This is a genomic window from Streptomyces sp. NPDC086989, from assembly GCF_044745505.1.
Taxonomy (GTDB): domain Bacteria; phylum Actinomycetota; class Actinomycetes; order Streptomycetales; family Streptomycetaceae; genus Streptomyces.
The window spans coordinates 337,334-395,004 of sequence record NZ_JBIVAL010000002.1 but is presented as its reverse complement, the minus strand read 5'-3'; the positions used below and the strand labels follow the sequence as shown (position 1 = coordinate 395,004).

Annotated in this window: 44 protein-coding genes (1 of these 44 cut by a window edge); 20 read left to right on the top strand and 24 right to left on the bottom strand. The window is 71.9% G+C overall.

Annotated elements, in window-relative coordinates:
* A protein-coding gene (locus tag ACIPK4_RS05525; protein WP_402309454.1) for a PadR family transcriptional regulator crosses the window boundary here: on the top strand, positions 1–115 show its final stretch. Its footprint begins 458 nt before the window's first position; only the last 115 of its 573 coding nucleotides appear in the window; its start codon lies off the left edge, out of view; it ends in the stop codon at positions 113–115.
* 122 nt (positions 116–237) lie between these two features.
* On the opposite strand, the gene ACIPK4_RS05520 is transcribed toward ACIPK4_RS05525, so the two are convergent.
* The 7 genes from ACIPK4_RS05520 to ACIPK4_RS05490 form a co-directional block, all read right to left on the bottom strand.
* Positions 238–450, bottom strand: a complete 213-nt coding sequence (locus ACIPK4_RS05520) for an EF-hand domain-containing protein (protein ID WP_054224580.1) — start codon at positions 448–450, stop codon at positions 238–240.
* An 88-nt stretch (positions 451–538) separates the two neighbouring features.
* Complete coding sequence (locus ACIPK4_RS05515; protein ID WP_402309452.1) at positions 539–1,732, bottom strand: YncE family protein; 1,194 nt, start codon at positions 1,730–1,732, stop codon at positions 539–541.
* On the bottom strand, positions 1,729–2,556 hold the full coding sequence (locus tag ACIPK4_RS05510; RefSeq protein ID WP_402309451.1) for a polysaccharide deacetylase family protein: 828 nt from the start codon (positions 2,554–2,556) through the stop codon (positions 1,729–1,731). The genes ACIPK4_RS05515 and ACIPK4_RS05510 overlap by 4 nt, the downstream gene beginning before the upstream one ends.
* A 351-nt stretch (positions 2,557–2,907) precedes the next feature.
* Positions 2,908–3,516 (bottom strand): ATP-binding protein, encoded by a 609-nt coding sequence (locus tag ACIPK4_RS05505; protein ID WP_082410701.1) that lies wholly within the window; start codon positions 3,514–3,516, stop codon positions 2,908–2,910.
* 138 nt (positions 3,517–3,654) lie between these two features.
* Positions 3,655–4,422 carry an enoyl-CoA hydratase/isomerase family protein gene (locus ACIPK4_RS05500; RefSeq protein ID WP_030857311.1) on the bottom strand — a complete coding sequence of 256 codons (768 nt, stop codon included), beginning with the start codon at positions 4,420–4,422 and terminating at the stop codon, positions 3,655–3,657.
* An 86-nt stretch (positions 4,423–4,508) separates the two neighbouring features.
* Positions 4,509–5,753 carry an Ig-like domain-containing protein gene (locus ACIPK4_RS05495; RefSeq protein ID WP_402309449.1) on the bottom strand — a complete coding sequence of 415 codons (1,245 nt, stop codon included), beginning with the start codon at positions 5,751–5,753 and terminating at the stop codon, positions 4,509–4,511.
* Positions 5,754–6,037: 284 nt separating this feature from the next.
* A complete protein-coding gene (locus ACIPK4_RS05490; protein ID WP_402309448.1) occupies positions 6,038–7,273 on the bottom strand; it encodes an Ig-like domain-containing protein in 1,236 nt (411 codons plus the stop codon).
* Between the two features lie 173 nt (positions 7,274–7,446).
* Between ACIPK4_RS05490 and glgX the strand changes: the two genes are divergently transcribed.
* Both glgX and ACIPK4_RS05480 read left to right on the top strand, forming a co-directional pair.
* Positions 7,447–9,849, top strand: a complete 2,403-nt coding sequence (gene glgX / locus ACIPK4_RS05485; protein ID WP_402309446.1) for a glycogen debranching protein GlgX — start codon at positions 7,447–7,449, stop codon at positions 9,847–9,849.
* A 140-nt stretch (positions 9,850–9,989) separates the two neighbouring features.
* The gene (locus tag ACIPK4_RS05480) at positions 9,990–10,712 is read left to right on the top strand and encodes a CDP-alcohol phosphatidyltransferase family protein (RefSeq protein WP_054224575.1); all 723 of its coding nucleotides are present in this window, start codon (positions 9,990–9,992) and stop codon (positions 10,710–10,712) included.
* On the opposite strand, the gene ACIPK4_RS05475 is transcribed toward ACIPK4_RS05480, so the two are convergent.
* Positions 10,693–11,163: an adenylyltransferase/cytidyltransferase family protein gene (locus tag ACIPK4_RS05475; RefSeq protein ID WP_054224574.1), complete on the bottom strand. Its 471-nt coding sequence runs from the start codon at positions 11,161–11,163 to the stop codon at positions 10,693–10,695. The two genes, ACIPK4_RS05480 and ACIPK4_RS05475, sit on opposite strands and share 20 nt — an antisense overlap.
* A 172-nt stretch (positions 11,164–11,335) precedes the next feature.
* Between ACIPK4_RS05475 and ACIPK4_RS05470 the strand changes: the two genes are divergently transcribed.
* The 3 genes from ACIPK4_RS05470 to ACIPK4_RS05460 are packed head-to-tail and all read left to right on the top strand — an operon-like array spanning position 11,336 to position 15,521.
* Positions 11,336–12,541 (top strand): glycosyltransferase family 4 protein, encoded by a 1,206-nt coding sequence (locus ACIPK4_RS05470; RefSeq protein ID WP_402309726.1) that lies wholly within the window; start codon positions 11,336–11,338, stop codon positions 12,539–12,541.
* Complete coding sequence (locus ACIPK4_RS05465) at positions 12,538–14,307, top strand: lipopolysaccharide biosynthesis protein (protein ID WP_402309443.1); 1,770 nt, start codon at positions 12,538–12,540, stop codon at positions 14,305–14,307. Before ACIPK4_RS05470 ends, ACIPK4_RS05465 begins: the two co-directional genes overlap by 4 nt.
* Complete coding sequence (locus ACIPK4_RS05460) at positions 14,304–15,521, top strand: hypothetical protein (protein WP_402309441.1); 1,218 nt, start codon at positions 14,304–14,306, stop codon at positions 15,519–15,521. The genes ACIPK4_RS05465 and ACIPK4_RS05460 overlap by 4 nt, the downstream gene beginning before the upstream one ends.
* A gap of 102 nt (positions 15,522–15,623) precedes the next feature.
* Here ACIPK4_RS05460 and ACIPK4_RS05455 read toward each other — a convergent pair whose 3' ends face one another.
* Positions 15,624–17,135: a hypothetical protein gene (locus ACIPK4_RS05455; RefSeq protein WP_402309439.1), complete on the bottom strand. Its 1,512-nt coding sequence runs from the start codon at positions 17,133–17,135 to the stop codon at positions 15,624–15,626.
* A gap of 97 nt (positions 17,136–17,232) precedes the next feature.
* On the opposite strand from ACIPK4_RS05455, the gene ACIPK4_RS05450 reads away from it, so the two are divergent.
* The gene (locus tag ACIPK4_RS05450; RefSeq protein WP_376192491.1) at positions 17,233–17,772 is read left to right on the top strand and encodes a WcaF family extracellular polysaccharide biosynthesis acetyltransferase; all 540 of its coding nucleotides are present in this window, start codon (positions 17,233–17,235) and stop codon (positions 17,770–17,772) included.
* Positions 17,769–18,884, top strand: a complete 1,116-nt coding sequence (locus ACIPK4_RS05445) for a glycosyltransferase (protein WP_402309437.1) — start codon at positions 17,769–17,771, stop codon at positions 18,882–18,884. Before ACIPK4_RS05450 ends, ACIPK4_RS05445 begins: the two co-directional genes overlap by 4 nt.
* 53 nt (positions 18,885–18,937) lie before the next feature.
* Here the strand turns inward: ACIPK4_RS05445 and ACIPK4_RS05440 are convergent, their stop codons facing one another.
* From ACIPK4_RS05440 to gmd, 4 genes are all read right to left on the bottom strand, one after another.
* Positions 18,938–19,150 carry a DUF6458 family protein gene (locus ACIPK4_RS05440; RefSeq protein WP_054224569.1) on the bottom strand — a complete coding sequence of 71 codons (213 nt, stop codon included), beginning with the start codon at positions 19,148–19,150 and terminating at the stop codon, positions 18,938–18,940.
* Positions 19,151–19,270: 120 nt separating this feature from the next.
* On the bottom strand, positions 19,271–19,948 hold the full coding sequence (locus tag ACIPK4_RS05435) for a hypothetical protein (RefSeq protein ID WP_402309435.1): 678 nt from the start codon (positions 19,946–19,948) through the stop codon (positions 19,271–19,273).
* Between the two features lie 93 nt (positions 19,949–20,041).
* A complete protein-coding gene (locus ACIPK4_RS05430; protein ID WP_402309433.1) occupies positions 20,042–22,819 on the bottom strand; it encodes a LamG-like jellyroll fold domain-containing protein in 2,778 nt (925 codons plus the stop codon).
* A 245-nt stretch (positions 22,820–23,064) separates the two neighbouring features.
* Positions 23,065–24,078 carry a GDP-mannose 4,6-dehydratase gene (gmd, locus tag ACIPK4_RS05425; protein WP_402309431.1) on the bottom strand — a complete coding sequence of 338 codons (1,014 nt, stop codon included), beginning with the start codon at positions 24,076–24,078 and terminating at the stop codon, positions 23,065–23,067.
* A gap of 341 nt (positions 24,079–24,419) precedes the next feature.
* On the opposite strand from gmd, the gene ACIPK4_RS05420 reads away from it, so the two are divergent.
* Positions 24,420–25,364 carry a GDP-L-fucose synthase family protein gene (locus ACIPK4_RS05420; protein WP_402309429.1) on the top strand — a complete coding sequence of 315 codons (945 nt, stop codon included), beginning with the start codon at positions 24,420–24,422 and terminating at the stop codon, positions 25,362–25,364.
* Positions 25,365–25,383: 19 nt separating this feature from the next.
* On the opposite strand, the gene ACIPK4_RS05415 is transcribed toward ACIPK4_RS05420, so the two are convergent.
* The gene (locus ACIPK4_RS05415; RefSeq protein WP_402309427.1) at positions 25,384–26,871 is read right to left on the bottom strand and encodes a sugar transferase; all 1,488 of its coding nucleotides are present in this window, start codon (positions 26,869–26,871) and stop codon (positions 25,384–25,386) included.
* A 379-nt stretch (positions 26,872–27,250) separates the two neighbouring features.
* Between ACIPK4_RS05415 and ACIPK4_RS05410 the strand changes: the two genes are divergently transcribed.
* Entirely contained in the window at positions 27,251–29,518 is a 2,268-nt protein-coding gene (locus ACIPK4_RS05410) for a M4 family metallopeptidase (protein WP_402309425.1), read from the top strand.
* A gap of 132 nt (positions 29,519–29,650) precedes the next feature.
* Here the strand turns inward: ACIPK4_RS05410 and ACIPK4_RS05405 are convergent, their stop codons facing one another.
* Complete coding sequence (locus ACIPK4_RS05405) at positions 29,651–30,244, bottom strand: hypothetical protein (protein WP_402309424.1); 594 nt, start codon at positions 30,242–30,244, stop codon at positions 29,651–29,653.
* Positions 30,245–30,405: 161 nt separating this feature from the next.
* Positions 30,406–31,947, bottom strand: coding sequence for an MFS transporter (locus ACIPK4_RS05400; RefSeq protein ID WP_402309422.1), 1,542 nt, complete (start codon positions 31,945–31,947; stop codon positions 30,406–30,408).
* 137 nt (positions 31,948–32,084) lie between these two features.
* Here ACIPK4_RS05400 and ACIPK4_RS05395 point away from each other — a divergent pair, with 137 nt between their 5' ends.
* Complete coding sequence (locus tag ACIPK4_RS05395) at positions 32,085–33,146, top strand: Lrp/AsnC family transcriptional regulator (RefSeq protein ID WP_402309421.1); 1,062 nt, start codon at positions 32,085–32,087, stop codon at positions 33,144–33,146.
* Between the two features lie 43 nt (positions 33,147–33,189).
* Here ACIPK4_RS05395 and glgP read toward each other — a convergent pair whose 3' ends face one another.
* Positions 33,190–35,844 carry an alpha-glucan family phosphorylase gene (gene glgP, locus ACIPK4_RS05390; RefSeq protein WP_402309420.1) on the bottom strand — a complete coding sequence of 885 codons (2,655 nt, stop codon included), beginning with the start codon at positions 35,842–35,844 and terminating at the stop codon, positions 33,190–33,192.
* A gap of 685 nt (positions 35,845–36,529) precedes the next feature.
* Here glgP and ACIPK4_RS05385 point away from each other — a divergent pair.
* From ACIPK4_RS05385 to glgB, 4 genes are all read left to right on the top strand, one after another.
* Positions 36,530–38,524 (top strand): maltotransferase domain-containing protein, encoded by a 1,995-nt coding sequence (locus ACIPK4_RS05385; RefSeq protein ID WP_402309418.1) that lies wholly within the window; start codon positions 36,530–36,532, stop codon positions 38,522–38,524.
* Positions 38,521–40,215 carry a maltose alpha-D-glucosyltransferase gene (gene treS / locus ACIPK4_RS05380; RefSeq protein WP_054224559.1) on the top strand — a complete coding sequence of 565 codons (1,695 nt, stop codon included), beginning with the start codon at positions 38,521–38,523 and terminating at the stop codon, positions 40,213–40,215. The genes ACIPK4_RS05385 and treS overlap by 4 nt, the downstream gene beginning before the upstream one ends.
* A 152-nt stretch (positions 40,216–40,367) precedes the next feature.
* The gene (locus ACIPK4_RS05375) at positions 40,368–41,927 is read left to right on the top strand and encodes a phosphotransferase (RefSeq protein ID WP_402309416.1); all 1,560 of its coding nucleotides are present in this window, start codon (positions 40,368–40,370) and stop codon (positions 41,925–41,927) included.
* The gene (gene glgB / locus ACIPK4_RS05370; protein WP_402309414.1) at positions 41,924–44,239 is read left to right on the top strand and encodes a 1,4-alpha-glucan branching enzyme; all 2,316 of its coding nucleotides are present in this window, start codon (positions 41,924–41,926) and stop codon (positions 44,237–44,239) included. The genes ACIPK4_RS05375 and glgB overlap by 4 nt, the downstream gene beginning before the upstream one ends.
* On the opposite strand, the gene trxA is transcribed toward glgB, so the two are convergent.
* Together trxA and ACIPK4_RS05360 are read right to left on the bottom strand one after the other, a co-directional pair.
* A complete protein-coding gene (trxA, locus tag ACIPK4_RS05365) occupies positions 44,229–44,576 on the bottom strand; it encodes a thioredoxin (protein ID WP_402309413.1) in 348 nt (115 codons plus the stop codon). The two genes, glgB and trxA, sit on opposite strands and share 11 nt — an antisense overlap.
* A 16-nt stretch (positions 44,577–44,592) precedes the next feature.
* A complete protein-coding gene (locus ACIPK4_RS05360) occupies positions 44,593–44,988 on the bottom strand; it encodes a MerR family transcriptional regulator (RefSeq protein ID WP_376192458.1) in 396 nt (131 codons plus the stop codon).
* A gap of 337 nt (positions 44,989–45,325) precedes the next feature.
* On the opposite strand from ACIPK4_RS05360, the gene ACIPK4_RS05355 reads away from it, so the two are divergent.
* The gene (locus ACIPK4_RS05355; RefSeq protein ID WP_402309411.1) at positions 45,326–46,018 is read left to right on the top strand and encodes a helix-turn-helix domain-containing protein; all 693 of its coding nucleotides are present in this window, start codon (positions 45,326–45,328) and stop codon (positions 46,016–46,018) included.
* A 137-nt stretch (positions 46,019–46,155) separates the two neighbouring features.
* Here the strand turns inward: ACIPK4_RS05355 and ACIPK4_RS05350 are convergent, their stop codons facing one another.
* Positions 46,156–47,181, bottom strand: a complete 1,026-nt coding sequence (locus tag ACIPK4_RS05350) for an ATP-dependent 6-phosphofructokinase (RefSeq protein WP_376192454.1) — start codon at positions 47,179–47,181, stop codon at positions 46,156–46,158.
* A 273-nt stretch (positions 47,182–47,454) separates the two neighbouring features.
* Between ACIPK4_RS05350 and pta the strand changes: the two genes are divergently transcribed.
* From pta to pyk, 3 genes are all read left to right on the top strand, one after another.
* Positions 47,455–49,548: a phosphate acetyltransferase gene (gene pta / locus ACIPK4_RS05345; RefSeq protein WP_402309409.1), complete on the top strand. Its 2,094-nt coding sequence runs from the start codon at positions 47,455–47,457 to the stop codon at positions 49,546–49,548.
* Positions 49,549–49,664: 116 nt separating this feature from the next.
* Positions 49,665–50,885, top strand: coding sequence for an acetate kinase (locus tag ACIPK4_RS05340; RefSeq protein ID WP_402309724.1), 1,221 nt, complete (start codon positions 49,665–49,667; stop codon positions 50,883–50,885).
* A gap of 62 nt (positions 50,886–50,947) precedes the next feature.
* Positions 50,948–52,378 (top strand): pyruvate kinase, encoded by a 1,431-nt coding sequence (gene pyk / locus ACIPK4_RS05335; protein WP_054224552.1) that lies wholly within the window; start codon positions 50,948–50,950, stop codon positions 52,376–52,378.
* 100 nt (positions 52,379–52,478) lie between these two features.
* Here pyk and ACIPK4_RS05330 read toward each other — a convergent pair whose 3' ends face one another.
* From ACIPK4_RS05330 to ACIPK4_RS05315, 4 genes are all read right to left on the bottom strand, one after another.
* Positions 52,479–53,783: a hypothetical protein gene (locus ACIPK4_RS05330; protein WP_402309407.1), complete on the bottom strand. Its 1,305-nt coding sequence runs from the start codon at positions 53,781–53,783 to the stop codon at positions 52,479–52,481.
* Positions 53,773–54,282, bottom strand: a complete 510-nt coding sequence (locus tag ACIPK4_RS05325) for a DUF6114 domain-containing protein (protein WP_402309406.1) — start codon at positions 54,280–54,282, stop codon at positions 53,773–53,775. Before ACIPK4_RS05325 ends, ACIPK4_RS05330 begins: the two co-directional genes overlap by 11 nt.
* A gap of 108 nt (positions 54,283–54,390) precedes the next feature.
* Positions 54,391–55,041: a DUF6230 family protein gene (locus ACIPK4_RS05320; RefSeq protein ID WP_054223648.1), complete on the bottom strand. Its 651-nt coding sequence runs from the start codon at positions 55,039–55,041 to the stop codon at positions 54,391–54,393.
* A 631-nt stretch (positions 55,042–55,672) separates the two neighbouring features.
* Positions 55,673–56,674: a tetratricopeptide repeat protein gene (locus tag ACIPK4_RS05315; protein WP_402309405.1), complete on the bottom strand. Its 1,002-nt coding sequence runs from the start codon at positions 56,672–56,674 to the stop codon at positions 55,673–55,675.
* A 261-nt stretch (positions 56,675–56,935) separates the two neighbouring features.
* Here ACIPK4_RS05315 and ACIPK4_RS05310 point away from each other — a divergent pair, with 261 nt between their 5' ends.
* The gene (locus ACIPK4_RS05310; protein ID WP_054223651.1) at positions 56,936–57,562 is read left to right on the top strand and encodes a TetR/AcrR family transcriptional regulator; all 627 of its coding nucleotides are present in this window, start codon (positions 56,936–56,938) and stop codon (positions 57,560–57,562) included.
* Positions 57,563–57,671: the final 109 nt, after the last annotated feature.

Sequence of the window (57,671 nt, the reverse complement as noted above, 5' to 3'; positions counted from 1 at the left end):
GCACGGCGGCATCGGCCTGGAGACGTTCTGGCTGCGCTGGCTGGAGGAGGCCCTGGCCGAGGTGGAGGACATGACGCGGCCGACGGGCGGCACCCCCGGGGACACCGCCCCCTGAGCCAGGCCGGCCCCTCCCGCCGGGCGTGGGCGGGCAGCACAAAGCCCCCGCCGCGCCCGGCGGGAGGGCGTGGCGGGGGCTTGGGGCCCCTCCCCCGGCAGCGGCCGGGGCGGGTGCGGGGCTTACTTGTTCAGGGAGGCCCAGAACTCGTCGAAGCTCATGAGGCCGTCGCCGTTGGTGTCCTTGGAGGCGATGACGGCGTCGGCGACGGCGGCGGTGACGTACGCGTCGCCCATCGCCTTCATGGCCGCGCTGTACTCGTCCGCCGTGACGAAGCCGTCACCGTCCGCGTCGAACTTGCCGAACGTCGCCCGCGCGCTCTCGATGTCAGCCACTGGGATCCACCCCTTCTCGGTGCTTGTTGACCGGCCAAGGGTAGCGGCAGCCGGACCCCGCCCCCGCCGCGGGTCCCGGCGGCGGGGACTACCGGAAGATGCCGGTGTGGCCGAGGGAGTAGCGGCCGGGCTGCGGGTAGACGGCCAGGCCGTGCGGGCCGCCGCCCACCGGGATCTTGGCGAGCTGCCGCCCGGTGACCGTGTCGATCGCGTAGACCTCGGAGTTGTAGCGGCCCGACAGCCAGAGCACCTTGCCGTCGGCGGACACCCCGCCCATGTCGGGGCTGCCGCCGTCGGGCAGCCGCCACTTCTTGGTCAGCTTGTTCTGCCTGAAGTCGAAGACGGAGATGCTGCCCTCGCCGCGGTTGGAGATGTACATCTCCCTGGAGTCGCGGCTGACGTACAGGCCGTGGGTGCCCTTGCCGGTGGGCAGCAGCTTGGGGACGTCGAACTTGTCGCCGCTGAGCACCCACATGCCGTGCGCCATCATGTCGGCGACGTAGAACGTCTTGCCGTCCGGGGAGACCTTCACGTCCTGCGGCATCGCACCCTCGAAGGGCAGCTTCTGCTGGGCGAGGACCTCCATCCTCTCGGTGTCGACCTTGAGGAGTTCGCCGGAGAACTCGCAGCTCACGATGAAGTAGCGGCCGTCGGCGGAGAAGTCCGCGTGGTTGACGCCGAAGCAGGACACCGGGACCGTCTTCACCCGGTTCATGGTGTGGGCGTCGCGGAAGACCAGCTCGCGGTCCATGGAGGCCATCACGACCGCGTACTTCCCGTTCGGCGTGAAGTACAGGTTGTACGGGTCGTGCACCTCGACGGGCTCGCCCGCCTGTCCGGTGGCCGGGTTGATCGGGGTGAGCGTGTGGCCCCGGTTGTTGTTGACCCACAGGGTCTTCATGTCCCAGGACGGGACGACGTGCTGGGGCTGGATGCCGACCGGGATGGTGTCGATGACCTTGTACGTCGCCGGGTCGATGACGGACACCGTGTTGGAGGTGGTGTTCGGCACGTAGACGCGGGACGGGAAGTCCCTGACGACCGGGGAGAGGCGGTTCGGCCGGTCGGCCGCGTACACGTCGTTCGGGTCGAGGAGCGGTGGCATGCCGGCCAGGCCCGGGGGTACGGCCGGGACGGCCTTGACGGGCTGCCGGGCCGCCGCGGCGGCGGAGCCGAGCGCCTCGGCGGGCTCCTTGTCGGCCGATCCGCAGCCGGCCAGGGCGGCGAGGACCAGACCGGCCAGCAGCACGGTGGCCTTCCGGGGAAGGCGGGTGGTCGTCATGAGGTCAGCAGCTCCGTGGTGGTCACCGCGCGCATCTTGCGGCGCGCGAGTTCTTCGAGGAGGGGCGGCATCGCGTCGACCGTGTCCGCGTAGCCGAAGTGCAGGCTCACCACCGATCCGCCTTGGATCGTCCCGGTGACGGTGCGGATGACGGCCGCGGCACCGGGCGAGGTGAAGTCGAGGGAGTCCACGTCGTACGAGAGGACGTGCGGGTAGCCGGCGCGCTGGGCGAGGCGCTGGACGAGCGGGGTGGCGTACTGGGCCTGGGAGGGCCGGAACCAGGTGCCGATGGAGCCGGTGAGCCGCTTGAGGCGCTGAGCGCAGCCGGTGATCTCGGCGTAGGCCTCCGCCTCGGGCATGGTGTTGATCGCGAGGTGGCGCTGGGTGTGGTTGCCGAGTTCGTGGCCGCCGTCCAGGATGCGGCGGGCCATGTCGGGGTGGGCGTCGAGCCAGCTGCCGATCGCCAGTACGGTGACCCGCGCGCCCGCCCTCTCGGCCTCGGCCAGCACGGCCCGGGCGGTGGCGGGGTCACCGTTGCCGTGGAAGGTGAGGGCGACGCGGGGGCGGTCGCGCGGACCGTGTGCGATCTCGGCGGGCTGGCCGGGGAACCGGCGGGGGGCCGCCGCGGGCCGGACGGGGGCGGGTTTCGCCGGGGCCGCCTGCGTGGGCGGGGCGGCGGGCGCGGGGGCGCCCGCGCCGCAGGCGGCGGTGAAGGCGCCGGCGGCGACCCCCGCACCGGCGAGGAGGGCGGATCGGCGGTCCGGGTAGCAGAGCACCTGCCCATTTAAGGGGTGGATGCCATGGAAGATAACGATTGACCCCATTCGGGACCTTCGCCGGAGTCCACCCGGATGAGGGAGTGTCCGCTATCTGATCAACGAATCACACAGAGCGGTGGATACTTATTCATTGATTACGAGGTGAGTGGCCCACCTCACCTAGGATTTAGATGGAAACTCTTAGCATTTACACACTTATGTCCAACTTGGGGCTTTTGGCGTTTGGTCGCCCGTCTGCCATAGTCGGAATCACGGCTTCCCCATTGACCCGAGCGAAGTCGCCACGCCGAGGATCACACCCCCTTCGATCCTCGGCGCACCCATGAAGCCCCCACGACGCCCCATCACGGCGACCGGGGGCTTCAGGCATTTCCGGGGGGTGCGGCAGCAGCGGGATCAGCGGTCGGCCACGCGCATCTCGAACCAGGTGATCTTGCCGCGCGGCAGCAGGTCGGCGCCCCAGCGGTCGGACAGCTTGTCGACGAGGAAGAGGCCGCGGCCGGTGGTGTCCAGCTCGTGGACCGGCATCAGGCACGGCAGTCCGCGCGAGGGGTCTCGCACCTCGACGCGGATCCAGCCGCGCCGCCGGTGCATCCGTAAGCCGAAGGAACGGGCGCCGGTGTGGCGCACGGCGTTGCCGACGAGCTCCGAGACGAGCAGGACGGTGTGCTCGGACACCTGCGGGGAGAAGCCCCAGAAGCGGATCACCACGTACTGGGCGAGCCGGCGGGCCGTGCTCGCCGATTCCGGCATGGACGGCAGTGTCACTTCCACCTCAGCCGGGTTCCCGTACAACTCCAGCGCCTTGAGACCCTGTTCGTCCTCAAGAGCCGCCGTCAGCCGTACGGCGGAAGCGCTGCTGCGCTGCCGCGGCTGTTCCACACCCTCCAGGCCCGCCATGCACCCATCATGGACGGCCGGTGCTCCCGTCCGGGCCGTTCCGCGGGAAAACACCCCCCGGAATAGTCCATTCCGAAGGGGCGTCCCGTCATATGCGCAAGGCAACCGGACGGTTGCGGGACCACCCTGATCTGCGGTGACCCAGCGCTCCCGGAAGATCACCGCGAGTGGATCCCCCCATCCCCTTAAGGCTGCCTTAAGGCCTGGCTAATCCACCCCTAGGGAGGACCGGGAGAGATCCGGCTAAACGAACTTCGCCTTGCCCGGGCCCTCTTCGACGAAGCTGCGCATGCCGCGCTCGCGGTCCTCGGTGGCGAACAGGCCCGCGAACCAGTTGCGTTCGATGGTCAGGCCGGTGTCGATGTCCGCCTCCAGACCCGCGTCCACGCACTCCTTGGCGGCGCGCAGCGCGATGGCCGGGCCCTGGGCCAGCTTGGCGGCCCAGGCGTGCGCCTGCTCGTACACCTCGGCGGCGGGCACGACCCGGTCCACGAGCCCGAGGGCAAGCGCCTCGTCCGCCTTGACCATGCGGCCGGTGAAGATGAGGTCCTTGGCCTTGGACGGACCGATCAGCCGGGACAGCCGCTGGGTGCCGCCGGCGCCCGGGATCAGGCCGAGCAGGATCTCGGGCTGACCGAGCTTCGCGTTGTCGGCGGCGATCCGGTAGTCGGCGCACAGGGCGAGTTCACAGCCGCCGCCCAGGGCGTAGCCGGTGACGGCGGCGACGACCGGCTTGGGGATCCGGGCCACAGCGGTGAAGGCGTCCTGGAGCGCGCGGGACCGGGCGACCATCGCCGCGTGGTCCATCGTCTGCATCTCCTTGATGTCCGCGCCGGCCGCGAACACCTTCTCGCCGCCGTAGATGATCACCGCGCGGACGTCTGCCCGGTCGGTGGCCTCCACGGCGAGCTCGCGCAGCCGGTCCTGGGTGGCGATGTCCAGGGCGTTCATGGGCGGCCGGTCCAGACGGAGGGTGCCGACGCCTTCGGAGACTTCGAGAGAGAGGGTCATACGCGGAAGGTTAGCCGCGGTTAACGCGAAGTGGCCCGGTGCCGTGGGTCACAGCACCGGGCCACTCGACTACGTACGGGGGAGGACTACTTGATCCACTCCGCCCAGTCCATGTTCCAGCCGTTGAGGCCGTTGTCCGGGGCGATCTGCTTGTCCTTGGAGTTCTTCACGATGACGACGTCGCCGATCAGCGACTCGTCGAAGAACCACGCTGCGGGCTGGTTCCCGTCGCCCGCGCCGCGGACGTCCTTGAGGCCGACGCAGCCGTGGCTGACGTTCTCGGAGCCGAAGGTGCCCGAGGAGGCCCAGTAGTTGCCGTGGACGAAGGTGCCGGAGTTCGACAGGCGCATGGCGTGCGGGACGTCGGAGATGTCGTACTCGCCGCCGAAGCCGACGGTCGCGCCGTTCATGCGGGTCACCTTGTACTTCTCGCTGATGACCATCTGCCCGTTGTACGTGGTGGTCGACGGGGCGCCCGCGGTGATCGGCAGGTTCTTGAGGACCTGGCCGTCGCGGACGACCTGCATCGTGTGCTCGCTCGCGTCGACGGTGGACACCTGCGAGCGGCCGATGGTGAAGTTGACCGTACGGGTCTGCTTGCCGTAGACGCCGGGGCGGCCCTCGACGCCGTCCAGGGCGATCTTCACGGTGACCTTGGTGCCCGCGGCCCAGTACTTCTCGGGGCGGAAGTCGAGGCGGTCGTTGCCGAACCAGTGGCCCTCGACCGGCACGGACGGCTCGGCCGTCACCGTGATGGCCTTCTCGACGGCCTCGGTGTTGGTGATGCCACGGGTGAAGTTGATCGACACCGGCATGCCCACGCCGACGGTCTCGCCGTCCTCGGGCGTGTAGTGGCCGACGAACGTGTTGGTCGGGGTGAGGGTGGTGAAGGTGGTGTCCTTGGCGGACTCGCGGCCGGCCTCGTCCTTGGCGACGGCGTGCACCTTGTACTCGGTGGCGGAAGCCAGGTTGCGGGCGGGCTCCCAGCTCGCGCCGTCCGCGGCGAGCTTGCCGTCGACGGCGTTGCCCTTGGTGTCGGCGACGGTCACCGTGGTGAGCTTGCCGCCCGTGCTGGATATCTTCAGGACGCCGCTGGTGGCGACCTCCTTGGCGCCGTCGTCGGGCTTGACGCTGACGACGGCCTTGGACGCCTCGGTACCGGTCTTGCCGCCTCCGCCACCGCCGCCGTTGTCGCCGCCTCCGCTGCCGGTGTTGCCGCTTCCGCTGCACGCACTCGTGAGCAGCAGCGCCGCTCCGAGCAGCAGGGCCGGCAGGCCGGTGCGGCGGGCGCGGCCGCGTATCGGCTGCAGGTTCACTCTTGTTCTCCCCATGTCCCCCGCGCGCGGACAGTCGCGCGCATGTCGACAGGAAATCACATGGGGGGATCACGAAGAGAAACGGTCTTGTCACCGTTCCGTCCCAAGAGGGGGAAGGGCCGGCGCGTCACCGCGGAGCCGGTCACCGGTACCGGGTTCGGTGCCCCGGACGAAGACGGCGACGCCCTCGTCCAGCAGGTGCCACGGGCGTTCGGCGTCCGGTGCCGAGAGGTTGACGCAGTCCTTGGACGCCGGGCGCCGATGGTGGGCGCCCAGCGGTGGGCGCCCGGCGGTGGGCGTCAGCTCTTGGCCGAGCCCGCGACCCAGTCCGCCCAGGACATGTTCCAGCCGCCCAGCCCGTTGTTCGGGGCGACCGTCTTGTCCTGCGAGTTCACGACCTCCACCACGTCCCCGACCAGGGTCCGGTCGAAGAACCAGCCTGCCGGGGTGTCCGAGCCGCCGCCCTTGTCGTCGCGCAGCCCCACGCAGCCGTGGCTGGTGTTGGTGGAGCCGAAGGTGTCGGGGCTGACCCAGTAGTTCCCGTGCAGGAAGGTCCCGGAGGTGGTGAGCCGGATGGCGTGCGGGACGTCGGGGATGTCGTACTCGCCGCCGAACCCGACGGTCTGGCCGTTCATCCGGGTCACGTCGAACATCTCCAGCACCACCATCTTTCCGTTGTAGGTGGTGTTCTTGGGGGCCCCGGCGCTGATCGGGAGGGTTTGGACCAGCTTTCCGTCGCGTCGGACCTCCATCGTGTGCGCCTCCGCGTCCACCGTGGACACCTGGGAGCGGCCGACCGTGAAGGAGACGGACTTGTCCTGGATGCCGTACGAGCCGGGGGCGCCCTGCACGTCCCGCAGGTGCATCGTCACGGTGACCTCGGTGCCGGGCTTCCAGTACTGCCTGGGCCGGAAGTCGAGGCGTTCGTGGCCGAACCAGTGGCCGACGACCTCCACCGGCGGCTTGGAGGTGACGGTGATGGCCCGCTCGACGTCGGCGCGGTTGGCGATGGACCGGTTGAAGTTGAAGGAGACGATCATGCCGGTGCCGACGGTGGAACGGTTCTCGGGCTTGAAATAGCCGATGAACCGCTCCTCGGGGACGTAGGTGGTGAAGGTGGTGTGCCGGGCCTGGCGCCGGTTGTGGCCGTCGAGCGCGACCGCGTCCACGGTGTACTTGGCGGCGAGCGCGAGCCTGCCGCCCTCCGTGTCGGGGCTCCAGCTGAGGCCGTCGGGGGCGATGGAGCCGGGGACGTGCTCCTCCTGGGCGTCCTCGACCTTGGTGACCACGACCCGTTCCAGGCGCCCCTCGGGCACTCGTACGGTCAGCGGGCCTTCGGCCGGGACCCCCTTGGCGTTGTCCTCGGGGGTGATCCGGATGGCCTCGTCGGGCGACCGTGGTTTTCCGGGGAGCTGGATCTCGACCGGGGAACCGCCGCTCCCGGTGCATCCGGACAGGCCGCCGAGCAGGCCCGCCCAGACCGCCACGGCGGCCAAGCCCGCCCCTGCCCGCGCCCGCCTCGTCAGAAGTGTCACGATCCCTCCAACGACCGTGCCCTCCGGGGGAAACGTGAGCGCGCGCGACGTTCCGGGCAGATCTCTACGGGCAGAACAGTGGGAAGGACCAGACGGGGGCGGGCCCAGGCCGGGACGCCGGGGCCGCACTCTCCCCTACCCCCGCCGGTACCCAGGAGCCGTGGAGGCGGGCAGTGTCGAGCGCAGCCGAGCAAGAGGCGGTGGATGCCGCCGCCGTGGAGTCAGCGGAGCCGGTGTCGGTGGAGGCGGCGCCGGTGGAGGGCGTCGAGGGCGTGGCGGTCGTCGCCGTGGACACGGCCGGGGCCGTGAACGCGCTGCGGGGCGCCGTCGCCGCACCGGCGGTCGCGCACGTCAACGGCCGGCCGGCCGGGGCCGCGGGAGCGGACCGCGAGCCGGCCTTACGGGCCGTCACGCGTCCGGGGCCCCCGGTGTGGCCGGGGTCCTCGCACCCGCTGGGGGCGCGGTACCGGACCGGCCCGGACGGTACGGCGGGCACCAACTTCGCGCTGTGGGCACAGGGCGCGGAGGCCGTGGAGCTGTGCCTCTTCGACGCGGAGGGCGCCGAGACGCGGTGTGCGCTGACCGAGCTGACGCACGAGATCTGGCACGGCTTCCTGCCGGGCGTGCGCCCCGGGCAGCGGTACGGGTTCCGGGTGCACGGCCGCTGGGACCCGTGGACGGGGGCCCGGTTCAATCCGGCGAAGCTGCTGCTGGACCCGTACGCGCGGGCCGTCGACGGGGACTTCGCGCTGCCCCCGGAGGTGTACGGGCACGTCCGGGACTGGCCGCAGCAGTACATCGCGGACACCGTGCGCGACGACCGCGACTCGGCGCCGTACGTCCCCAAGGGGGTCGTCGTCCACGATGACGACGACTGGGCGGACGACGTCCGGCCGAAGACCCCGTGGGCCGATTCGGTGATCTACGAGCTGCACGTGCGCGGGTTCACGATGCGCCATCCGGGTGTTCCCGAGGAGCTGCGCGGCACGTACGCGGGCCTGGCCCACCCGGCGGCGGTGGAGCACCTGACGCGGCTCGGGGTGACGGCGGTCGAACTGCTGCCGGTGCACCAGTTCGCGCACGAGGACCACCTGCTGCGCCGCGGACTGCGCAACTACTGGGGGTACAACTCGATCGGCTACTTCGCCCCGCACGCCGGCTACTCCTCGTCCGGGACGGCCGGGCAGCAGGTCGGCGAGTTCAAACGGATGGTGAAGGCCCTGCACGCGGCCGGGATCGAGGTCATCCTCGACGTGGTCTACAACCACACCGCGGAGGCGGGCGAGCTGGGCCCGACGCTGTCGCTGCGCGGGATCGACAACCGGGGCTACTACCGGCTCCAGTCCGACCAGCGCCGGTACGCCGACTACACGGGCTGCGGGAACACCCTGCACGCGGGGCGTCCGCACGTGCTGCGTCTGATCACGGACTCGCTGCGCTACTGGGTGACGGAGATGGGGGTGGACGGCTTCCGCTTCGACCTGGCGGCGGCGCTGGCCCGCTCGATGCACGACGTGGACATGCTGTCGCCGTTCCTCGCGGTGATCGCCCAGGATCCGGTGCTGCGCCGGGTCAAGCTGATCGCCGAGCCCTGGGACGTGGGCTCGGGCGGCTATCAGGTGGGCGCGTTCCCGCCGCTGTGGACGGAGTGGAACGACCGCTACCGGGATGCCGTGCGGGACTTCTGGCGGGGCGCGCTGCCCGACGTACGGGACCTCGGGTACCGGCTGTCGGGCTCCAGCGACCTGTACGCGTGGGGCGGCCGGCGGCCGTACGCGTCGGTGAACTTCGTGACGGCGCACGACGGTTTCACCCTGCGCGACCTGGTGTCGTACGAGCGCAAGCACAACGACGCCAACGGGGAGGCGGGCCGCGACGGGACCAACGACAACCGCTCGTGGAACTGCGGTGCGGAGGGGGACCCGCCGGAGGGCGCGGACCCGCGGATCGGGGTGCTGCGCCGGCGGCAGCTGCGCAACCTGCTGACCACGCTCCTGCTGTCCACGGGGGTGCCGATGCTCGTGGCGGGCGACGAGTTCGGCCGCACGCAGGGCGGCAACAACAACGCGTACTGCCAGGACAACGAGACGGGGTGGGTGGACTGGTCGCTGCTGGAGGACCCGGCGTGGCGGGAGCTGTTCGCCCTGGCCGCGCGGCTGGTGGCGCTGCGCCAGGAGCATCCGGTGCTGCGCCGCAGGGCGTTCTTCTCGGGGCGGCCCCAGGGCGCGGACGGGCTGCGGGACCTGGCCTGGTTCACCCCGGCGGGCACGGAGATGACGGAGCGGGACTGGTACGCGCCGGCCGCCGCGCTCGGGATGTACCTGTCGGGGCGGGACATCCCGGGCCGCGACGAGCGGGGGCGGCAGGTGAGCGACGACAGCTTCCTGATGCTGCTGCACGCCGGGGACCGGCCGGTGGCGTGGGTGCTGCCGGACGCGCCGTGGGCCGCGGGGTACGAACTGGTGCTGGACACCGCGCGGGAGGACCAGGCCGCCCCTCCCGGCACCCGGCACCGGGGCGGGGAGACGCTGACGGTCCCGGCCCGGTCGGTGCTGCTGCTGCGGGTGGCGGACTGAGGTCCCGGGGCCCGGGGCCGCTCCGGGGCCCGGGTCCGCCGGGAACGGGAGCCGGAAGCGTCAGTCGCCCTGCGATGATGTGTGCCCTCGTACACACGTGCACCCGTACACGTGTGCCACCGCACGGATCAGGGGTACGCATGGCGAAGGTCGGGACCGCGCTGCGGGAGCTGCGCGGGGCGCAGAAGTCGGCGAAGGGCGTGTCGCTCTACTCGCGGTTCGTCAACCGGCCCGCCGGGCGCTACCTCGCCGCCGTGTCGTACGCGCTCGGACTGACCCCGAACCAGGTGACGCTGGTCAGCGCCGCCTTCAGTTTCGCCGCCGTCGCGGCCGTCGCGCTCGCCGCGCCCTCGTGGGGGCTGGGCGTCACGGTGTGGGCCGCGCTCGCCGTCGGGTTCGCCTTCGACTCCGCCGACGGTCAGCTGGCCCGGCTGCGCGGGGGCGGCAGCGCCGCGGGCGAATGGCTCGACCACGTCGTGGACTGCGCCAAGCTGACCGCCCTGCACACCTGCGTGCTCATCGCCTTCCACCGCTTCCCCGATGCGTACGGGACGGGCGGGAACGGCTGGCTGCTGGTGCCGCTCGGCTTCCAGTTCGCCTCGGTCGTCACCTTCTTCGGCGGGCTGCTGACCGAGAAGCTCAAGCCCAAGCCGGCCCCGGGGAGCCCCGCCGCCGCACCGTCGACGGTGCGTGCGGTGGCGCTGCTGCCGGTGGACTACGGGGTGTTCTGCCTGGTGTTCCTGGTGCTCGGGAGCGGCGGGCTGTTCCGCTGGGCGTACGCGGGACTCGGTGCGTGCGCCGCGCTGTTCCTGCTGGCGTTCCTCGCGAAGTGGTTCCGGGAGCTCAGCGCCGTTCCGCGCTGAGCGGCTCGGACAGCGCGTCCAGCGCCCGGCGCAGCTGGGTGCTGGAGGTGTGCACCGTGTAGGGGAAGTAGACGACGTCGACGCCCACGGCGGCGAAGTCCCTCTCCAGCTTGTCGCCCTTGGGGGTGCCCCGCCAGTCGTCACCCTTGAAGATCACGTCGAAGCGGACCTGCTTCCAGGTCTCGACCTTGTCCGGGACCGTTTCGACGAACGCCGCGTCCACGTACTTCACGCTACGGACGATTTCCAGCCGCTCGACGAGCGGGATCATCGGGCGCCGTCCCTTGGCCAGTTCGGCCATCTCGTCGGAGACCACCCCGGCGACCAGGTAGTCGCACTGACTCCGGGCGTGCCGAAGGATATTGAGATGTCCGATATGGAACAGATCGTAGGCGCCCGGGGCATACCCGACTCGGTACGGTCTGCGCGCAGCTGCGCCAAGTTCGGACATGTCGCGCTCCGTCATGAGTTACCCCCCAGCGGCCACACCCCCCGGTGCAGCGGATCAGCAGACAATAGCGTGCACGTTCCCCACCCTGCCGGTGAACGAATAGGGTGACGTGCGCATCATCCTGGGGAGAAGGGGACGTTCAGTGTCGAGATCCGGTCACCGGCGGCTGCTGCTGGTTTCCACGAATTACGCACCCGAGCACGCGGGGATTGGGCCGTACGCCACCCAGATCGCGGAGCACTGGGCGGATCTCGGCCACGACACCCACGTCCTCGCCGGCATGCCGCACTACCCGTCGTGGTCGCTGGAGCCGGAGTACAAGGGGGCGCTGCGGCGCACGGAACGGCGCGCGGGGGTCACGGTGCACCGGCGCGCGCACACCGTGCCGTCCCGTCAGACCGCCGTCAGGCGGGCCCTTTTTGAAGGATCGATTCTGCTGCACGGCGCCGTGGCCCCGCCCCGGATGCCGCGCCCCGACGCGGTCATGGCCCAGATGCCCAGCCTGGCCGGCGGTGTCCTCGCCGCCCGGCTCGCCGCGCGCTGGAAGGTCCCGTTCGTCCCGGTCGTCCAGGACCTGATGGGCGCGGCCGCCGCGCAGAGCGGGATCAGCGGCGGCGACAAGGCCGCCGCGATCGCCGGGCGCGCGGAGGCGTACGCCCTGAAGCGGGCCACCCTCGTCGGCGTCATCCACGAGACCTTCGTGGACCGGGTCGTCGGCATGGGAGTGGACCCGGGGAGGATCCGCCTCGTGCCGAACTGGTCCCACGTCCAGCAGCCCACCAAGCCGCGCGGCCAGACCCGGCGCCACCTCGGCTGGGGCCCCGGCGAGCCGGTCGTCCTGCACTCCGGGAACATGGGCCTCAAGCAGGGGCTGGAGGTGCTCGTCGGCGCCGCCCGCCTGGACCCGGGCGTCCGTTTCGTCCTCATGGGCGACGGCAGCCAGCGCGAGGCGCTCGCCGACCTCGCGGCAGACGTGCCGAACCTGGACATCATCCCCCCTGCCGCCGACGGAGAGTTCCCGGATATCCTCGCGGCGGCGGACGTGCTCGCCGTGACGCAGCACGCCGCCGTGCTCGACATGAGCGTGCCGTCCAAACTGACCTCGTACTTCCAGGCAGGCCGACCCGTCATCGCCTCCGTGGCGGCGGAGGGCGGCACGGCCCAGGAAGTGGAACGCTCGGGCGCGGGGGTGCTCGTACCACCGGAGGACCCCCACGCCCTGCTGAAGGCCGTACGGGCCCTCGCCGAGGACCCCGAGGGCGCGGATGCCCTGGGGGCGGCCGGGCCCCGCCACGTGGCGGCCCACCTGAGCCGTGACGCGGGCCTGGCCCGCATCGACGCACTGATAGACGAAGCACTTGGGGGTCCGCAGCCGTGATCGAGACGAACCGCCCCGCGGCGGCCCCGGCGGAGGACGAACCGGACCTCCTCAGGGACCAGTTCAAGCAGCTCCTGCGCTACCGCCGCCTCCTGGGTGCGGGCGTCGGCATCGGCCTGCTGGGCGGCGTCTACCTCGGCATCTCCACGTCCGACACCTACGTCGCGACCGCGGACATCGTGCTGCGCGCACCCACCGACGACCCGTTCAACCCGAGCCTGGCGCCCGACAAGGCGATCAACATCGGCTCGGAGCGGCAGGTCGCGCTGAGCTCCTCCATAGCCAACGAGGCCGCGAAGAAACTCGGCGTGACCTCGAAGGACTTCGCCGGGCTGCGCAGCGGCCTCCAGGTGACCAACCCGCCGCAGACGATGGTGCTGCGCTTCACCTACACCGCGTCCTCCCCGAAGGAGGCCGCCACCCGCGCCAACGCGATGACCGAGGCGTACCTGCTCAAGCGGCAGGAGTCCCTCGACGTCACGCGCGACAGGATGGTCAAGGGCTACCAGGACCAGCGCGATCCGATCGCCAAGAACCTCGACGATCTCGTCAAGCAGATCAACTCCATGCCGGCCGGCACGGGCCGCGACGCCGCGTACGCCTCGAAGACCGACCTGCAGAGCAAGGTCAACACCCTCAACGGCAACATCGCCAAGCTCCAGGCCCTGGACATGAGCCCGGGCCGGGTCACCAGCCCCGCGACCCCGCCGTCCGGCACCGACGGACCCGGCATCCCGATGTCGCTCGCGCTCGGCGCGGCCGTGGGCCTCGCCCTCGGTCTGCTCGCCGCGTGGGTCCGGCTCGTCTTCGACCCCGCACCGCGCTCCGAGGGCGATGTCGCGCGGGCGCTGCGGGCTCCCGTGCTGGGCTACCTGCCGCGGCCCAAGACCGGCGGCGGCCCGCTGCTCGCGGCCGGTGAGGAAGACCCCCGGCTCGCCGAGGAGTTCCGGTCGGTGGCCTTCCGGCTCGCCTACGACTCCCGTTTCGCCGACCGGCGCCGGCTGCTGGTCGTCGCCCCGCGCGGCAGCAGCGAGATCGCGGCGGCGGCGGCCGTGAACCTGGCCGCCTCCTTCGCGGAGACCGGCAAGGACGTCCTGCTCATCGAGGCCGACCTGCGCACGCCGGTGCTGGCCAGCCAGCTGCCGACCGGGGCCGGACGCCCGCGCTGGAGCCAGTCGACCGGCGGCCAGGCCGCCGGCGGGCACTCCGCCGCGCACGGCGAGTCCGACTGGCCCGACGGCCGCCAGCTCGTCGTCGACGCCGGTGAGTCGGGCGCCTTCGACCTGATCCCGGGGGAGCCGGTCCGCAACGTGGCCCGCGCGCTGACCTCTTCGCGCGCCACCCGGCTGATCTCCGAGGCCGACTCCCCCAACTCCACGGTCGTCGTGCTCGCGCCGCCGGTGCTCTCGTACGCCGACGCCCTCGCCCTCGTCGACCGCGTCGACGGGGTCCTGGTCGTGTGCGACCCGCGCGCCGTCCACCGCAGCGACCTGTCCCGGATCCGCGAGCTGATCAGCGGCGCCGGCGGCACCGTGCTCGGCGCGGTGCTGCACGCCCCGCTGCCCGGCGAGAAGCGCGGCCGGAGCGGACGCGGCGGCAAGGCGACCGGCTCCGACGCGCCGGCGCAGGCCTCCCGGCCGTCCGCGCCGCAGCCGCTGACGCGGCAGCCGGACCAGGAACACCGGCAGGCCGGACCGGAGCAGCACATCCCCGGCGACGGCACGGACACGGTGGCCCTGCGCACGGTGCGCATGGGCCGCAGATGAGCAGGCGCGGCCTCGCCGCCGTCTCCTCGGTCCTGGACCAGGCAGCGTCCAGCGCCACCAACATCCTGGTGCTGGTGCTGGCCGCGCGGCTGTCCTCGGCGTCCGGCTTCGCCGACTTCTCGATGGTGTACGTGACGTTCAGCGTGCTCCTCGGGCTGAACATGGCGTACGTCGGCCAGACGGTGGTGCTGGAGAAGGACGAGGGCCGCCTGGGCGCGGTCTGCCGCTCGGGCCCGGCCTTCACCGCGGCGGCCTCGGCGGCGGCGGGTGCGACGCTGGCCGTCGTCGGCGCCGCCCTGCCCGGGGACGGGGGCCGGGGCTTCCTCGCGCTGGGCCTCGTCCTGCCGCTGGTGCTCGTCCAGGACGGCCTGCGGTACTGCTTCTCCGCGCTGCGCACGCCCGAGCGGGCACTGGCCGCGGACGCCCTGCGGCTGGTCTGCGTGGTCGCCGCGCTGCTGCTCCAGCCCGAGGGGGCCTCGGCGGGGCGGCTGGTGCTGGTGTGGGGCGTCTCGGCGCTTCCGGCGCTCGCGCTGGGCCTGTGGCTGCTGCGCCCGTACGTACGCGGGGCGCGGACCGACCTGCGGCCGTACCTGCGGCGGGGCCACCTGGGACAGCGGTTCGTGGTCGAGTTCGCGGTGGGCAACGGCTCCAGCCAGCTCGCGGTGCTCGGCCTCGGTGTCTTCGCCACGCCGCTGGCGGTGGGCGCGCTGCGGGGTGCGACGACCCTGTTCGGGCCGCTGAACGTGCTGTTCAACTCGGCGAACGCGTTCGGGCCGCCGGTCGTGGGGCGGGCTTCGGGCAAGCGGGGCGTGGTCCGGCTGACCGTGCTGATGGGGGCGGTGCTGGCGGTGCTCGGCGCCGGCTGGGCCGCGGCCCTGTACGCCCTGCCCGCCGACCTGGGGCGCCGGCTGCTGGGCGAGACCTGGGCCGCGGCCTCGGCCCTGCTCCCCGCGACGGGGGCCCAGTACGCGGTGATGGGCCTGGGCACCTGCGCCCTGCTGACCCTGCGGGTGCTCAACCCGAGGGCGACGCTGTCCCTGCAGGTGGTGTTCTCGCTGTTGTCGGTGGCGCTGCTGCTCGGCGGGTACGCGGTGTGGGGCGTGTCCGGCGCCGCGTGGGGGCTGGCCGCGGGCTCGGCCCTGAAGGCCGCCGCGGCCTGGCTGCGCGTCTCCCGGACCCCGGCGCCGGCCGGGGCCGTCACCACCGCGGCCTGACCCGCCGGGCCCTCGCTGCGCGCGGGGCGGTCAGCGGGTCAGCGGGTCAGCGGGTCAGCGGGTCAGCGGGTCAGCGGGTCAGCGGGTCAGCGGGTCAGCGGGTCAGCGCAGCATGGTCGACCTGTCCTGGCGGTACGTCGCCACCAGCGCGAGGCACAGGCCCGCGATCGCGACGCGGCCGGAGGCCTGGAGCAGCGGCCCGCGCAGCAGGATGAACGAATAGCCCGCGACCAGCGGGACCACGACCGAGATCAGGCTGCCCGGCGGGGTCCTGCGCGTGGCGCGTTTCGCGTACCGGCGGTCCACGCGCGCCGAGGCGTACCCCATGCCCAGCAGCCCGGCGCCCATCCCCAGCGGCCCGAAGTCGAGCCACAGCTCCGCCCAGATCGGCGAGGAGAGGTTGGTGTTGACCGTCCCCATCCACTCGCCGACCATCACGCCGGTGTCCTTCGGCTTGCCGGGCCACACCGAGCGCGGCACCGCGAAGAAGACGGATCCGGCGAGCTGGCGCCCGTACAGGTGCCCGGGACCGGAGTTCGAGTAGGTGATGGTGTTCGCGAACATGCCGATCTGGTCGTAGTCCTTGAGCGCCATCGGCTCCAGGAACGACGTCGTCTCGACGGGCTTGTAGTTCTTCTCGTCGTAGCGGAAGCGGTCCGCGAAGGGGAACACGAGCAGGGCGATCACCACGGCCATCGACAGCGCCACCCGGTACATCGCGGCGCTCACCGGGAAGACGGTGAACAGGAGCGCGAACATGACCGTGAGGAACCAGTACCGCGGGTTCGAGATCGGGTTGTTGACCACCAGGTTCACCAGGGCGAGCGCGCCCCAGGTGACGATGACCGAGACCGTGCGGCGGGCGTACGTCGAGGTGATCAGCCAGCGCGTGTACATCAGCAGGGCGAGCAGCGCCGGCACGGTGCCGAAGCCGCGCAGGAGGGCCTGGCCCGCCTGGCCGTCGCCGTTGGAGACGCCGGCCTCCTGGATGCCCGCGATGATCTCCTGGCGGCTGGAGAAGAAGACCGCCGGACCGCCGAGCTTCACGATGAAGGCGGCGCTGCCCAGGAAGGCGAGGCCGGTGAGCAGTTGGAGGCGGCGCCGGTGGGCCATGACCGGCCGCGGCTCCTTCTGGGAGCCGCCCGCCCGGCCCGCCGGCCGGTGGCGGGCCAGCAGGACGCCGACGTCGAACGCCGTGCAGCCGAGCAGGACCAGGCCGATCGCGGCGGTGAGGTCGGAGCGGGCGCCGACCACCGGGGTCGGGACCCGGCCGAGGACGGCCTGCGCGAGCGGGGCCACGCCCATCGCCATGTAGACGAACAGCCAGAAGGAGCCCTGGAGGAGCTTGCGGCGGCTGGTGAGGACCATCGCGGAGAGCCGGGCGCCCGCGTACATCGTGAGCAGGAGCTGGAGCCAGAAGGCGGCGTCGCGCTGGCCGTCGCCGGGCTGGACGGCGACGAACAGCGGCAGGAAGACGGTGAAGCCGAGGATGAGCGGGACGGACAGCGCGCGGGAGAGCAGGGTGCGCGGAGTGGTGACCTTGCCCCACTTGTTCTCGTCGGCGAGGTCGCGCACCGGCGGGGTGACGGAGGGCTTGCGTATGTCCGTTGCCACTGCCGCCCCCACCCCATGTGCCTGGTCCGCGCGCAGTCTAGTCTGAGCGGGCGGCGCCCGGGGAGGCGCGCCTGCCGAGCACGACGAGGGGCGACAGTTGCGCGATCTTCCTGCCTTCACGCTGGCCGGTTACGACAAGGGGCGCGGGCTGCTGACGCAGGCGCTGTGGTTCGCGGTGATGAACACGCTGTTCATGGCGTGGTTCTGCCCGGCCCGGCTGCGGGTGGCACTGCTGCGGGCGTTCGGTGCGCGGATCGGCGAGGGCGTGCTGATCCGGCACAGGGTGCGGGTGCTGTGGCCGTGGAAGCTCACCGTCGGCGACCACACGTGGATCGGCGAGGGCGCCTGGGTGCTGAACCTGGAGCCGGTGACCATCGGTGCGAACGTGTGCGTCTCGCAGGAGGCGATGCTGTGCACCGGGTCGCACGACCACCGGGCCGCGGACTTCCGCTACCGCAACGCGCCGATCGTGGTCGAGGACGGCGCATGGGTGGCCGTACGGGCGACCGTGCTGGCCGGGGTCACGGTGGGCCGCTGCGCGGTGGCGGGTGCCGGATCGGTGATCCACAGAAACCTTCCTGCGCTGACGCTGCAGACGATGGACGGGCAGCGCCGCCCGGTCGAGGAGCCCAAGTGAGAGTCCTGCACGCCGTCACGCTCCACTCCCCCTCGCACGCGTTCGGCGGGCCCGTCCGGGTCGCGCTGAACCTGGCCAAGGGGCTGCGGGAACGCGGCCACGAGGCCGGTCTGCTCGCGCTCGGCGAAGGCTTCCCCGACCCGTGGCCGACCTCGGTGGAGGGTGTCCCGGCGAAGCTGTACCCGGCCCGGCGCATCCTCCCCCTCGGCTTCAGCGGGATGACCTCGCCGGCCCTGCTGGCCTCGGCGGGCCGGCTGGTGCGGGACGCGGACGTGGTCCACGTCCACCTCGCGCGGGACCTGGTGACCCTTCCGGTGGCCCTCGCCGCGCTGCGGGCCGGCAAGCCGCTGGTGCTCCAGACCCACGGGATGGTGGACCCGAGCGGGAGGCTGCTGGCCAAGGTGCTCGACGCGGTGGCCGTACGCCGGCTGCTGCGCGGCGCGGACGCCGTGCTGTACCTGACCCCGCACGAACGCGAGGGCCTCGACGCGGTGGTGGGCGCCCCGCTGGCGGGGGCCGTCCGGCTGGTCAACGGCACCCCCGCGCAGGACGAGCGGCCGGCCCCGGCCGGTCCCCCGCGCATCCTCTACTCGGCGCGCCTGCAGGCCCGTAAGCGACCGGTGGACTTCGTGGACGCGGCCCCGGCGGTCCTGGCGGCGCACCCGGACGCGGAGTTCGTGGTGGCCGGGCCGGACGAGGGCGAACTGGCCGCCGTCCGGGCACGGATCACGGAACTGGGACTCACCTCCCGCTTCACGGTGCCGGGGGCGCTCTCCACCGCCGAGGTCCTGACGGAGCTGGGGCGGGCCCACGTCTACGTCCTGCCGTCGGTGGACGAGCCGTTCCCGATGTCGGTCCTGGAGGCGCTGTCGGTGGGTGTCCCGTCGGTGGTCACGCACTCGAACGGGCTGGCCCGTGACATCGCCGGCGCAGGAGCCGGCCGGGCGGTCGCCCCGGGCCCGGCCGGCGTCGCCGAAGCCGTCCTCGCCCTCCTGGACCCTCAGGCCAACGCGACGGCCTCCCGGGCGGCCCGCGAACTGGCCGCGCAATCCTTCTCGATGGACGCGGTCCTGGACACCCTCCTGGCCGTCTACGGGCGCATCACCCGCTGAACCCGCGGTTCGCGGCGCACGGGCTTGAGGGCAGTCCTGCGTCTCCCTCCGGGTCAGAGCTCGCGGTGGGTTTCGTCGACCACCGGGAGGGCCGCCGCGCGGCGGCGCCTGAAGACGCTCGCGTAGACGGCGAGTCCGATGGCGCCGGCCGCCATCATGATCAGGCCGACGACGTCGAGGTTGACGCTCTCCATCTGCCAGTCCGTCGCGAACGTGAGGATGGCCCCCACGACGATCAGCGCGATGCAGCCGCCGATGCCTCCCATGTGAACCGCCTCCGAGTCGTTGTCGTCTGACGGCGCGGCTACCCCGGGCCCGCGAACGAAAACGCCGCCCCCGGCCCGGAGTCCGGGCGGGGGCGGCGTCTCGTCGGCGTGGGAGGCGCGTTACGCGGGGATCCAGGCGTAGCAGCCCGTCGACGTGAACTGCGCCGTGCCCGGGGGGATGTTCGCCGTGATCTTGTCGCCGGCCTTCGGCGCCGTCTCCGGGCCCGAGGCCAGGACGGCTCCGTCCTTGCCCTTCGCCTCCCAGGTGCACGTCGTGTTCTGGGTCAGCGCGCGGTACGTGCCCGCCGCGGGCGACTGGCGGGTGCCGTCGCCGAAGCCCTTGGACGCCGCGTCCAGGATCGGCTTCTGCTCCGGGCACAGGTACGTGATCGCGTCCTTCGCCCCCGGGATCTCCCCGGCGACGACGGCTCCGGTCGCCGCGTCCTTGTCGTGCTTCGCGGTGCGCTCCACCCGCTGGCAGGACTCCTGGCCGGTCTGGAGGACCGCCGCCGGGTCCGTCTTCTCGGGGACCCGTCCGCTCAGGTACTGCTTCTCGTTCGGCTTGAAGCTGCCCGTCTTCGGGGTGATCTTCGCGTCCGGCAGGACCGGGCCGGTCGGCTTCGCGTCGGGTGCCGCCGGCGTCGCCGAGGCGTCCGCCGGGTCCGTGACCGACGACGCGGCCGGAGGCTTCGGCTTGGCGTCCGCGGCGTCGGCCTTGCCGCCGCCGTCCGAACTGCAGGCGGTCAGGGTCAGAGCTGCGGCCAGCAGAACAGCAGCCGCGGCGGAGCGTCGGTACATCAGGGGCTCCTGTACGTGCCAGTTGATCGGTTGCGATAGGGGTGCGGGGCCCGGCCGTGTCGCGCGCCGGGCCCCGCACTGCCGTTCAGACGGTTACTTCGGGCCGAAGGTGAGGACGAGCTGCGGAGCGGCGTCCGCCGCCGTCGACTCCGAGGACCAGATCCACAGCGGGTCGGTGCCCGTGCTCGTCAGGGCCATGCTGTAGCTGCTGCCCAGCGCCGCGGAGAGCGTGGCGGTGTCCAGCGGCGTGCTCGCCGTCGCCGAGCCGTCCGGCACGCTCGCGAACGAGCCGAGCTCGGTGGTGCCGAGAGCGGGCTTGGTGGTGAACGTCGTGGTCGCACCGCTCCAGGTGCCGGTGACCGGAACCACGGACACCTTGTCGGCCGTACCGGCGTTCGCCTGGGTCGACGTCTTGATCTGGAGCGCGGCGGACTTCAGGACCTGCCCGGCCGGCGCGGCCGGCAGGTTGAAGCGCAGGTACGTCTCGTACGCCGAGGTGCCGCGGACGGCCAGCGAGGTGGTGGCGCCGTTGGCGGCGCTCGGAGCGCCCTGGTTGACGTAGGTGTCCTCGGTCGCGGAGACCTTGGAGACCGAGTCGGAGGGTGCCTTGGCCAGGTCGTAGTGGTTCTTGGCCTGGGCCGCGGTGAGCGCCTTCGGGTAGACGGCCGTCTCGTCGATCTGACCGGCGAAGAAGTTGCTCGTCGGCTTGGTCGGCCAGCTGCCGAGGTTGTCGCCGCCGACGTGCCAGAAGCCCTCGTACGAGACGGAGCTGGTGACGTTCAGCGTGCCCTTGCTCTGGCCGTCGACGATGAGCTCCATGCCGCTCGCGCCCATGGAGCCGACGACGTGGTGCCACTTGTTGTCGTTGTACGTGTCGAACAGCCCGGTGGTGATGGTGCGGGTCGAGCCGTTGTAGACGCCGAAGACCAGACGACCGGTGTTGGTCATGTAGATCTGCTTGTCGTACGTGCCGCTGCTGCGGTCGGTGTTGTTGCCGAAGCCGATCAGCTTGCCGCCGCGCGTGGTGCCCGTCTTGAACCAGGTCTCGACGGCGAACGCGTTGCCCACCGTCTGGCGGTGGTCGCTGTACACCTGCTGGCTGGTGCCGTTGAAGCCCATGGCCGTGCTGGCGCCGGTGATCGCACCCGGAGTCTGGCGCAGGGCCGGGGCGTTGAGCTGGATGCCGCTGGTGTTGCCGTTCACCGAGGAGTCGGCGACGTACGGGCTGACGGTGTCGTCGTAGCGCCAGTACAGGGTGGCGCCGTCGGCGCGGACCTGGTCCGGGTAGGACTGGACCGAGGACGGGACGGTGACCGAGGCGGTGGCCGACAGGGCGCTGGTGTTGCCCGCCGCGTCGGTGGCCGTCACGCGGTAGGTGTACGACTGGCCGGCCTTGACCGTGGTGTCGTTCCAGGACGCCTGCGGGCGCTGCCACTCCAGGGAGTCGGCGGCGACGGTCGCGATCGGGGTCGACGAGCCGTTGCGGTAGATGCGGTACGTCAGCTTGCTGTCGTCCGCGTCGTAGCTGGTGCGCCAGCGGACCTGGACCTCACCGGACTTGACGCTGCCGGCGCTCGCGACCGGGGTCGTCGGGGCGCCGACGTCGCCGGTGGAGGCGAAGCGGGTGAGCGCCTGCTGCGGCTTGCCGTTGATGGCGGTGAACTCACCGCCGGCCCACATGTACTTGACGTCGTTCTTCTCGGCGATGGTCATCGCGCGCGGGCCGATGCCCTCGCCGATGCCGTCGTTGGCGGTCGGGTGCCAGCCGAGCTTGCGCGGGCTGCGCACGAAGCCGTCCACGGGCGCGGGGGCGGCGCCCTCGTAGTCGGTCAGCTGCGCGTTGAAGAAGTTGCGCTTGCCGTCGGGGAACTGTCCTTCGAGGGAGCAGTCGTGGGCGTGCGAGGAGCTGTACAGCACGCCGTCGTACGGCAGGACCGCCTGGGTCGCGCCGAGGCAGCGGTCGCGCCACTTCTCGTTGAAGTCGCTGAGGTTCAGGCCGATGCGGCCGTCGAAGACGCCGCCGCCGGAGCCCTCGTTGCCGGTGTAGAAGCCGGTCGCGTCGGTGGCGATGTCCTTGACCACGGAGTTCGACGGGATGTTGCCGTACGTCTTGACGACGGCGCCGGTGGTGGCGTTCACGACCGCCAGGGCGTGCGTGTTCTTCCCGTTGACCGTGAAGAAGTCACCGCCCAGGAGGACGTTCTTGCCGTCCGGGGTGACCTCGATCGCGCGGCCGGGCTCGTCGGCGTCGGCGACGAAGGGCTTGAGCGCACCGGAGCCGGCGTCGACGGCGGCGAACCGCTCGCGGGTCTGGCCCTCGACCGTGCCGAAGTCGCCGGCCGCGTAGAGGGTGTCGTCCGTGACGGCGAGTCCGCGCACGGTGGCGGGGAAGCCCGGGTGGAAGGAGGCCTTGGGCGTGCAGCTCGCGATGTCGATCGCGGCGAGGCTGGAGACCGGGGTGCCGTTGACGGCGCCGAAGTAGCCGCCGGCGTACAGGGTCTTCTTGTCCTTGGAGACGGCCAGCGCGCGCACGGTCGCGGATCCGTCGGCGCCGGTGAAGGCCAGCTTGCACGAGGTCGGGTTGCCCGTCGCGGCGTCGAGCGCCACGAAGTTCACCGCTTCCTGCTCGGCGCCGCTGGTGCCGTCGGGCGGGCGGACGGCCGAGAAGGTGCCGCCCGCGAAGACGGTGCCGTTCGCCTCGGCCATCGCGAAGACGACGCCGTTGGGCTGCCAGGTCGGCAGTTCGTCGGCGGTGAATGCCACGGGAGGCGTGATGGCGGACGCCTCGGGCATCAGCACCAGGCCTATGCCGGTGCCGGCCCCGGCCAGTGACAGGACGAGGGCAGCAGTCAGCCCTCTGGATCTACGCATGAGCCCCCCAGGGCAATCGCCCGGTTTGATGGCTGGAACTATCCGAACAGCCATATGTACTGGCGCAGACTAGGGCTCCCGCGAGGACCTGGTCACCTCCCTTGACCCATTGCATACCAACTTGGGATCAATGGCTCAGCTCGGAGGGTGCGCTACGGACATACGGCAGGTTTGCCCCGGCCACGTCCACTGATACCAGGGGAGACGACCGGGACACGGCAAATCGTAGGGGAAATATAAGACGTTCAGCGGTCGATGCGGACCGTCGCGCCCGCCAGTTGGTCCTCGACCTGCCGGATATCGGCATCGACCATGATCTGCGCCAGTTCGGCCACGAGCACCGTCGGCTTCCAGCCAAGCAGCTCATTGGCCTTGGACGCGTCGCCGATGAGGGCGTCGACCTCGCTCGGGCGCTCGTACTTGGGGTCGTAGCGCACGTGCTCGGCCCAGTCGAGGCCCGCGTGCGCGAAGGAGGACTCCACGAACTCGCGGACCGTGGCGGCCACGCCCGTGGCGACGACGTAGTCGGTCGGCTCGTCCTGCTGGAGCATCCGCCACATCGCGTCGACGTACTCCGGGGCGTAGCCCCAGTCGCGGACCGCGTCGAGGTTGCCGAGGTAGAGGTGCTCCTGGAGACCGGCCTTGATCCGGGCGACCGCGCGGGTGATCTTGCGGGTCACGAACGTCTCGCCGCGGCGCGGGGACTCGTGGTTGAAGAGGATCCCGTTGACGGCGAACATGTCGTACGCCTCGCGGTAGTTCACCGTGGTCCAGTACGCGAACACCTTGGCGGCGCCGTACGGGCTGCGCGGGTGGAACGGGGTCTGCTCGTTCTGCGGCGGCGGGGTGGCCCCGAACATCTCCGAGGACGAGGCCTGGTAGATGCGGGTGTCCACGCCGCTGGCCCGGATCGCCTCCAGCAGCCGCAGAGCGCCGAGGCCGGTCACGTCGCCGGTGTAGAGGGGGGCGTCGAAGGACACCCGCACGTGCGACTGGGCGCCGAGGTTGTAGACCTCGTCGGGCTTGATCTCCCGGAGCAGGTTGACCAGCGCGACGCCGTCGGACAGGTCGGCGTGGTGCAGGACCAAGGACCGGTTGGCGGTCTGCGGGTCCTGGTAGATGTGGTCGATCCGCTCGGTGTTGAAGCTGGAGGACCGCCGCACCAGGCCGTGCACCGTGTAGCCCTTGGAGAGCAGCAGCTCGGAGAGGTACGAGCCGTCCTGCCCGGTGACGCCCGTTATCAGTGCGGTCTTGCCCATGTGGGTCCCCCTGGGGGTCGTGTCGGTCTGTTCTGGTGAGGCATGGCCTCGGGGGCGGGGCGGCGGTGCGGTCCGCCGGTGGGCGGGGCCGTACCCCGCGGGTGACGGGGTCCCGCCGGCCCGGCGGGGTGGTCGCGCCCCGGTTTCCGCGCGGGACCTGACGGCGCGTACGGCCGCGGGCCCAAGGGGCTGGATGCGTACCGTACACGGCGCCCTCCCGCCCCCTCCGGGCGGATTGCGCCGTACCGGGCCGGGCCGGCGCGGGCCCGGGTGCGCCCGGCCGGCCGGCGGCGCCGGACCTCGTCCGCTGCCCGCGGAGGCGGACTGGCATCATCGGCGGTATGACAAGTTCGCTGCCGCTCCTGCCCCCGAACGCCCGCGTCTTCGTCGCGGGCCACCGCGGCCTCGTGGGCTCCGCGGTCGCCCGCCGGCTCACCGCCGACGGCCACGAGGTGCTCACCCGGGGCCGCGCCGACCTCGACCTGCGCGATGCCGCCGCAACCGGGGCGTACCTGAAGGACGTCCGGCCCGACGCCGTCGTGCTGGCCGCCGCCAAGGTCGGCGGGATCATGGCCAACAGCACTTATCCGGTGCAGTTCCTGGAGGACAACCTCAAGATCCAGCTCAGCGTCATCGGCGGCGCGCACGCCGCCGGGGTCGGCCGGTTGCTGTTCCTGGGCTCCTCCTGCATCTACCCGAAGCTCGCCCCGCAGCCCATCAGCGAGGACGCGCTGCTGACGGGCCCGCTGGAGCCGACGAACGAGGCGTACGCCCTGGCGAAGATCGCCGGGATCGTCCAGGTCCAGTCGTACCGCAAGCAGTACGGGGCCTCGTACATCTCGGCGATGCCCACGAACCTCTACGGGCCCGGCGACAACTTCGACCTGCAGACCTCGCACGTACTGCCCGCCCTGATCCGGCGGTTCCACGAGGCGGCCGCCGAAGGCCGTGACGAGGTCACCCTGTGGGGCAGCGGCACCCCGCGCCGCGAGTTCCTGCACGTGGACGACCTGGCGGCCGCCTGCGCGGTGCTGCTCGGCCGTTACGACGGCGACGAGCCGGTGAACATCGGCTGCGGCGAGGACCTCACCATCAAGGCCCTCGCCGAGACCGTCGCCGAAGTGACCGGTTTCCGCGGCCGGCTCGCCTGGGACACGTCCAAGCCGGACGGAACGCCGCGCAAGCTCCTGGACGTCACGCGCCTGACCTCGCTGGGCTGGAAGCCGGAGATCGAGCTGCGGGACGGCATCGCCGCCACCTACCGGTGGTGGCGCGAGCAGGGCTGAACGCAACGGCCGCGGCTCCTCAGTACGCTCCGCGGCCGTCGACGACGGCGCGGAGGGTACGGCCCATGACGTCGACGTCACTGGTGAAGGACCAGTTGTCGACGTACTGCAGATCGAGCTGGATCGTCTCGTCCCAGGACAGGTCGGACCGTCCGCTGATCTGCCAGAGCCCGGTCATGCCGGGCCGCACGGTGAGCCGGCGCAGTTCGACCTCGTCGTACTGGGCCACCTCCTCCGGCAGCGGCGGGCGCGGCCCGACGAGGGACATGTGCCCGCCCAGCACGTTGAACAGCTGGGGCAGTTCGTCCATGGAGGTGCGGCGCAGCAGCCGGCCCACCCGGGTCACCCGGGGATCGCGGCGGATCTTGAACATCAGGCCGTCGTTCTCGTTGGCCCCGGACAGCTCGTTCTTGAGCCGGTCCGCGTCCACGACCATGGTCCGGAACTTCCACATCACGAACGGGACCCCGTCGCGCCCTATGCGCTCCTGGCGGTAGAACGCCGGACCGCGCGAGCCGAGGCGGATCGCCAGGACGATGCCGAGGAAGACCGGCGAGAGCAGCAGCAGTCCGAGCGCGGCCCCCGTGCGGTCGAGGACCGACTTGAGCAGGGTCTGGACGCCCCGTCCCACCGGCGGCGCCACCCGCAGCACGGCGAGCCCGCCCGCGGAGAGGGTCTCCAGCCGCTTGACGGAGACCTCCACGAGGCCGGGGAAGACGGCGAGTTCCAGCCCGGCGTCGTGCAGGGCCCAGGCGACCCTGCGCAGCCGCTCGCCGCCGATCCGCGCGCCGGGTGCGACCAGCACGAGGTCGGCGTGGTGGCTGCGGACGGCGGCGAGCACGGCGGCGGAGTCGGCGTTCGGGGCTTCGGGCGGGGTCTCGTCGAGCCGGGCCGCGACGGGCACCCCGCCTTCGAGCGGGCCGGTGCCGACCGGCACGACGCCGACGACGACGTACGGGTGATCGGTGCGCGCGGCCAGGTGCTCGATCAGGGCGTCGGCGGCTCCGGGTTCGCCGACCACCAGGACCCGGCTGACGGCGTGGGCCTCGCGGCGGGCGGCCGAGAGGTGACGGTAGGTCAGCTTGCGGCAGGCCACGGTGACGAGGAGGGCGGGCAGGAGGGCGCCCAGGGCGGACAGCCGGGGGGTGTTCTCGCCGGTGACCACGCGGGCCACGGCCAGGACACCGATGAGAATCAGCCAGTCGTGCAGGACGGGGAGCACGCCGCGGGATTCTCCGAGCGCGCGGGAGGTGTAACGCCGGCGCACCGCCTGCACCCCGGTCCACGCCAAGGCCGCGCCGAGGGCGCAGTAGACCGGCCGGACCTGCTGTGCGGCCTGGAAGACGAGCGCCACGGGGATCGCGGCGCCGAGGAAGTCGGCGACGAGGGCGGCGGGCAGGTACCAGCGCGCCTTGTCCCCGATCCGCCTCACCGGGGCCGCAGCGAGCCCCGTCGGCTCGGCGGCCGCTGCGGCCAGTCTTTGCGCAGGAAAATGGACATGCCTCATGGGCCCCCCTGGCACGTGGTCTACGACGGCGGCGCGTGTCCGTGGCTTCCCCTGGCGACGGACATCTGGCGCACCGGGAAACAGTACGACAAACACCCGTACGACAAATGCCGATTGCGCGAACGAGATCTCTTGTTGCGCAAGTGTTAGCAACCGGTACCAACCGTTCCAGATATCGGGTAGCCCCTTCGCACGCGAAGGTGAATGGTCCGGATACCGGATACGTCTCTTCGGTCAACGAACCGTTTCCGGCCAACCTTTTGACGCGCCCCTGACATTCTCGCCGCCGACTGGCACTCTTCGATCCGTTCATCGCACCAGCCTGCTCTGCCCGGAGGCCCACCCAGCCATCCGGAACCCCTTGCAGAAGGAGTCTGCGTTGAGTCCCACCCCCCACAGGCGTGCCTCCGCGGCCGGCGCGCTCGTCGCCGCCGCAGCGCTGCTCGCCGTCGGCATACAGGCCGGCACCGCTTCCGCCGACGCCACCGCGTCGCAGGCCCGCACCGCCGCCCAGCCCAACCCGGGCGCGGCCGCCGTCAGTCTCAGCCCCTCCGAGCGTGCGACGCTCATCGCCGACGCCAACTCGACGACCGTCCAGGCGGCCAAGGCCCTCGGCCTCGGCGAGCAGGAGAAGCTGGTCGTCCGTGACGTCGTCAAGGACGCCGACGGCACCACGCACACCACGTACGAGCGCACCTACGGCGGACTCCCCGTGCTCGGCGGCGACCTGACGGTCCACGCCAAGGGCGGCGTCACCAAGAGCATCACCAAGGCGACCAACCACGAGATCAAGGTCGCGGACACCACCGCGACCGTGACCCCGGCGGGCGCCGAGGGCCAGGCCGTCTCCGCGGCGAACGCGGCCGGCTCCAAGGACGCCAAGCCCTCGAAGAGCGCCCGCAAGGTGATCTGGGCCGCCGAGGGCGCCCCCGTCCTCGCCTGGGAGACCGTCGTCGGCGGCCTCCAGGACGACGGCACCCCGAGCGAGCTGCACGTGGTCACCGACGCCAAGACCGGCGCGAAGATCACCCAGTGGCAGGCCATCGAGACCGGCACCGGCAACACCATGTACAGCGGTCAGGTCACGATGGGCACCTCGCAGTCGGGCAGCAACTACACGCTGACCGACGCAGGGCGCGGCAACCACAAGACGTACGACCTCAACGGCGGCAGCTCCGGCACCGGCAGCCTGTTCACCAACACGACCGACGTGTGGGGCAACGGCGCCGCGTCCAACCGCGCGACGGCCGGCGCGGACGCCCACTACGGCGCACAGTTGACGTGGGACTACTACAAGAACGTGCACGGCCGCAACGGCCTGCGCAACGACGGCGTGGCCCCGTACAGCCGGGTCCACTACGGCAACGCGTACGTGAACGCGTTCTGGGACGACTCCTGCTTCTGCATGACGTACGGCGACGGTACGAGCAACACGCACCCGCTGACGTCCATCGACGTGGCCGCCCACGAGATGACCCACGGCCTCACCTCGGTCACCGGCAACATGACCTACAGCGGTGAGCCCGGCGGCCTGAACGAGGCGACCTCGGACATCATGGCGGCGAACGTCGAGTTCTACGCCAACAACCCGCAGGACGTCGGCGACTACCTGGTCGGCGAGAAGATCGACATCAACGGCGACGGCACCCCGCTGCGCTACATGGACAAGCCGAGCAAGGACGGCGGCTCCAAGGACGCGTGGTACTCGGGCATCGGCGGCATCGACGTCCACTACTCGTCCGGCCCGGCCAACCACGTCTACTACCTGATGTCCGAGGGCTCCGGCGCCAAGGTCATCAACGGCGTGAGCTACAACTCGCCGACCTCGGACAACCTCCCGGTCACCGCGATCGGCCGCGACGCCGCCGCGAAGATCTGGTTCCGCGCGCTGACGGTGGGCTACTTCAAGTCGAACACCAACTACGCGGCCGCCCGCACCGCGACCCTCCAGGCCGCCGCCGACCTGTACGGCCAGGGCTCGACCACGTACAACAACGTGGCCAACGCCTGGGCGGGCATCAACGTCGGTGCGCGCATCGTCTCCGGCGTCTCGGTCACCCCGATCGCCAACCAGACCACCCAGATCAACACGGCGGTCAGCCTCCAGGTCCAGGCGACCAGCACCAACCCGGGCGCCCTGAGCTACGCGGCGACCGGCCTGCCGGCCGGCCTGTCGATCAACTCCTCTACCGGTCTGATCTCGGGCACGGCCACCACCGCGGGCACGTCCAACGTGACCGTCACGGTGACCGACTCGCAGAGCAAGACGGGCACGGCGTCCTTCACCTGGACCGTCGGCACGTCCCAGCAGAGCGTGTTCGAGAACACGAACGACTACCAGATCGCGGACAACTCGACCGTCGAGTCCCCGATCACCGTGACCCGCACGGGCAACGCCCCGAGCACCCTCAAGGTGGACGTGGACATCGTCCACACCTACGTCGGTGACCTGGTCGTCGACCTGGTCGCCCCCGACGGCTCGGTCTACAACCTGCGCAACCGGACCGGCGGCAGCGCGGACAACATCGTCCAGAGCTTCACGGTGAACGCGTCCTCCGAGGTCGCCCAGGGCACCTGGAAGCTCCGGGTCCGTGACGCGGCCAGCCTGGACACCGGTTACATCAACAGCTGGAAGCTCACCTTCTGACCCTCCGGGACAGATGAAGCACAACGGCTGACCCGAAAGACACGGGGCCGTCCGGGAGAGACCCTCCCGGACGGCCCTGTCCCATGTACTCCCGCGGTACGGGACCTGCTCCGTCTCCGGCCGCGGCGGACGTCAGCCGATGCGGGGGAAGACGAAGTCGAACACGTCGGGCCCACCGCGGTGGTGGTCTCCCCGGTGCTCCTCGCCCTGGCCCTGGCCCTGGGGCTGGGGCTGGTCCTGGCCCTGGCCCTGGTCCTGGCGCTGCTCCCGGCCCGGCTCCGGCCCGTCCTTCGACGTGCGGCGGGCTCGGAAGCCGTCGTCGTTGCGGTAGTCGTCGTCCCAGTCGTCACGGCGGTCGTCGCGGAAGTCGTCGTGGCGGCCGCGGACCGGCGTGAAGATCGCAGAGCGGACCGAGACGTCGTTCACCCGGTCCCCCGGCTCCAGCGTCCGCTCCTCCCGGCCCGAGCAGCCGCGGCCCGGGTACAGCGTGGCCCGCGCGCCGGTGTCGTTGCGCACCGACGTCGCGGGGCGGTTGGCCGAGGTGTACGTCAGCTCGTAGCAGGTGTCGTAGTTGGCCGGATGGATCTGCGCGCGCTCGTCGTGGTCGATGATGTACTCCAGCCGGCCCAGCGTGTCGCCGTCGTCGCCGGCGAACGAGGTGCCGGCGGCGGGCAGGACGAGGGCGAGGGCGCCGAGGAGCGCTGCGGCGGTGGGTCGAAGGCGCATGGGGAGCAGTCCGTTCTGTGGGTACTGGATGCCGGTCCGGTGACATCCAGCGGGCAGCGTAGGAGCGGCACCCCCCGCTGAACCGTTTCGGCACGCTCAGTCGTTCGAAGGTTCACCCTCCCGATCGGCGGCCTGCGCCCGGACGGTCCCGCCCGCACCCGCTACGCGGGAGCGCGTTCGGAGACCGGGGCGTCCACCCCCGCGTCGGGCTCCGGGGCTGCGGCCTGAGCCGGGGCCTGAGCGGAGGCCTGGGCCTTCGTACGGACCAGGACCAGCACCACCAGCGCGCCGGCCAGCCCCATCAGCCCGGAGACCAGGAACGTCCCCCGCAGCCCGCTCGCGAAGGCCTCCTCCACCCAGACCCGCGCGGCCGGGCCCGCCGCCAGCAGCTCGCCGGCGCGCCCCGCGGCCAGCGCCTCGGCCGTGCCATGCCCCTGGCCGGAGCCGCTGAGCCCGTCCGTCAGTCCGGCCTGGAAGACCGCGCCGAGCACGGCGACACCGAGCGCCATGCCCAGCTGCCGCGCGGTGTTCAGCGCCCCGCCGGCCATGCCCGCCCGCGTCGGGGCCACGGCGCCCATCGCGGCGGCGGCCAGCGCCGGGGTCGCGGCGCCCACGCCGAGGCCCGTCACCACCAGACCCGGGACCAGGGCCGGCCAGCCGTCGCCCGCGTCCGTCATCCAGGCCTGGAGCAGTGCGCCCGAACCGATCAGCAGCAGCCCGCCGCCGATGGTCAGCCGCGCCGGGGCGCCGTGCAGCAGCCGGCCGGCCACCGCGGAAACGGCGAACGAGGAGACGCTCAGCGGCACCAGCACGAGGCCGGCGGAGACCGGGCCCATCCCCTCGGCGGTCTGGAGCCACAGGGAGACGTACATCAGGTACGAGAACGCGGCCCCGGACAGCAGCAGGGCGGCGGCCATGACGCCGACGAAGGTGCGGCTGCGGAACAGCGAGAGGTCCAGCATCGGGCGGGAGCTGCGCAGCTCGACCACGACGAACGCGGCGAAGGCGGCCGCACCGAGGCCGAGCAGGCCGAGGGTGGCGGAGCCGGTCCAGCCGTCCTCGCCGACCCGGATCAGCGCGTACGTCACGGCCGCCGCGCCAGCGGTGAAGGCGGCCATGCCGGGAAGGTCGAGGCCCTTGGCGCGCGGGTCGCGGGACTCGGCGACCGACCGGAGGGTGACGTACACGGCCACGGCGCAGACGGGCAGGTTGATGAAGAAGATCCAGCGCCAGCCGAAGTGCTCGGTGAGCAGCCCGCCGATGATCGGGCCGGCCGCGGCGGCCGCGCCGTTGACGGCGCCCCAGACGCCGAAGGCGACCCCGCGGTCACGGCCCTGGTAGGCGCTGCTGAGCAGGGCCATCGTGGTGGCGAACATCGCGGCGCCGCCGACGCCCTGGACGGCGCGGAAGGCGATCAGCTCGGCCGGGCCGGTGGCCAGTCCGCAGGCGAGCGAGGCGGCGGCGAAGAGCCCTAGCCCGCCGAGGTAGACGCGGCGGCGGCCGATCCGGTCGGCGAGGGAGCCGGCGCCGAGCAGCAGGGCGGCGAGGGCCAGGGCGTAGCCGTCGATGACCCACTGGAGTCCGGAGAACCCGGTGTTCATGTCGGCGGCCATGTCGGGCAGGGCGACCATCACGATCGTGACGTCGATCAGGAGCATGAACGCCCCGAGGCAGACCGCGGTCAGCGGAAGCCATTTGCGCATGGGAGATCTCCTCGGGGCCCACAGGCCCGGCAGGTGTCGGCGGTGGTTCCAAACTCCCAGCCCCGCGGCCGATCACCCACCCACACGCCTCTGGCTGCCGGATTCCTCCGCCCGGACCCCCTGTCATGATGGAAACCATGACCACGCCCACCCGAGCGAATCCCGCCTCCGCCTTCGCCTCCACGTCCGGCTCCGTCCAGCTCGACGAGCTCGACCGGGGTCTGATGCAGGCCCTGATGGCCGACGGCCGGGCCCCCTTCAGCCGCATCGCCGAGGTGCTGGAGGTCTCCGACCAGACGGTGGTGCGGCGCTACCGCCGGCTGCGGACCTCGGGCCTGCTCCGGGTCGTCGGACTGCCGCTGGGCAACCGCGTCGGGCTGTTCGAGTCCTGGCTGCGGGTGCAGTGCGCGCCGGACGCCGCGCTCGCGGTGGCCGGGGCGCTGGCCCGGCGGCCGGACATCTCCTGGGTGAAACTCGGCTCCGGCGGCACCGAGATCAACTGCCTGACCAAGGCCCGGACCCGGCAGGACCGCGACGGCCTGCTGCTCGACAAGCTCCCGCGCACCCGCCGCGTGACGGGGGTCAGCGCCCACACGATCCTGCGGGTCTACATCGGCGGGCCGTCGCAGTGGTGCGGGCTGGACGTCCTGCGACCCGATCAGGTCGCGGCGCTGGCGCCGTGGCCGCAGCGGCCCCCGGTGGTGCACGGGCAGGAGCGGTACACCCTGGACGAGGCCGAGCTGGCGCTGCTGGCGGTGCTCGGCCAGGACGGCCGGGCCGGATATCCGGAGCTGGCCCGCGCCTCCGGGCTGTCGGAATCCACCGCGCGCCGCCGGGTGGACCGGCTGCGGGAGCTACGGGCGCTGTACTTCGACGTGGAGCTCGTCCCGTCGACCCTGGGCTTCGAGGCGGAGGCGACGCTGATGCTGACCGCTGCGCCGGCCCGGCTGGCGGAGGTGGGCGCGGCGCTCGCCGGGCATCCGGAGGTGCCGTTCGCGGCGGCGGTGACCGGCACGGCCAACCTGATGGCCGCGGTGGTGTGCCGGGACACCGACGCGCTGTACACGTACATGACCGAGCGGATCGGCGCGGTGCCCGGCATCCAGCACGTGGAGGTGATCCCGACCCTGCGCAACATCAAGCGGGCCGGGATGCTGGTGGAGGGCGGGCGGCTGGTCGACCTGCCGCCCGCCCCCTGAATCCCCGGATCCCCGGGGTCCCCGGGTCCGGGGGTCCCCGCCGCTAGCGCAGGAGTACGCCGTCTCCCGCGCCCGCGTCACCGGCCGTGTCGGTGTCCACCGGGGCCGCCACCAGCCCCAGTTCGGCCGGCGTGGCCAGCAGCGGGTGCGATGGCAGGACCCGCACCGTGTACCCGTAGGGCCCGGTGCGGTCGAGGGCGAGCGGGCCCTCGTACATCCAGCGCCCTTCCAGGTCGGGCCCGGCGGCCGGCTTGAGCGGGAAGGTCCGCCCGTCGCGGATCACATCCTGCGGGTCCACCCGGCCGGCGACGGCCTGGACCTCCACGTCCTCGGGGGTGAGTGCGTCCAGCGCGACCCGTACCCGCAGCGTGAGGGTGGCCCCCAGTTCGGCGGTGCCGCCCACGGGAGCCGCGGCCAGCGCCTCCACGTGCTCGACGGCGACCCGCGGCCAGGCCGCCCGGACCCGGCCCTTCCACGAGGCCAGGTCGCGCGCCGCATCCGGGTTCAGGGCCCGGTGGGCGCGCGCGGCCGGTGCGTACAGCCGCTCCACGTACTCCCGCACCATGCGGCCGGCGAGGACCTTGGGGCCGAGGGAGACGAGGGTGCGCCGGACCATCTCGATCCACCGCACCGGCAGTCCGCTGCGGCCCGTCCGGTCGTAGAACCGCGGCGCGACCCGGTCCTCGATCAACTCGTAGAGGGCATGGGCCTCCAGGTCGTCGCGCCGGTCCTCGTCGGAGCCGAGGCCGTCGGCCGTGGGAATGGCCCAGCCGAAGTCCGGCTCGAACCACTCGTCCCACCAGCCGTCCAGTACGGACAGGTTGAGGCAGCCGTTGAGCGCCGCCTTCATCCCGCTGGTCCCGCACGCCTCCAGGGGCCGCAGCGGATTGTTCAGCCAGACGTCGCAGCCCGGGTAGAGCTTCTGTGCCATGGCCATGCCGTAGTCGGGCAGGAAGACGATCCGGTGGCGCACCCGCGGGTCGTCGGAGAACCGGACCAGCTCCTGGACGAGCCGTTTGCCCCCGTCGTCGGCCGGGTGCGCCTTGCCCGCGACGACGATCTGCACGGGCCGGTCCGGGTCGAGCAGCAGCGCGCGCAGCCGTTCGGGGTCGCGCAGCATCAGCGTGAGCCGCTTGTACGAGGGCACGCGCCGGGCGAACCCGATGGTCAGGACGTCCGGGTCGAGTACGGAGTCCACCCAGCCGAGTTCGGCCTCGGCGGCCCCGCGCTGGAGCCACGAGGCCCGCAGCCGGTCGCGGACCTCCTGCACGAGCTGTTCGCGCAGCCCGCGCCGCAGGTCCCAGATGTCCTGGTCGGCGATGTCGGCGACCGCGTCCCAGCGCTGGGAGCCGCCCACCGACAGGGCGTCCTCGGTCCGTCCGGCGCCGATCTGGCGGGCGCCGAGACGGACGACCTCGGGTGCCACCCAGGTCGGGGCGTGGACCCCGTTGGTCACGGAGGTGATGGGCACGTCGGCCGGATCGAAGCCCGGCCACAGGCCGGCGAACATGCCCCGGCTGACCGCCCCGTGCAGGGTCGAGACCCCGTTGGCCCGCTGGGCCAGGCGCAGCCCCATCACGGCCATGTTGAACACCCCGGGGTCGCCGCCGGGGTAGGACTCGGCCCCCAGTTCCAGGATCCGGTCGACGGGCAGGGCGGCCAGTTCCGCGCCGGGCCCGAAGTGCCGGGCGACGAGGGCCTGCTCGAAGCGGTCGATGCCGGCGGGGACCGGGGTGTGCGTGGTGAACACGGTTCCGGCGCGAACCGCCTCGACGGCGGCCTCGAAGCCGAGCCCCTGTTCCCCTTCCAATTCCCTTATGCGTTCGAGTCCGAGGAAGCCGGCGTGTCCCTCGTTCGTGTGGAACACCTCGGGGTCGGGATGCCCGGTGATCCGGCAGTACGCGCGCACCGCGCGCACGCCTCCGATGCCGAGCAGCATCTCCTGGAGGAGGCGGTGGTCGCTGCCGCCGCCGTAGAGCCGGTCGGTCACCTCGCGGGCGCCGGCGTCGTTGTCCTCGACGTCGGAGTCCAGGAGCAGCAGCGGCACCCGGCCGACGCGGGCCTGCCAGATGTGGGCGTGCAGGGCGCGGCCGCCGGGCAGGCTCAGGGTCACCCGGGCCGGCGCCCCGTCCGTGTCCCGCAGCAGGGACACGGGGAGCTCGTTGGGGTCGAGGACGGGGTAGTGCTCCTGCTGCCAGCCGTCGCGGGAGAGGGACTGGCGGAAGTACCCGTGCCGGTACAGCAGCCCCACGCCGATGAGGGGGACGCCGAGGTCGCTGGCGGCCTTGAGGTGGTCCCCGGCGAGGATCCCGAGCCCGCCGGAGTACTGCGGTAGGGCGGCGGTGATCCCGAACTCGGGCGAGAAGTAGGCGATCCCGGCGGGAAGCGCGGTGCCGTCCTCATGGCTCTGGTACCACCTCCCGCCGTGGACGTAGTCGTCGAGGTCGGCGGCGATGACGGCGAGCCGGCGCAGGAAGCGGCGGTCGGCGGCCAGTTCTTCGAGCCGTTGGGCGGAGACGGAGCCGAGCAGCCGGACAGGGTCGCCGCCGGCGGCCTGCCAGCCCTCGGGATCGACGGATTGGAAGAGTTCGCGGGTCTCGGTATGCCACGACCAGCGCAGATTGCGCGCGAGGTCGGCGAGCGGCAGCAGTGGTTCGGGGAGTACGGGGCGCACGGTGAATCGACGGATAGCCTTCACGCGTTCCACCTTCGCAGGCAATTGCGGATCGAAGCGGTCGCACCACGCTGTGCGCCCGCGCATCACCCCGGGAAGGCTAGCCTCACCCCGCTCCGCCTGCCACGGTGCCGCCCGGAAGGCACGCGGCAGGAAGGTTCCTTCGAACCGTTCCGTGCGGACGGCGATGTGGATTCAGGACATTCCCGCGTCGCGGCAGGGCCGCCGGACCGTGCCGGGCGCATGTGAACCGGTACCGGAATTCCCCGGGAGGACCGTCCGAAGAGCCATTGCCACTTCGGGCAATCCACGCTCATCATCCCAAAACCATGGTCACCCGTGAGGCCTCCGAGGCCTGTGGGACGAGGGGTGTCACGACGTACATCCGGTAGTCCCAACCGACTTGACTGAGCCTCGGCGGATGTCGGCCAAGACCTTGGTCCGGGCCCCGCCACTACGTACGAGTAGTTAACCGAGCGCACGGATTGAGCGGGGCGAGAGTGGGCAGGGCTCCCCGCGTACACGCACGGCACCCCGCCCCACCACCTCTCCCGCCACCCGAGTGAACGCGGACAGGAGCGGCCATGCCCGCAGCCCAGCCGTCTTCTGAGCGGCTAGAAACAGAGCGAACAGAGCGTGCACGCCCGGCCGGTGTTCCGGCTGGGCTGTTGTCACCGAGCCCCGCGAACTGCCTCCAGGTGATCCCATCATGATCGGTCGCATTCCCGTGCTGGACGTCCGCCCCGCCGTCGACTGCGGGGCCAGACCCGCCAAGGCGGTCGTGGACGAGGTCTTCGAGATCTCCGCCACCGTGTTCCGCGAGGGCCACGACGCCGTCGCCGCCCACGTCGTGCTCCGCGACCCCAGCGGGCGGCTGCGGCCCCCCGCGCCCATGCGCGAGCTGGCGCCCGGCACCGACCGGTGGGGGGCGCGGGTCTGCGCCGACGTCGAGGGGAGGTGGACGTACACCGTCGAGGCCTGGAGCGACCCGGTCGGCACCTGGCAGGCGCACGCCGCCATCAAGATCCCCGCGGGCATCGACCCCGGGCTCACCCTGCTCGAAGGCGCCGAGCTCTACGAGCGGGCCGGCTCCCGGATCCCCAAGAAGGACGGGCGCGAGCACGTGCTGGCGGCCGCCGAGGCGATGCGCGACGAGGACCGACCGGTGTCGCTGCGCCACGCCGCCGCCCTCGCGACCCCGGTCCAGGCCGCGCTCGCGCGGCGCCCGTACCGGGAACTGGTCACGGCGTCCAAGGCCCTGCCGCTGGTCGTGGAGCGCAAGCGGGCCCTCTTCGGCTCCTGGTACGAGATGTTCCCGCGCTCCGAGGGCGCCGTCGTCGAACCCGGCGAACAGCCCGTGAGCGGCACCTTCCGCACCGCCGCCGAGCGGCTGCCGGCCATCGCCTCGATGGGCTTCGACGTGGTGTACCTGCCACCGATCCACCCCATTGGGAGTACGTACCGCAAGGGACCGAACAACACCCTTTCGGCTGGAAGTTGGGACCCGGGTGTGCCGTGGGCGATCGGCTCCACGGAGGGCGGCCACGACGCCGTCCACCCCGACCTCGGCACGATCGAGGACTTCGACGCCTTCGTCGCCCGCGCCCGCGAGCTGCGCATGGAGATCGCGCTGGACTTCGCGCTCCAGTGCTCCCCGGACCACCCGTGGGTGGAGAAGCACCCCGAGTGGTTCCGCCACCGGGCCGACGGGACGATCGCGTACGCCGAGAACCCGCCGAAGAAGTACCAGGACATCTACCCGATCCACTTCGACACCGACATGGCCGGGATCGTCGAGGAGACGGTCCGCATCCTGCGGTACTGGATGGAGCACGGGGTCCGCATCTTCCGGGTGGACAATCCGCACACCAAGCCGGTCGTCTTCTGGCAGAAGGTGATCGCGGACATCAACAAGTCCGATCCCGACGTGATCTTCCTGGCGGAGGCCTTCACCCGGCCCGCCATGATGCGCACGCTCGCCGCCGTCGGCTTCCAGCAGTCGTACACGTACTTCACCTGGCGCAACACCAAGGCCGAGCTGACCGAGTACATGACCGAGCTCGCGGACACCCGCTCGGCCTCCGTCATGCGGCCGAATTTCTTCGTCAATACGCCCGACATCCTCCACGAGTACCTCCAGCGGGGCGGCCGTCCGGCCTTCGAGGTGCGCGCCGTCCTGGCCGCCACCCTCTCCCCCACCTGGGGTGTCTACGCCGGGTACGAGCTGTGCGAGAACACCCCGGTCCGCGAGGGCAGCGAGGAGTACCTGAACTCCGAGAAGTACGAGTTCCGGCCGCGCGACTGGGCGGCCGCGGACCGCGAGGGCCGCACCATCGCCCCGCTGATCACCGCCCTGAACCGGCTGCGCCGGCGCAACCCCGCCCTTCAGCAGCTGCGCGACATCCATTTCCACACGACCGACAACGACCAGGTGATCGCCTATTCGAAGCACGCGGGCGCCAATTCCGTACTGGTGGTCGTCAACCTCGATCCGCACCACACCCAGGAGGCGACGGTCTCGTTGGACATGCCGGTACTCGGCCTCGACTGGCACGGGTCCCTCGCGGTGCGCGACGAGCTCACCGGCGAGACCTACCACTGGGGCAGGGCCAACTACGTGCGTCTGGAACCGGGCCGAGCGCCCGCGCACGTTCTGGCGGCTCTGCGACCGTCCCCGCCCACCGGAGGGTCACCCACCACATGATGATCAACGATCCCGTCCACGACACGTTCGAGGACACCCCCGCGAAGGACCGCGACCCCGACTGGTTCAAGCGGGCCGTCTTCTACGAGGTGCTCGTCCGGTCCTTCCACGACAGCAACGGCGACGGCGTAGGGGACCTGAAGGGGCTCACCGCCAAACTCGACTACCTCCAGTGGCTGGGCGTGGACTGCCTCTGGCTGCCGCCGTTCTTCGCCTCGCCGCTGCGCGACGGTGGCTACGACGTCTCGGACTACACCTCCGTGCTGCCCGAGTTCGGCGACCTCGCCGACTTCGTGGAGTTCGTGGACGCCGCGCACCACCGCGGCATGCGGGTGATCATCGACTTCGTCATGAACCACACGAGCGACCAGCACGAGTGGTTCCAGCAGTCCCGCAAGGACCCGGACGGGCCGTACGGCGACTACTACATGTGGGCCGACAACGACAAGCAGTACCAGGACGCCCGCATCATCTTCATCGACACCGAGACCTCGAACTGGACGTACGACCCGGTCCGCAAGCAGTACTACTGGCACCGGTTCTTCTCGCACCAGCCCGACCTCAACTACGAGAACCCGGCCGTCGTCGAGGAGATCGTCTCCGCCCTCCGCTTCTGGCTGGACCTCGGCATCGACGGCTTCCGCCTCGACGCCGTGCCCTACCTGTACGCCGAGGAGGGCACCAACTGCGAGAACCTGCCGCGCACCCACCAGCTCCTCAAGCGGGTGCGCGCCGAGATCGACGCGCACTACCCCGACACCGTGCTGCTCGCCGAGGCCAACCAGTGGCCCGAGGACGTCGTCGACTACTTCGGCGACTTCGCGTCCGGCGGGGACGAATGCCACATGGCCTTCCACTTCCCCGTCATGCCGCGCATCTTCATGGCGGTGCGAAGAGAGTCGCGCTACCCCGTCTCCGAAATCCTGGCCAAGACCCCGGCGATCCCGGACCGTTGCCAGTGGGGCATCTTCCTGCGCAACCACGACGAGCTCACCCTCGAAATGGTCACCGACGAAGAGCGCGACTACATGTACGCCGAGTACGCCAAGGACCCGCGGATGCGGGCCAACATCGGCATCCGGCGCCGGCTCGCCCCGCTCCTCGACAACGACCGCAACCAGATGGAGCTGTTCACCGCCCTGCTGCTGTCGCTGCCCGGCTCGCCGGTGCTCTACTACGGCGACGAGATCGGCATGGGCGACAACATCTGGCTCGGTGACCGCGACGGTGTGCGCACGCCCATGCAGTGGACCCCGGACCGCAACGCCGGTTTCTCCTCGTGCGATCCGGGCAGGCTGAACCTGCCGGTCATCATGGACCCCGTCCACGGGTACCAGGTCACCAACGTCGAGGCCGCGATGGCATCGCCCTCGTCACTGCTGCACTGGACCCGCAGGCTGATCGAGGTCCGCAAGGCCAACCCGGCGTTCGGCCTCGGTTCGTACACCGAACTGTCGTCGTCCAACCCGGCGGTGCTCGCCTTCCTGCGCGAGTACGGGGACGACCTGGTGCTGTGCGTGCACAACTTCTCGCGCTTCGCGCAGCCCACCGAACTGGACCTGAGGTCGTTCAACGGGCGGGTTCCGGTGGAGCTCACGGGTGACGTGCGCTTCCCGCCGATCGGCGAGTGGCCGTACCTGCTCACCCTCGCGGGTCACGGCTTCTACTGGTTCCGCCTGCGCAACGAGTAGCCGCCGGGTACGGGGTGGGCGCGCGAATGGGTCAATCGCCCGCCCCTGTACGGATCATCCTGACCCGACACTCGTACACCACCGGAGAAGCACTGACGCGATCCGGGACACTCTCCGCATTCTGTGACGGCCCGGGGAAAGGACGCGACGCCATGTCGGAGGCTGCATCCGCCGGGACGACCAGCACGACCGGACTCGGCCCTCTGGAGCCCATGCTGCGGGACTGGCTGCCGGTACAGCGCTGGTTCGCCGGCAAGGGCCGGCGCATCGGCCGGCTCCGGATGATCTCGGCGGCCGAGCTGCTGCCGCCGGGGTCCTCTCCCAGGCTGGTCCACCTGCTCCTGGACGTCGACGGCGACTGCTACCAGCTGCTGCTCGGCGTCCGCCCCGCACTGCCGCCGGCCCTGGCGCCCGCCCTGATCGGCCGCGCCGAGCAGGGCCCGTACGCCGGCCAGTGCGTCTACGAGGGGCTGGGCGACCCTCGGCTGGCGGCCCTGCTGCTGGAGCGGTTGCGCGCCCCCGGCACCCTCGGCCCGCTGCGGTTCGACCGCGACCCGATGGCGCTGATCCCGGCCGCGCTCACCCCCCGGCCGCTGTCCGGGGAACAGACCAACTCCTCGCTGATCTACGGGGATTCGTACATCCTGAAGGTGTTCCGCCGGGTCGGCCCGGGGGTCAATCCGGACCTGGAGCTGCCCAGGGCGCTGGCCGCCGCCGGATGCGCCCGCGTCCCCGCACCCGTCGCCTGGTACGAGGCCGCGCTGCCCGGTGGAGAACCGTTGACCCTGGGCGTGCTCCAGCCCTACCTGCGGGGCTCCGACGACGGCTGGCAGCTCGCGCTGCGCCGGCTGGGCGCCGGCGCCGACTTCACCGCCGAGGCGCACGCGCTGGGCCGGGCCACCGCCGAGGTGCACAGCGCGCTCGCCGACGCCCTGCCGACCGTCGCACTGGGCCCGGAGCAGACCGCCCGGCTCGCCTCGGGGATGACGGCCCGGCTGGCGGCCACCGCCCGCGAGGTGCCCGCGCTGCGGCCCTACGAGGCGGGGCTGCGGGGGGCGTTCGACGCGCTGGCCGCCTCCCGCGGCGCCGGGGTGCCCGCCCAGCGGATCCACGGCGACCTGCACCTGGGCCAGACCCTGCGGACCGCGGACGGCAGCTGGGCGCTGATCGACTTCGAGGGCGAGCCGGCCCGGCCGCTGGCCGACCGGCGCCGCCCCGAACCCGCGGTCCGCGACATCGCCGGGATACTGCGCTCGTTCGACTACGCGGCCCGCTCGCACCGGCCGTTCGCCCCCGCCTGGGCGGACGCCTGCCGGGCCGCCTTCTGCGAGGGCTACGCCCGCACCACCGGCCGCGACCCGCGCGAGGACCCCGTCCTGCTGCGCGCGTACGAGACCGACAAGGCGGTGTACGAGGCCCGTTACGAGTCCCGGCACCGCCCCGACTGGCTGCACGTCCCCATGGCCGCGATCCGGCGGCTCGCCGCCGGATCGGACCGGGGATTCGGCCGGACCCAGCCGGCTTCCGGGTCCGCCGCCCGCCCGGGCCAGTCCCACCGGCCCGGTCCCGCTCCCGCCGCGGGACCCGGGCCGGGGCCGGGGGCCGGCTCCGGACCCTCCGCCGGGTCCGGGCCGGGCTCCGGTCCCGGCGAAGGTCTCTCCTCCCTCTCCCCGCACCCCCGCCCGCAGCCGCCTAGGAGGCCGCACACGTGAGCCCCGCCCGTCAGTCACCGTCGACCACCCCGCCGTCCACGGCTCCGGCACCGGCACGGGCCGGGGGCCGCGGAACGCCAGCCCCGGCGGCGGCGCGCAAGGCCCCGCCGCCGCGCACCGGGCGGGCTCCCGCCCACGGGGTACGGCCGGCGCCCGCGCTCGGCGCCTGGGAGCGGGCCCGGCTGCTGGAGGGCCGCCACCACGACCCGCACGGGGTGCTGGGCGCCCGGACCCGGCGGGACGGAGTGGTCTTCCGCGTGCTGCGCCCGTACGCCAAGTCGGTCACCGTCGTCGCCAAGGGGCTGCGGGCCGAGCTGCTCCCCGACGGCGACGGGCTGTTCTCGGGGCTGCTGCCGCTGACCGGCGTGCCGGACTACCGGCTGCTGGTCGCGTACGACGGCGACGAGATCGAGGTGCACGACCCGTACCGGTTCCTGCCCGCGCTCGGCGAGCTGGACCTGCACCTGATCGGCGAGGGCCGGCACGAGGAGCTGTGGAAGGCCCTCGGCGCCCGGCCGATGGAACACCAGGGCGTGGCCGGCACCCGGTTCACGGTGTGGGCGCCGAACGCCCAGGGGGTGCGGGTCACCGGGGACTTCTCGTACTGGGACCCGACGGCCCACCCGATGCGCTCGCTGGGCGCGTCCGGGGTCTGGGAGCTGTTCCTGCCGGGGGTGGGCGAGGGCGCGCTGTACAAGTACGACATCACCCGCCCCGACGGCGGCCACACCCTGCGCGCCGACCCGATGGCCCGCGCCGCGGAGGTCCCGCCGGCCACCGCCTCGGTGGTCACCGCGTCCCACTACGAGTGGCAGGACGCGGAGTGGATGGCGCACCGCGGGGCCCGCCCGCCGCACCAGGCCCCCTTCTCGGTGTACGAGCTGCACCTGGCCTCCTGGCGGCCGGGGCTCTCGTACCGGCAGCTGGCCGAGCAGCTCCCCCCGTACGTCAAGGAGCTGGGCTTCACGCACGTGGAGCTGATGCCCGTCGCGGAGCACCCCTTCGGCGGCTCGTGGGGCTACCAGGTCACCGGGTACTACGCGCCGACCTCGCGGCTGGGCGGCCCGGACGACTTCCGGATGCTGGTGGACGCCCTGCACCGGGCCGGGATCGGCGTGATCGTCGACTGGGTGCCGGCCCACTTCCCGCGCGACGAGTGGGCGCTCGCGGAGTTCGACGGGCGGCCGCTGTACGAGCACCACGACCCGCGGCGGGCCGCGCACCCGGACTGGGGGACGCTGGAGTTCGACTACGGCCGCAAGGAGGTCCGCAACTTCCTCGTCGCGAACGCCGTGTACTGGTGCGAGGAGTTCCACGTGGACGGGCTGCGCGTGGACGCGGTGGCCTCGATGCTCTACCTGGACTACTCGCGCGGCGAGGGCGAGTGGGCGCCTAACGAGCACGGCGGCCGGGAGAACTGGGACGCGGTGGCGATGCTCCAGGAGATGAACGCGACGGTGTACCGGCGCTGCCCGGGCGTGGTGACGATCGCGGAGGAGTCCACGGCCTGGGAGGGCGTGACCCGGCCGACGGACGCGGGCGGGCTGGGCTTCGGTCTGAAGTGGAACATGGGCTGGATGCACGACACGCTGCGCTACGCGTCGAAGGACTCGGTGCACCGCAAGTACCACCACCACGACATGACGTTCGGGATGGTCTACGCGTACAGCGAGAACTACGTGCTGCCGATCTCGCACGACGAGGTGGTGCACGGCAAGCGCTCGCTGGTGTCGAAGATGCCCGGCGACTGGTGGCAGCAGCGGGCCATACACCGTGCGTACCTGGGCTTCATGTGGGCCCACCCCGGCAAGCAGCTGCTGTTCATGGGGCAGGAGTTCGCCCAGGGCTCGGAGTGGTCGGAGGCGCACGGGCCGGACTGGTGGCTGCTGGACTCCTCGTACACGGCGGCCGCCGACCACCGGGGCGTGCGCGATCTCGTGCGCGACCTGAACCGGACGTACGCGGCGACCCCCGCGCTGTGGGAGCGCGACAGCGTGCCGGAGGGCTTCGCCTGGGTGGAGGCGGACGCGGCGGAGGACAACGTCTTCGCGTTCCTGCGGTACGCGAAGGACGGCTCGCAGCTCCTGTGCGTGTCGAACTTCTCGCCGGTGGTGCGGCACGACTACCGGATCGGCGTCCCGGAGGAGGTGCCGTGGTGGCGGGAGGTCCTGAACACGGACTCGGAGCAGTACGGCGGCAGCGGCGTGCGCCATCCGCAGCCCCTGCGGCCCGAGCCCGTGCCCGCGCAGGGCCGCCCGGCGAGCCTGCGCATGACGCTCCCGCCGCTGGCGACGGTCTGGCTCAGGCCATGACGCCGGTGACCTCTTCGAGCTCCTGAAGCAGCTTGCGCTTGGCGCGTGCGCCGACCATCTGCTTCACGGGCTCGCCGTCGCGGAAGACGAGCAGGGTCGGCATGGACAGCACCCCGTACCGGACGACGGTGGCGGGGTTGCCGTCCGCGTCGATCTGCACGACCTTGAGGTGCTCGGCCTGTTCGGCGGCGACCGCGGACAGCACGGGCGCGAGCTGCCGGCAGGGCCCGCACCAGTCGGCGGTGAATTCGACGAGGACGGGCCGGCCCCGCTCGGCGAGCACCTCCGCATCGAAGTCCCGGTCGGTCACTTCGGCGACACCCTTGGCGTGGATCATCTTTCCTCTCCCCTTCTCACGGTCCGGTCATTTCACAGCGCGGCGCGGCCGCCTCCCCGGCGGCGTCCTCGGCGGCGGCGAGCTGCCGCGCGACCTGCTCCCGTACGTCGGCCAGCTGGCCGATCAGCCCGTCGAGCTCGGCGAGCTTGCGCCGGTACACGGCCAGGGACGCGGGACAGGAGTCCCCGGCGGGGTGGCCGGCGCGCAGGCAGTCGACGAACGGGCGGGTCTCCTCCAGCTCGAAGCCGAAGTCCTGGAGCATGCGGATCTGGCGCAGCAGCCGCAGGTCGTCCTCGTCGTACGTGCGGTAGCCGTTGCCTGCGCGGCGTGCGGGCAGCAGTCCGCGCGATTCGTAGTACCGCAGGGTCCGCGTGCTGGTTCCGGCCCGCTCCGCCAGTTCGCCGATTCGCATGGCCCGACCGTAAGCCTTGACGCCGACGTCAAGGCAAGGCGTGAAGGCGGGCGGGGCGGGGCCCTCGCCACCCCCGTGGGCGAGGGCCCTCCGCCATGGATCACGCAGGCGCCGGGAGGCCGGTTCAGGCCGGGGTGGGGAAGAACCGTGAACATCGTGCGCGGGGGTATCGCAGCGGCCGGCGGGAACCGTAGGCTTGGAAGTGGATCTAGAGGCGCTCCGATTACCGGACGGTCGCCGGGAAACCCGCCCAAAGCGCCGAACTCCGTAGGACTTTCCTACGAGTTCCTGGCTTGTTTGAACGGTCTGTAGTCGCCATGCCTTGGGCACTCCTACGGTGTGCCCTGTGCACTCCAGCCCTCCCTTCAATGCCCCCGCCGCGCGGCGCCTGCGCGCGGCCCTGGGCATGGCTCCCGGTCATGTCGCCTATGGCCTGCGCGCCCAGTACGGACTGATCGTCGAGCCCGAGACCGTGATGGCCTGGGAGCGCGGCGAGATATCGCCGACTTCCGCCGAGCTGACGGCGCTCGCGGGCGTGCTCTGGTGCGCCCCCGGGGAGCTGCTCGCCGAGCCGGTGACCCTGCGGGAGCACCGGATGGCCCGGGGCATGGCCGCGGACGAGCTGGCCCGGCGGATCGGGCTGGAGACGAACGCGTACCAGAAGATGGAGGACACCGGGCGCTGGAAGGGCAACGAACGGCAGTCGGTGGCCCTGGCGCAGGTGCTCGGGCTGTCGCTGGCGCAGTTCGTGGCGGCGACGGGCAAGCAGGAGGAGCTCGCGGAGATCCTGCGCAGCGCCGTCACCACGCGCTGGCAGGCGTACGTGAAGCCGCTGGCGAAGCTGCTGCCGGTGCCCAGGCAGCACCTGGAGCCGGTCCTGGAGCGGCTGCACGGGGACTACCAGTCGACGATGGTGGCCACCTTGAGCTGGGGCGGCGCCGCGGGGGAGGCCGCCACGGGCGACGCGGGCCGGGAGTTCCTGGCCGACATCGTGGCCCGCTTCTGGGCCTACGCCGGAGGCGCCCGTTAGACGCCGTCGGACACGGCCCCCGCGCGGACGGGCAGCCCCGCCGGGGTCCGCGGAGGGACGCGGGCGGGGCCGCCCGGCTGCGGAACCCCCGGCCGTGCGTCCCGCCCGGGTGCGGCGGGGGTCCGGGGCGGGGCGGGTCAGAAGACCGACTCGGCCTCGTACATGCGGTCGTCCGGGACCGTCTTCAGTTCGGTGACGGCGTGCGCCAGCGGGGCCATCACGATGTCGGTGCCGCGCAGGGCGGTCATGTTGCCGAAGTCTCCGCGGTGGACGGCCTCCACGGCGTGCCAGCCGAAGCGGGTCGCGAGGACGCGGTCGTACGCGGTGGGGGTGCCGCCGCGCTGGACGTGGCCCAGGATGACCGGGCGGGCCTCCTTGCCCAGGCGGTGCTCCAGCTCGACGGCGAGGCGGTTGCCGATGCCGGCGAAGCGCTCGTGGCCGTACGCGTCGATCTCGCCCTTCTCGTAGGGCATGGAGCCCTCGGCCGGGTGCGCGCCCTCGGCGACGCAGATGACGGCGAACTTCTTCCCTCGGGAGAACCGTTCCTCCACCATCTTCACCAGGGCGTCCACCTCGAAGGGGCGCTCCGGCAGGCAGATGCCGTGGGCGCCGCCGGCCATGCCGGACTCCAGGGCGATCCAGCCCGCGTGCCGGCCCATGACCTCGACGACCATCACGCGCTGGTGGGATTCGGCGGTGGTCTTGAGGCGGTCGATGGCCTCGGTGGCGACCATGACGGCGGTGTCGAAGCCGAAGGTGCGGTCGGTGGAGGAGATGTCGTTGTCGATGGTCTTCGGCACGCCGACGACCGGCATCCCGGCGTCCGACAGCATCCGGGCCGCGGTCAGGGTGCCCTCGCCGCCGATCGGGATGAGCGCGTCGATGCCGTAGCGCGTCGCCAGTTCGTGCGCGTGCTCGGCGGCCTCGTGCAGTCGTGCGCGCTCCATGCGGGCCGAACCGAGAATCGTGCCGCCGCGGGCGAGAATGCCGCTGACGGCATTGATGTCGAGGGGGCGGTGGTGGCCGTCCAGGAGGCCCTTGAAGCCGTCCTCGAAGCCGATGACTTCGTCGCCGTGGCCGACGACGGCGCGGTGCACGACCGAACGGATGACAGCGTTCAGGCCCGGGCAGTCGCCGCCTGCGGTGAGAACTCCGATACGCATCGTGCTGTGTCTCCTGCTCCTGGTCGTACCGGGCCGTACGCGTGCGGGCGGACGGCCGTACATCGGAAGGCGTCATGGTGAAGCCTGTCCGATTGTTCCACGGGCCGGCGGAACGGTGCGTTCCGCGGTGCTCCGCACGCCGGGCCCTCCGGGCCTTGCTGACGGGCCTTTCCCGGCGGGCGCCCTATCTGGCCGCCGGGGTATTGTCAAGAGGCCAGGCCCACCCCGACGGGGGAAAAAGCACACATCCACACGATGGGACGGAGAACCCGCGTGACGCGCAGCGTGTACGTGACCGGTATCGAGCGGGGGGACGGCCGGCAGGTCGTCGAGCTGGGAATCATGGAGCTGCTGACCCGCCAGACGGCGCGGGTCGGCGTCTACCGCCCGTTGCTCCACGATGCGCCGGACCGGCTCTTCGACCTGCTCAGGGCCCGCTACCGGATCGAGCAGGACCCCCGGACCGCGTACGGCATGGAGTACCACGAGGCCTCCGCCATCCTGGCCGAGAAGGGCGTCGACGAGCTGGTGTCCCGGCTGGTGGACCGCTACCACCTCCTCGCGCGCGACTACGAGGTCATGCTCGTCCTCGGCACCGACTACGCCGATACCAACCTCCCCGACGAGCTGGCGCTGAACGCGCGCCTCGCCAATGAGCTGGGGGCCGTCGTGGTGCCCGTCGTCGGCGGCACCAAACACCCCGCCGAGGCCGTGCGCGCCGAGGCGCAGAGCGCCTTCCGCGCGTTCGAGAGCCTCGGCTGCCACGTCGTCGCGATGGTCGTCAACCGGGTGGCCGGGGAGGACCGGGACGCGATAGCCGAGCGGCTGGCCGCCCGGCTGCCCGTGCCCTGCTACGTGCTGCCGGACGACAAGTCGCTCTCCGCCCCGACCGTCGCCCAGATCACCCGGGCGCTCGGCGGCGAGGTGCTCCTCGGCGACGACGCCGGGCTGGCCCGCGACGCCGTGGACTTCGTCTTCGGCGGCGCCATGCTGCCGAACGTCCTGAACGCCCTGACCCCCGGCTGCCTGGTCGTCACCCCCGGGGACCGCGCCGACCTGGTCATCGGGGCGCTGGCCGCGCACGCCTCCGGCACCCCGCCGATCGCCGGTGTGCTGCTGACGCTGAACGAGCGGCCGGGCCCGGACATCCTGACGCTGGCCTCGAAGCTGGCACCCGGCACGCCGGTGGTGTCGGTGGCCGGCAACAGCTTCCCGACCGCCGCCGAACTGTTCTCGCTGCAGAGCCGCTTGAACTCCGCGACCCCGCGCAAACTGGAGACCGCGCTCGGCCTGTTCGAGCGGCACGTGGACACCGCCGAGCTGCGCGGGCTGCTGTCGGTGGCCCGCTCCGAGCGCGTCACGCCGATGATGTTCGAGCACGAGCTTCTGGAGCGGGCCCGCTCCGAGCGGCGCCGCGTGGTGCTGCCCGAGGGCACCGAGGAGCGGGTGCTGCGCGCCGCGGACGTGGTGCTGCGCCGCGGGGTCTGCGACCTGACCCTGCTGGGCGACGAGCAGGCGATCCTGAAGAAGGCCGGCGACCTGGGCGTCGACATCTCGGGCGCCCAGCTCATCGACCCCGCGACCTCCCCGCTGCGGGAGCGTTTCGCCGAGTTCTACGCGCAGGCCCGCGCCCACAAGGGCATGACCGTCGAGCTGGCCCTCGACGTCGTCGCCGACGTCAACTACTTCGGCACCCTGATGGTCCAGGAAGGCCTGGCCGACGGCATGGTCTCCGGCTCGGTGCACTCCACCGCCGCGACGATCCGCCCCGCCTTCGAGATCATCAAGACGAAGCCAGACGCGTCCATCGTCTCGTCGGTCTTCTTCATGTGCCTGGCCGACCGGGTCCTCGTCTACGGCGACTGCGCGGTCAACCCGGACCCGGGTGCCGAGCAGCTCGCCGACATCGCCGTGCAGTCGGCGGCGACCGCGGCCGCCTTCGGCGTCGAGCCGCGGATCGCGATGCTCTCGTACTCGACCGGCACCTCGGGCAGCGGCGCGGACGTCGACAAGGTCCGCAAGGCCACCGAGATCGTCCGTGCGCAGCGCCCCGACCTGGCCGTCGAGGGCCCGATCCAGTACGACGCGGCCGTCGAGCCCTCGGTCGCCGCGACGAAGCTGCCCGGGTCGGACGTGGCCGGGCGCGCGAGCGTGCTGATCTTCCCGGACCTGAACACGGGCAACAACACCTACAAGGCCGTGCAGCGCTCGGCGGGCGCCGTCGCGGTCGGCCCGGTGCTCCAGGGGCTGCGCAAGCCGGTCAACGACCTCTCGCGCGGCGCGCTGGTGCAGGACATCGTCACCACCGTGGCGATCACCGCGATCCAGGCGCAGGGTACGCGGACCGTGCCGGGCCCGAGCGCCTGATCCCCGCCGCCCGGATCCCGCCGCCCGAACCCCGCCGCCCGAATCCCGCCGAGCCCCCGCCCGAGCCCCCGCCCCGGGCCCTCGCCCCGGGCCCTCGCCCCGAAGGAAAGACCCTCATCGTGACCACCGCATCACGCGTACTCGTCCTCAACTCCGGCTCCTCGTCGGTGAAGTACCAGCTGCTCGACATGGCGGACTCCGCCCGCCTGGCCGTCGGCCTGGTGGAGCGGATCGGCGAGCAGGCATCGCGGCTCGTCCACGAACCGCTGACCGGCCCGGGCGCCGGGAGCGGCAAGCGCGAGCGGCTCGGTGCGATCCCGGACCACGAGGCGGCGCTCCGGGCCGTCGCGCAAGAGCTCGCGGCCGACGGGCTGGGCCTGGACTCCCCCGAACTGGCGGCCGTCGGGCACCGCGTGGTGCACGGCGGGATCCGGTTCACGCAGCCGACGGTGATCGACGACGAGGTGCTGGCGGCGATCCGGAGCCTGATCCCGCTCGCCCCGCTGCACAATCCGGCGAACGTGACCGGCATCGAGGTGGCGCGCTCGCTGCGCGCGGACCTGCCCCAGGTGGCGGTCTTCGACACGGCGTTCCACTCGACGATGCCGGACTACGTGGCCCGGTACGCGATCGACGCCGCGACGGCCGACAAGTACGCCATCCGGCGGTACGGGTTCCACGGCACCTCCCACGCGTACGTCTCGCGGGCGACGGCGGCGCTGCTGGGCAAGGCGGCACAGGACGTGAACGTGATCGTGCTGCACCTGGGCAACGGGGCCTCGGCCTCGGCGGTCCGCGGCGGGGTGTGCGTGGAGACGTCCATGGGCCTGACCCCGCTGGAGGGTCTGGTCATGGGGACCCGTTCGGGCGACCTGGATCCGGCGGTCGTCTTCCACCTGGCGCGGGTGGGCGGCTTCTCGGTGGATGAGATCGATTCGCTCCTGAACAAGAAGAGCGGTCTCCTGGGCCTGTGCGGCGACAACGACATGCGCGAGGTGCTGCGGCGGGCGGGCGAGGGCGACGAGTCGGCGCGGCTCGCCTTCGCGGCGTACGTACACCGTCTGAAGAAGTACATCGGCGCCTACTCGGCGGTCCTCGGCCGGGTGGACGCGGTGGCGTTCACGGCGGGGGTCGGGGAGAACGCGCACCAGGTCCGGGAAGCTGCCATCGACGGCCTCGCGGAGCTGGGGCTCGCCCTGGACCCGCAGGCCAATGCGGTGCGCTCCCCGCAGCCGCGGCTGGTGTCGCCGGACGGCGCACGGGTGGCCGTCGCCGTGGTCCCGACGGATGAGGAACTGGAGATCGCCACCCAGGCGTACGCGTTGGTTACCGGCTAGTCACTTGGACTTTCCACCAGACGGAATATTCCGCTACGAAACAAACCGATAGGATCCGCTCCATGCGCCGTTCCAAAATCGTCTGCACGCTGGGCCCCGCCGTCGACTCGTATGAGCAGCTGAAAGCGCTCATCGAGGCAGGTATGAACGTGGCCCGATTCAACTTCAGCCACGGATCCCAGGCAGAACACCAGGAGCGGTACGACCGCGTCCGGAAGGTCTCCGAGGACACCGGGCGCGCGGTCGGCGTCCTCGCCGACCTCCAGGGCCCCAAGATCCGTCTGGAGACCTTCGCCGAGGGTCCCGTCGAGCTGGTGCGCGGTGACGAGTTCACCATCACCACCGAGGACGTCCCGGGCGACAAGTCCGTCTGCGGCACCACCTACAAGGGCCTGCCGGGCGACGTCGCCAAGGGTGACCAGATCCTGATCAACGACGGCAACGTCGAGCTGCGGGTGACCGAGGTCGAGGGCCCCCGCGTCAAGACCATCGTCATCGAGGGCGGTGTCATCTCGGACCACAAGGGCATCAACCTGCCGGGTGCCGCCGTGAACGTCCCCGCCCTGTCGGAGAAGGACGTCGACGACCTCCGCTTCGCCCTGCGGATGGGCTGCGACATGGTCGCCCTGTCCTTCGTCCGCGACGCCAACGACGTCAGGGACGTCCACAAGGTCATGGACGAGGAGGGCCGCCGGGTCCCCGTCATCGCCAAGGTCGAGAAGCCGCAGGCCGTCGAGAACATGGCCGCCGTGGTCGACGCCTTCGACGCGGTCATGGTGGCCCGCGGCGACCTGGCCGTCGAGTACCCGCTCGAAAAGGTCCCGATGGTCCAGAAGCGGCTCATCGAGATGTGCCGCCGCAACGCCAAGCCGGTGATCGTCGCGACCCAGATGATGGAGTCGATGATCACCAACTCCCGCCCGACGCGCGCGGAGGCGTCCGACGTCGCCAACGCGATCCTCGACGGCGCGGACGCGGTCATGCTGTCGGCCGAGTCCTCGGTCGGCGCCTACCCGATCGAGACCGTCAAGACGATGTCGAAGATCGTCACGGCGGCCGAGGAGGAGCTCCTCTCCAAGGGCCTCCAGCCGCTGGTCCCGGGCAAGAAGCCCCGCACCCAGGGCGGCTCCGTCGCCCGCGCGGCCTGCGAGATCGCGGACTTCCTCGACGGCAAGGCCCTCATCGCCTTCACCCAGTCCGGGGACACGGCCCGCCGCCTGTCGCGCTACCGCGTGAGCCAGCCCATCCTCGCCTTCACCACCGACGTCAACACCCGCAACCAGCTCACGCTGAGCTGGGGCGTCGAGTCGTACATCGTCCCGCACGTGGACACCACCGACGCGATGGTCGACCTGGTGGACGGCGAGCTGTCCAAGCTGGGCCGCTACAACGACGGCGACACCATGGTCATCACCGCCGGCTCGCCCCCCGGCGTCCCGGGCACGACCAACATGGTCCGCGTCCACCACCTGGGCGGCCGGCCCCAGGCCTGACCCGGCCCCGCGTGACTCTGCCGCACAGAGACCGAGGGCGGCACCCCGCATCCCGGAAGGGATGCGGGGTGCCGCCCTCGGTGCGTTGCGGCGGGTGCGGCTACTCCGGCGGGCCGACGTAGTTGTGCAGGCCCGGGACCGTGAGGTTGCCGCCGAACTGGCCGGCCTGGACGACCTTGACGTTCGTGAAGAACGCGAACGGGACGTTCAGGGGCGGCGGGCTGTTCGGGGTGAACTCGATCGGGATGAGGCCGAAGAGGTTGCCCTTGAGGCTCTCGGTGTACATCGTCACCGTGCCGCCGCGGATCCTGGACGTCGAGCCGGGGCGGGACTTCAGGTGCGCGACGTTCCCGGTCGTGCCGACCGTCTGGTACAGGTCCTTGATGTCCAGCGAGTCCGCCGTGAACTTCAGGACCTTCTTCGTCCTGCCGCCCGCAGTCTTCACCTCGACGATGCCGTGGTAGTCCAGGCCGTAGAGGGTCAGCAGCGAACTGTCGAGGTACCAGGGCTCGTCCGGCAGGAGCGGGATGCCCGGCTCCATCTGGGCGTCGGCCAGCGCCTTGGCGTCGTACGTCGGGCAGGGGAAGGGCTGCTTCCCGTCCGCGTCCTTCGACTCCTCGGGCTTCGGCTCGTCCTCGGCCGCGGTCTTGCCCGTCTCGTCCTTCGGGGTCTTCGCGGTGTCCTTGACGTCCTGGGACAGCTCCTTGACGTCGACCCCGGCCTTCTTCGCCGCGTCGCGGATCGCGTCCTTGGACGGGTCCGGGGCGGGCGCGGCGGGAGCGGACGGGGGTGTGGCCGCCGTCTTGGACGGTGCGGGCGCCGGAGTCTGCGCGGGCACGGGTGTGGCCGGCGGGTGCAGGGGGGCCGTGATGCCGTCGACGACGCCCTTGAGCTTGTCGCCGATGCCCAGCGGGTCCAGCGGGTTCGCCGCCCTGGACTCGGACGGCGTGGCGGCCGGAGCCGGGGCCGACGGGGCGGTCTGCTTCGACTGGGTGCTCGCCGCGGACCCGGCCGGGGTACCGGCCGACGGCTTCGCGGGCGGCGGGGTGACGCCGGGCTTCGGCGCCTTCGACGCGCCGGGCGAGGGCGTCGCGGTCGGCGACGAGCTCGGCGAGGGCGAGGTCGAGGTGGACGGGCTCGGGGAGGCCGACTCCGCGGGGGCGTCGGAGCGCGTCACGCACGGTCCGGGCGCGAAGGGGATCTCCTCGTCGGCCAGGGCCAGCTTCGGCGCCATGCCCATCCCGACGAACACGGCCGTCGGCATGGCGGCCAGCGCCATCGTCTTGCCGACGGGTATCTGGATCTTGTTCAGCAGCGACTTCCGGGGCGCGGCGTGCCGCGGACCCCTTCGTTCACGGGACTCTGCGCTCGGGGTCACGTCCCGCTGCGTCTCGTCACCCCGCACTGTTCCTCCCGCCATCGGCGTGGGCAGTCGTCTCGGTCGCGTAAGCCGTTTCCGTGTCGCGGGCGCCCTGCGGCTGCGGCTCCTGCGCGTCCTCCGGCTTGCCCGGCGCCCACGACAGGGCGAGGGCTCCGCCGATCAGGGAGAACAGGAAACCGAGGAAGAAGCCGCCCAGGTTGGACACCGGCAGGGAGACCAGGGCGAGGAGGATCGACGCCACACCGGCGAAGACCCGGATGCCCTGCTGGAACCAGAGCGCCACGCCGAGGGTCATCAACAGGACGCCGATGATCAGCGAGCCCGCCCCCGCGGTCGTCGCCATGGCGATGGTGATGTTGCCCAGCCGGAGGTCCGCGTAGGGGAAGTACGCGATGGGGACACCGCCGATGAGAGTGAAGAGTCCCGCCCAGAAGGGCCGGACACCCCTCCAGGCGCGGAAGCGGTAGTACACCACGGTGAGCCAAGAGTCGTCTGCGGCGCGAACCGGGGCCTGGGGGTTCATGGACAACAGCTCCCTGGAAACGGTGGTACGGAGAACTACGTGGAGCCCGGTGGGACGGGCGGCGGCCACGGCCGCCGCCCGCCCCCACCGTTCACCTGCCGGGACGGATTACTTCTCGTCCTGGTAGCACGGCTGGTCGCCGCTCAGCAGGCGCAGCTTGAGGTCGGGCAGCGTGAAGGTGCCCGCCGTCGTCGCCCAGGCCTTCTGGCGCACGTTCGTCAGGACGGCCTTCTTGGCGCGCTGCGAGAACAGGGCACCGCTGGCCACCGTGCCGGCCTGCGGCGCGGTCGGGTGCTTGTCGTCCGCCGCGGCGCCGACCGCGACACCGATGTCCAGGTCGCTGAACGTGGCGTCGGTGTCGAGCTCCGCAACATCCAGGTAGATGTTGTCGGCGACGGCCGGCTTGCCCTTGTTGCCCGTCCGCAGCTGCATCGTGATGTTGCCGAGGCCCGGAATCGGGGTCACCAGCGACTGGCACATGTTGGTGATCTCGGCGTGGCGGAACCCGGAGATGGTGACCGGGTGCGCCGCGTCCTTGCCGTCGAGGCCCTTGCCCTTGGCGACGCTGCCGTACTGGAGCAGGTCGTCACCGTCGAGCTTGTCGGCCGAGACCTTGAAGTCCTGGCCGGACACGCTGAAGGACGCCGCGAGGGCACCCTGCGCCAGACCCACACCGACCGCGGCGGTGGCCGCGATGCTCGGCACCATGACGAGCGCGAAGCGCTTCCATCTGGTCCCGCCACGAACCTGAGAACTCATTATTCGTTCCTCCTTCTCGGACGTACATCTCCGGTCCGGGCCGTACCCGTCCTGGGATGGGAGAAGTGCTACGTCCTCGGGAAGGAGCGCAGGCGGCCGAGCCGCGGCACAGCCGCGTCCGATACACCGGCGTTCACCCCCGAGCGACAACCACTGGGTCACGCGTTCGCGCAACCAGGAGGACAGGCTCCGCCGGTGCGGCGAAGACCCCCCTGTCCTGCGGCCGGTGCCACTGCCACCGGCCGGCCCGGTGGGGACCCTCCGCCGCGGCTCCGGATGAGCGGCTCTGCGGGAAGGACCGAGCGTCGCCGATCGTGGTCCATTCCAGGCCGGGGCACAAGGGGGTTCGTTACTGGCGGGTAACGGCAAGATAACCGGGTATCGACCCGGCGCCATCGGGCGACGACGCAGGGTGCCACCATGGGCCACGACAGATCGTGGGATTTACGAACACACCGGACAGTTCACGGGGTTCTATTTACTGCGAGTAACAGCAGCTGCATTTACCAAGTTTTGGCAAAGTGCGGCTGCTGTTTATCTGCGTGTCAACAAATCGCCGGTCGCCCGCCGGCCTCCCGGGCGCTTCCGGATGAGCCCCGGCAGCCGCCCCGGCGGGCGACCGGCGCGGGCCCTAGAACAGCACCCGCGCGAGCGCCGTACGCGCCGCCGCCACCCGGGGGTCGTCGGCGCCGATGACCTCGAACAGTTCCAGCAGCCGTACCCGTACGGCGTCCCGGTCGGAGCCGGCCGTCACCCGGACCGTGTCCACCAGGCGCCCGAAGGCGTCCTCCACGTGACCGCCGACCAGGTCCAGGTCCGCGGCGGCGATCTGGGCCGCCGGGTCCTGGGGCTTCTCGGCCGCCGCGGCGCGGACCGCCTGCGGGTTCATGTCCCTGACCCGCGCGAGGAGCTCGGCCTGGGCCAGGCCCAGCCTGGCCTCGGTGTTGGCCGGGTCGTCCGCCAGCACGTTCTTGTACGCCTGCACCGCGCCGCCCAGGTCACCGGCGTCCAGCGCGACGACGGCCGCCTCGAGCAGCGCGTCGTACGGGCCCGCCGGGGCCTCGGCCTCGGCGGCCGGGCCGCCCGCGGGGCCCTCGGCGTCCGGGTCCACCTCGATGCCGATGATCCCGAAGCGCTCCTCGGCGACCTGGACCAGCTGCGCGAGGGTCGCGCGGATCTCCTGCTCGGGGGCCACGCCCTGGAACAGCGGCAGCACCTGGCCCGCGACCACGGCGAACACGGCCGGGATGCCCTGGATCTGGAACTGCTGCATCAGCATCTGGTTGGAGTCGACGTCGACCTTCGCCAGCAGGAGACGGCCGTTCGCCTCGACCGTCAGGCGCTCCAGCAGCGGGCTGAGCTGCTTGCACGGCTCGCACCACTCGGCCCAGAAGTCCAGGATGACCGGCACCTCGGCGGAGAGCTGGAGGACGTCGCGCTCGAAGCCGGCCTCGTCGACGTCGATCACGAGCGCGGACGGCGGCACCGCACCGGCGGACGCGGGCGCGCCGCCCTCGGCGACCTGCCGGGCCGCTTCGGCACGGGCCTGCTCGGCCTTGGCCTTGGCCTCGCCGGCCGCCTTCACCGCGGCGAGGTCGACGACGCCGCTCATGGACATGTTTCTGGGCTGCATGCGTACATCCTCCCCCGTGTGTGCGCGCCGACGAAAAAGATCGGCCGAAAAGCCCTCTCGCCCGCGTCGGGCCGATCGTGTGTGCGGTGTTCGTGTGGTCCTGGCGCCGGGTCCCCACCTGGCGCCGGTAGCTCTTCGCGTGGTTGTCGCTCTTACGCTACGAGCCGTAGCGTAACTCCCCGCACCCGTTCGCGCCCCGTGATCTCAACCACAGCATTGCGCGGGCCGCCGGTTCCGCTACTGACGGGTATGGTCTCGGCCATGCGCAACGCCAGCTCCCCGACCGGACGCACCGGCCGACCCCGCAGCGCCGCCGCGGACGCCGCGATCCTCGCCGCGACGCGGGACGCGCTGGTCGAGCTGGGCTGGTCGAAGCTGACGATGGGCGACGTCTCGACCCGGGCCGGGGTCGCCAAGACCACCCTCTACCGCCGCTGGGCGGGCAAGAACGAGCTCGTCGTGGACGCCGTCGCGGAGCTCTTCGACTCCCTCGAACTCCCCGACCGCGGCTCCCTCGAAGCCGACATAGAGGATGTGGTCCTCCAGTTCGCGGCGCTGCTGCGGCGCCCGGAGGCCCGTACGGCCCTGATGGCGGTCGTCGCCGAGTCCACCCGGGACGAGGCCCTGCGCGACCGGATCCGGTCGGCGATCGTGGACCGGCAGAAACGTCTCGTCGTACTGGGCCGCGAACGGGCCCAGGCCCGCGGCGAACTCCCGTACGAGGAGGACGAGGAGCTGGCCTGCCGGACCACCGACCTGATCTTCGACGTGATCGCGGGCACGGTGGTCCACCGGGCGCTGGTCAGCGCGGAGCCGGTGGACGAACTCTGGGTGGCCACGTTCACGGCCCTGCTGATGCACGGCCTCCAGGGCCCGGCCCCCGGCTGACGCGGGCCCGCGGGAAAAGGCCCGCGGGAAAAACGGATCGGCCGGCCGCGACCGCCCCGTCGGGGGCTGCCACGGCCGGCCTGAATCCGGAGGAAGTGCCCTCTTCGGG

Coding starts and splice junctions, on each gene's coding strand:
- ACIPK4_RS05515 (WP_402309452.1), bottom strand. CDS start 1,732: ATGACGACCACCCGCCTTCCCCGGAAGGCCACCGTGCTGCTGGCCGGT.
- ACIPK4_RS05510 (WP_402309451.1), bottom strand. CDS start 2,556: ATGGGGTCAATCGTTATCTTCCATGGCATCCACCCCTTAAATGGGCAG.
- ACIPK4_RS05500 (WP_030857311.1), bottom strand. CDS start 4,422: ATGACCCTCTCTCTCGAAGTCTCCGAAGGCGTCGGCACCCTCCGTCTG.
- ACIPK4_RS05495 (WP_402309449.1), bottom strand. CDS start 5,753: ATGGGGAGAACAAGAGTGAACCTGCAGCCGATACGCGGCCGCGCCCGC.
- ACIPK4_RS05480 (WP_054224575.1), top strand. CDS start 9,990: ATGGCGAAGGTCGGGACCGCGCTGCGGGAGCTGCGCGGGGCGCAGAAG.
- ACIPK4_RS05475 (WP_054224574.1), bottom strand. CDS start 11,163: ATGTCCGAACTTGGCGCAGCTGCGCGCAGACCGTACCGAGTCGGGTAT.
- ACIPK4_RS05460 (WP_402309441.1), top strand. CDS start 14,304: ATGAGCAGGCGCGGCCTCGCCGCCGTCTCCTCGGTCCTGGACCAGGCA.
- ACIPK4_RS05440 (WP_054224569.1), bottom strand. CDS start 19,150: ATGGGAGGCATCGGCGGCTGCATCGCGCTGATCGTCGTGGGGGCCATC.
- ACIPK4_RS05435 (WP_402309435.1), bottom strand. CDS start 19,948: ATGTACCGACGCTCCGCCGCGGCTGCTGTTCTGCTGGCCGCAGCTCTG.
- ACIPK4_RS05430 (WP_402309433.1), bottom strand. CDS start 22,819: ATGCGTAGATCCAGAGGGCTGACTGCTGCCCTCGTCCTGTCACTGGCC.
- gmd (WP_402309431.1), bottom strand. CDS start 24,078: ATGGGCAAGACCGCACTGATAACGGGCGTCACCGGGCAGGACGGCTCG.
- ACIPK4_RS05420 (WP_402309429.1), top strand. CDS start 24,420: ATGACAAGTTCGCTGCCGCTCCTGCCCCCGAACGCCCGCGTCTTCGTC.
- ACIPK4_RS05415 (WP_402309427.1), bottom strand. CDS start 26,871: ATGAGGCATGTCCATTTTCCTGCGCAAAGACTGGCCGCAGCGGCCGCC.
- ACIPK4_RS05405 (WP_402309424.1), bottom strand. CDS start 30,244: ATGCGCCTTCGACCCACCGCCGCAGCGCTCCTCGGCGCCCTCGCCCTC.
- ACIPK4_RS05400 (WP_402309422.1), bottom strand. CDS start 31,947: ATGCGCAAATGGCTTCCGCTGACCGCGGTCTGCCTCGGGGCGTTCATG.
- ACIPK4_RS05395 (WP_402309421.1), top strand. CDS start 32,085: ATGACCACGCCCACCCGAGCGAATCCCGCCTCCGCCTTCGCCTCCACG.
- ACIPK4_RS05385 (WP_402309418.1), top strand. CDS start 36,530: ATGATCGGTCGCATTCCCGTGCTGGACGTCCGCCCCGCCGTCGACTGC.
- treS (WP_054224559.1), top strand. CDS start 38,521: ATGATGATCAACGATCCCGTCCACGACACGTTCGAGGACACCCCCGCG.
- ACIPK4_RS05375 (WP_402309416.1), top strand. CDS start 40,368: ATGTCGGAGGCTGCATCCGCCGGGACGACCAGCACGACCGGACTCGGC.
- trxA (WP_402309413.1), bottom strand. CDS start 44,576: ATGATCCACGCCAAGGGTGTCGCCGAAGTGACCGACCGGGACTTCGAT.
- ACIPK4_RS05360 (WP_376192458.1), bottom strand. CDS start 44,988: ATGCGAATCGGCGAACTGGCGGAGCGGGCCGGAACCAGCACGCGGACC.
- ACIPK4_RS05350 (WP_376192454.1), bottom strand. CDS start 47,181: ATGCGTATCGGAGTTCTCACCGCAGGCGGCGACTGCCCGGGCCTGAAC.
- pyk (WP_054224552.1), top strand. CDS start 50,948: ATGCGCCGTTCCAAAATCGTCTGCACGCTGGGCCCCGCCGTCGACTCG.
- ACIPK4_RS05325 (WP_402309406.1), bottom strand. CDS start 54,282: ATGAACCCCCAGGCCCCGGTTCGCGCCGCAGACGACTCTTGGCTCACC.
- ACIPK4_RS05320 (WP_054223648.1), bottom strand. CDS start 55,041: ATGAGTTCTCAGGTTCGTGGCGGGACCAGATGGAAGCGCTTCGCGCTC.
- ACIPK4_RS05315 (WP_402309405.1), bottom strand. CDS start 56,674: ATGCAGCCCAGAAACATGTCCATGAGCGGCGTCGTCGACCTCGCCGCG.
- ACIPK4_RS05310 (WP_054223651.1), top strand. CDS start 56,936: ATGCGCAACGCCAGCTCCCCGACCGGACGCACCGGCCGACCCCGCAGC.